This is a genomic window from Tersicoccus mangrovi, assembly GCF_036881825.1.
In the GTDB taxonomy this organism is placed as follows: Bacteria; Actinomycetota; Actinomycetes; order Actinomycetales; family Micrococcaceae; genus Tersicoccus; species Tersicoccus mangrovi.
Genome location: NZ_JBAJMW010000004.1, coordinates 225964 through 281671, shown reverse-complemented (window position 1 = coordinate 281671; position 55708 = coordinate 225964). Strand labels below are relative to the sequence as shown.

Genomic DNA, 55708 nt, shown 5'->3' with positions numbered 1-55708 from the left:
TGCCCGGGGTGGTGCCGGCTCCGCCGGTGTGGTCCTGTGAACCGAGACGGTTCACAGCCTCGCCAGCCTTCTGCTGCACGGAATCGATGCGGTCGGCGTACTTCCCGCCGGTCTTCTGGTCGATGAAATCGCCGGCCTTCTCGATGCCCTGCTTCACCTGATCCTCATGACCGCGGACGGCGTCAGCGGCCTTTCCCATCAGATCCGAGGCCTTGCCCTTCAGATTGTCGAAAGCAGACATGCCACCTCCTTTCTGCCGGGAGGCCCGTCGCCTCCGTGTGCCCACCATGCTAGAGCAGTGACCACGCGGGGAACCCGGTGACGGCGGCGAGTTCGCCGGTTTTCACGGCAAGCGGAATGGGGCCCGAACAACGGGAGAGGGCCCCGGATCGACTCCGGGACCCTCGATGCGGTGGGCGATACTGGGTTCGAACCAGTGACCTCTTCGGTGTGAACGAAGCGCGCTACCACTGCGCTAATCGCCCTCGCGTGCCGCCCGCAGGCCGGGCAGCGATTCACCATCGTAGCGGAGTCCGAACCGGGCGCGAAATCGACGAAAGGCATCATCGCCGCCCGCGGGGAGGGGCCGGTGACCGGGTGGGACAAGGTGGCGACGATGCGGTGAAATCCGCGCCAACACAGGGATCTTCGGCCGATTTGGAACTGCGCCGGGACGCCTGTAGAGTCATTTCTCGCAAGAACACGGCGGCACCGCCCCGAGTCGGGCCGGTTTCTTCATGCGGACGTAGCTCAGCTGGTAGAGCACCACCTTGCCAAGGTGGATGTCGCGGGTTCGAATCCCGTCGTCCGCTCGCATGTCACTGTTCAGTCAGTCGGTGGTCCGGACCTCCAGTTCGGCTTCCGGACGGCGGTCCGAGTGGACCAGCTGGTCACGGTGGGGTGGCCGAGAGGCGAGGCAGCGGCCTGCAAAGCCGTATACGCGGGTTCGAATCCCGTCCCCACCTCCAGCCCCGGAAGGTCTCGACCCTCCGACGGCGACATGGGCGCGATTGGCGCAGCGGTAGCGCGCTTCCCTGACACGGAAGAGGTCACTGGTTCGATCCCAGTATCGCGCACGACAGAAGGCCCCGGCGGGAGACCGCCGGGGCCTTCGTGCGTCCGGGGTCGGGGTCGGGCGCACGAACGCCCGATGGAACCATCCGAGCCGAGCCCGGCGCGGGCGTTGGAGAAACGTCGGTGGCCGGTGGGAGAGTGAAGGCATGACGCAACCGAGGCTGGCGCACCAGACCGAACACGGGCGGATGTACGCGCGATCCACGAGTGCCCCGCCCACGGTGCCGTCGATCACCACCGTCATCGGCCAGCAGGCCACGGACCTGACCGGCTGGTCCGGGTACATGGCCGCCAATCACCTGGCCTCCCACCCCGAACTGCGCGGTGCCGCAGCGGATCCGGGCCAGCTGCGTGCACTCGTGCGGGAGTCGGCCTCTGCCGCCGAGCGCTACCGCGACCAGGCTGCCGAGCGCGGCGACCGGGTGCACTACTACGCCGAGCAGATCGCCCTCCGGCACCTGGACCGCGACCACCGGGTGCGGGAGGCGCGCGAGGACCTCGCCCAGCACGGGGAGCACCAGTTCGCCGACCGTTTCGACGAGTGGTGGGACGCCTATGCCGTCGAGCCGCTCGCCGCGGAGGCGACGGTGTGGAACCAGGAGGTCGGCTACGCCGGCACGCTGGACCTGATCGCCCGCATCGGGGGCCGGGTCTGCCTCATCGACTTCAAGACCAAGGGCACGGACCGGGACGGCTTCGTCAAGGCGCTCGACGAGAAGGTCGTCATGCAGCTCGTCGCGGGGATGAAGGCCCAGGAGCTGCTCGTCGACCCCGAGGCCGGCACCTGGGAGCCCTTCCCGTACGGGGAGAACCCGCTGCTGCTTCCCGTCGCCATCGGGCAGACCGAGGTGCGGCCGATGCGCGCCCGCGACGACGTCCTCGCCCACCACTGGTACAAGTTCTGCTCGCTGCGCCGGGTGTGGGAGACCACCGCGGACGCGACCGCGGCCGGCCGTGCCCTGCTTCCCATCGCCCCGCCGCCGGCGCCGCGTACGGTCGGCTCCGCCGCCGTGGCCGACGTGACGGGCACCGACACCGCGGGAACGATGGACGCATCGGCGGCCGACGCCCCGGCAGGGACGTCGCACCGGGTGCCGTCGGGATCGACCGCGGTCTCCGCTCTCGCCGGCTCCGCCACCGGCTCCTGAGCCGGGACCGGGGTTCGCGTCCCGGCCACTAGACTGGAGCGCCGGACCGGGGCAGACGAACACCGGTCGACGACACGAGGAGCGCGACGACAGCCATGGCGATACTGCCCGTCCGGGTGCTGGGTGACCCGATCCTGCGGACCCGGGCCGAGGCCGTGACCCGGTTCGACGACGCCCTGGCCCGGCTGGTCGAGGACATGCACGAGACGATGATCGCCGTCGGCGGCGTCGGGCTCGCCGGCCCCCAGGTGGGAGTCGGGCTGCGCCTGTTCACGTGGGAGGTGGACGGCGCGTCCGGTCACGTGATCAATCCCGTCCTCACGGTCGAGGAGGAGACGCAGTCCGGGATGGAGGGCTGCCTCTCCGTGCCGGCCATCGGCGGTCACACGACCCGCGCGCAGCGCGCCACCGTCACCGGCGTCGACGTCACGGGCGTTCCCGTGACCGTCACCGGCGAGGGACTGCTCGCCCGCTGCCTCCAGCACGAGACCGACCACCTCGACGGGAAGCTGTACCTGGACCGGCTGACGGGCGAGGAGCGTCGCACCGTGATGGCGGCCCTGCGCACCGACGACTGGCGCATCGCGGTCGACCAGGTCCAGGCCGAGCGGCGGGACCTCGACCAGGCGGGCAGCGTGACCATCCCACACCGTGACGGCGCCCGCTCGACCGGCACCGCGGCGCGACAGACGGCCGGGTCCGGCAACGCTGCCCCCGGCGCGAGCTTCTTCGGCGGCGGCCGATGAGGATACTCTTCGCGGGCACCCCGGCGACGGCCGCCGACTCCCTGCGCGTCCTGCGCGACCGGCTCGCGGGCGGCGACCACGAGATCGTCGCCGTCCTGACCCGTCCGGACGCGCCGCTCGGCCGGAAGCGCGTCCTCACGCCGTCCCCGGTGGCCGCGGCCGCCGGGGAGGCGGGACTGCCGGTGATCAAGGCCGCCCGCGTCGACGACGACGTCCGGGCCCAGCTGGCCGACCTCGACCTCGACGTGGCCGTCGTCGTTGCCTACGGGGCCCTCGTCCCCGCCGCCGCACTGGACGTCCCGCGCCACGGCTGGCTCAACCTGCACTTCTCCCTGCTGCCCGCCTACCGCGGCGCCGCCCCCGCCCAGCGGGCGATCATCGACGGGCTCACCGGAACCGGCGCGAGCGTCTTCGCGCTCCGCACCGGGCTGGACACCGGCCCGGTGTACGGCACGGTCACCGCGCCCATCGGGCCCGACGACACCGCCGCGGACCTGCTGGCGGCCCTGACGGTCAGCGGCACGGGCCTGCTGGCCGACGTGCTCGGCGGCCTCGCCGACGGCACCGCCCGGGCCACCGAGCAGGACGGCGAGGTGACCCTCGCTCCGAAGCTGACCCTCGAGGACGGCCTGCTCGACTGGTCGCACCCGGCCGCGGCGCTGGACGCCCGCAGCCGCGGCGTCACGCCCGAGCCCGGCGCGTGGACCACCCTGGACGGCCAGCGCGTCAAGCTCGGACCCGTCCGCGACGCCGCGCGCCCGGACCTGTCCGGCGTCAAGGTGCCCCCGGCACCCGAGCCCGGGCTCGTGGCCGCACACGGCCGGTCCGTGCTGGTGGGGACCGGCGACGGCGCCGTCGTCCTGAGCACCGTGCAGCCGGCCGGCCGCACACCGATGCCCGCCGCCGACTGGTGGCGCGGCGCCCAGCACGGGCAGGAGGTCCGTCTTGGCCGACGCGAATGGTGACCGACCCGACGACGACCGGCGCCGCCGGAACAGTCGCGCCGACGCCGGTGGATCCGGTCGTCGTGACGACCGTGGCAGCGGGCAGCGGCGTGAGGGCCGCGCCTCCGGTGGCTCCGGCGCCCGGCGTGACGACCGCGGCGCTGATCGACACGGGGCCGGAAGCGCCCGGCGCGACGACCGCGGGTCTGCCCCGCGCGGTGAGGGCACGCCGGGACGTCGCGACGACCGCCGCGACGCTGATCGGCAGGGCCGCCGCGGCACCGGGGGAGAAGTGCGCCGGAACGCACAGGGGCGCGAGCGCAACCGGGGCGGCGAACGCCATTTCAGCTCGTCCGCTCCCGCACGGCGTGGACGCTCCTCCGACCCGGCCCGGCTCGCCGCGTTCGAGACGCTGCGCGCGGTCAGCGCCGACGATGCCTACGCCAATCTCGTCCTTCCCGCCCGGCTGCGTCGCCACGGCCTGACCGGGCGCGACGCCGGGTTCGCGACCGAGCTGGCCTACGGCTCGCTGCGGTCGATGGGGACGTGGGACGCCATCCTCGCCCGGTGCGTGGACCGTCCCCTGGACACGGTGGATCCGCCGGTGCGGGACGCCCTGCGCCTCGGGGTCCACCAGTTGCTCGCCATGCGCGTGCCGCCCCACGCCGCCCTCGACCAGACCGTCGCCCTGGCCCGGGAGGCCATCGGCGCGGGCCCGAGCGGCTTCATCAACGCCGTGCTGCGCCGGGTCTCCGAGCGGTCCCTCGACGACTGGCTGGACGAGCTGACCACCGGCGTCGACGACACCACGGCCGCGGGCCTGCGCTACAGCCACCCCACGTGGGTCGTGCGGGCGATGCGCCAGGCGCTCGTCGCCCACGGTCGCGACGCCGGGGAGCTGACCGACCTGCTCGCCGCCGACAACGCGGCCCCCGTCGTGAATCTCGTGGCCCTGCCCGGGCTCGGCGACCTCGCCGAGGAATTCGCCGCCGGCGCGGAGCCGGGCGAGCTCGCTGTCGGCTCCGCCACCATCGCGGCGGGTGACCTGAGCCGGTTCGCCGGGGTGCAGGACGGCACGGTCCGGATCCAGGACACCGGCTCGCAACTGGTCGCCCGGGCACTCGCGGCCGCGCCGGTCGACGGAGCGGACGCCGACCGAGCGAACCCCGACGGAGCCAGTACCGCCTCGTCAGGCACCGCCACCGCGGACGGGGAACGCTGGCTCGACGGGTGTGCCGGACCGGGCGGCAAGGCCGCGCTGCTGGCCGCCCTCGCGCTCCAGCAGGGTGCGACCGTGACCGCGAACGAGCCCGCCCCGCACCGCGCGGACCTGGTGCGCCGGGCGCTGGCCGCGGTACCGGAGACGGCGTGGCGGATCACGGAGCGGGACGGCCGGGCCATCGGCGGCGACGAGCCCGCCGGCTACGACCGGGTACTCGTCGACGTGCCGTGCTCCGGCCTCGGCGCCCTGCGCCGCCGGCCCGAGGCACGGTGGCGCCGCAGCCCCGCCGACGTCGCCCAGCTCGGAGCGCTGCAGCGTGACCTGCTGCGTTCAGCCATCGCCGCAACCCGGCCCGGCGGCGTCGTCGCCTACGCGACGTGCTCGCCCCACCCGGCGGAGACGGTCGCCGTCGTCGACGACGTCCTGCGGAGGACCCCGGGCGTCGAGCTGCTCGACACCCCGGCCGTGCTCGACGCCGCGGCCCTCACCCCGCTGCACGCGGGCGGCACCGCCGGTTCGGACCGGGACGCCCCCGGTCCCCGCACCGCCCAGCTCTGGCCCCACGTCCACGGCACCGACGCCATGTTCCTGGCCCTGCTGCGCGTGCCCGCGGCCGCCGACCAGACCCCTGCCACCCCCACCACGACGGAGGCCCCGTGACCGAGTCCGCACCCGCGCCATCGACCTCTCCCGCCACCCGGCACGCCCGGATCCACCCGAGCATCCTCTCGGCGGACTTCGTCAACCTCGAGGCCGAGCTCGGCCGGATCACCGAGGCGGACAGCGTGCACGTGGACATCATGGACAACCACTTCGTGCCCAACCTGACGCTCGGCCTTCCGGTCGTCCAACGCATCCAGCAGGTCAGCCCCATCCCGCTGGACGTGCACCTGATGATCGACGAACCGGACCGGTGGGCGCCGGGATACGCGGAGGCCGGTGCCGCGTCCGTGACGTTCCACGCCGAGGCCGCGGCGGCACCCGTCCGCCTCGCCCGGGAACTGCGCTCGCTCGGGTCACGCGCCGGGGTCGCCCTGCGCCCGGCCACCCCGGTGGAGCCGTGGCTGGACCTGCTCGCCGAGATCGACCTGCTGCTCGTGATGACCGTCGAGCCCGGTTTCGGCGGCCAGGCCTTCCTCGACGTCATGCTGCCCAAGTTGCGGCGGGCGCGGACCGCGATCGACGGCTCCGGCGCCGAGGTGGCGCTCCAGGTGGACGGCGGGGTGACGAAGGAGACGATCGTGGCCGCCGCCGAAGCGGGTGCCGACGTCTTCGTCGCCGGTTCCTCCGTGTACGGGGCCGACGACACCGCGGCCGCCATCACCGCTCTGCGCGAGGCCGCCCGCGGCCGCTGCGGCTGACATCCCGGCCTGCTCCGGCCTGCTCCGGGGCGATGACGTCACCGTGACGGACGGAACGGCGGTGCCCCGGCGCTGCGTGCCATAATGAACGGAAATACGTGCTCCGGGGTCGGTGAAAGTCCGAACCGGCGGTCAAAGTCCGCGACCCGGTGCGTCGGATCCGGTGACGATGACTCGTCACCGGGGAAGCGCACCGGTTGAGCCGGTGGAATTCCGGCACCGACAGTCACAGTCTGGATGGGAGAAGCACGTCGCGCGCGACGTCCGGCGACCGCCGGACCCGTCGTCGGGCTGCGGTCGTCCGCCGTCCCGGCTCTCGTGTGCACCCTCGCCCCGGAACCGTCGATGAACGGAACGGCGAGGAAGGGAACAGGCCCGTGGACGTGCTGCGATGGCTGTTCGAGGCGAAGCTGACCATCGGTGGCGGCTTCATCCTGTGGCGCGAGGTGCTCGGCAACGTCTTCGGCCTGGTCAGCGCCTTCGGCGGCATGCGCCGCCGGGTGTGGGCGTGGCCGGTGGGCATCGTCGGCAACGTGCTGCTCTTCACCGTCTTCCTCGGGGCGGTCTTCGGCTCCCCGAATCCCGTCAACCTGCTCGGCCAGGCCGGCCGCCAGGTCATGTTCGTCGTCGTCTCCGTGTACGGCTGGTACCGATGGCGGCAGGCCCGCGGCGACGCCGGCACCGCCGTCACCCCGCGGTGGGCCTCCAACCTCACCCGCGTGCGCCTCGTCCTGGCGCTGGTCGTCGGCACCGGCGTCCTGACCCCCGCGTTCCGCGCGCTCGGCAGCTACGAGCCGGTCTGGGCCGACGCCTGGATCTTCGTCGGCTCGCTGCTGGCCACCCTCGGCATGGCCCGCGGCTGGGTCGAGTTCTGGCTGATCTGGGTCGCCGTCGACATCGTGGGCGTGCCGCTGCTCATCTCCGCCGGCTACTGGGCCTCCGCGATCATGTACATCATCTACGGCGGCTTCACCCTCACCGGCTTCTTCGTCTGGTGGCGCTACCGCAACCAGGCCGTGGCGCCCCGCGTCGAGACCGTGTTCCCGGACCCGCGGGTGGAGTCATGACGACGGCCACCCACCACGCGACCGACGCCGGGTTCACCCTCGCCGAGGAACACGCCATGGCCACCGCGCTCGGGGCGGCTGCCACGGGTGTGCGTGGAGCGAACCCCCTCGTCGGGGCCGCCCTGCTCGACCCGGACGGCCGGCTGATCGCCGTGGGGCGCCACCACGGCGCCGGCACCGACCACGCCGAGGTCGACGTGCTGAACCGTGCCGCCGCCGCGGGCGCCTCCGCCGAGCAGATCGCCGCCGCGACCATGGTCGTGACGCTCGAACCGTGCAACCACACCGGTCGCACCCCCGCCTGCACCGAGGCGATCCTCGCCGCCGGCATCCGGTCGGTCGTCCACGCCATCGGCGATCCCCACCGGGCGGCCGCCGGCGGGGCGCACCGGTTGCGCACCGAGGGCGTCGAGGTGCGCGACGGCCTCCTCGCCGACCAGGCCCGCGACCTGAACCGCCGCTGGCTCGCCGCCGTCGGCACCCGCCCGTTCGTGACCGTCAAGATCGCCCAGAGCCTCGACGGTGCGGTGGCCGCGGCGGACGGCACGAGCCAGTGGATCACCGGTGCCGCCGCCCGCGAGGACGGTCACCGGATGCGGATGCTGGCCGACGCCGTCCTCGTCTCGACCGGCACCGTGCTGGCCGACGACCCGGCCCTGACCGCCCGCCACCCCGACGGATCGCTCGCCGCCCGGCAGCCCCGCCGCGCCGTCATGGGCCTGCGCCCCGTGCCGGCCGACGCGGCGATCCGCGGGGCCGACGGCCGGTTCCACGCGCTGACCACCCGCGACCCGGACGAAGCGCTGGCCGGGCTGTACGCCGTCGGCGCCCGCCACGTGCTGATCGACGGCAGTCCCCGGTTGAGCGTCGCCTTCGCCCGTGCCGGCCTGATCGACGAGCTCGTCGTCTACCAGGCCCCGCTGCTGCTCGGCGGCCGGCCGGCGTTCCCCGACCTGGGACTGAGCACCCTCGGCGAGGCGCTCCGCTTCGAACCCGACGAGGCCGGCGGGGGAGCGGCGACCCGCTTCGGCCCCGACACCCGGCTGCGGTTCCTGCCGGTGGACGGCGACGCCCCCGAGTCCGCCACCGATGCCGTCCACGCCGCCTCCGAGACCGCCGACACCTCCGCCACCAGGAAGAAGGGCTGACATGTTCACCGGCATCATCACCGACCAGGGCACCGTCCGGGAGATCGTGCTCGACCCGGCGCGCGACAGCGCCGTGCTGACGCTCTCCGCGCGCGACGCCGCGGCGGACCTGCCGTTCGGCGGCTCGCTCGCCGTCAACGGCGTCTGCCTGACCGCGACCATGAACCCCACCACCCCCGCCACGGCCGGCAACGACGTCGACGCCGTCGGGGAGGTGCCCGCGACCGATGCGAGCGGGGAACCGGGCGCAGGGGAGCAGGGCACGGTCCGCCTCGACGTCATGGGGGAGACCCTGCGGCGCACCACCATCGGCTCGCTGGCTCCGGGGGACACGGTCAACCTCGAGCGGTGCCTGCAGCCCACCGGCCGGTTCGACGGGCACATCGTGCAGGGCCACGTCGACGGCGTCGCGCACCTGGCCGAGCGCGAGGATCTCGGCGACTGGGAGCGGCTGCGGTTCGCGGTGCCCACCGGCCTCGCCCCGTACCTGGCGGAGAAGGGCTCCGTCGCCGTCGACGGTGTCTCCCTGACGGTCACGGCGGTGAGCGACGCCGATGCCGCGGAGCAGTGGTTCGAGGTCGGCCTGATCCCCACGACCCTCGCCGTGACGACCCTCGGGACCCTGACACCGGGCAGCACCGTCAACCTCGAGGTCGACGTGATGGCCAAGTACGCCGCCCGCCTGGCCTCCTTCGGCGCCCTCGCGACGCGCGAGCCGGCACAGGCCAGCACCGGAACGACCGGCACCGGAACGACCGGCGCGATGGCGAACACCACGACCGGTACGACGACGAACGCAGGAGTGCAGGCATGAACGGCGTGACCAGCCCCGTAGGCACCGGCGCCGCGGAGACGACGGCCACGGACACGGCCGGCACAGCGACGGCGGGAGCCGTCCGCCTCGACGCGATCGAGGACGCCTTCGCTGCCCTGCGCGCCGGACGGCCGGTCGTCGTCGTGGACGACGAGGACCGTGAGAACGAGGGCGACATCATCTTCCCGGCCGAGCGGGCCGACGCCGCCCTGATGGGCTTCACCGTCCGCTACACCTCGGGCGTGATCTGCGTGCCGCTCACCGCGAAGCGCGCCGCCCAGCTCGCCCTGCCGCCCATGCTCGTTGTCAACGAGGACCCCAAGGGCACCGCCTACACCGTCTCCACGGACGCGGCGACGGGCGTGAGCACCGGCATCAGCGCCGCCGACCGTGCCCGCACCGCGACCGTCCTCGCCGACCCCGCCGCGACCGCCACGGACCTCACCCGGCCCGGGCACGTGTTCCCGCTCGTCGCCGTCGACGGGCTGCTCGACGTGCGGGCCGGACACACCGAGGCCGCCGTCGCCCTGTGCCTGGCCACCGGGCACCGGCCCGTCGGCGTCATCGCCGAGGTCGTGCACGACGATGGATCGATGATGCGGCTGCCGGCCCTGCGCGCCTTCGCCGACGAGCACGGGCTGACGCTCATCAGCATCGCCGACCTGATCGTCCACCTCGCCGGGCACCCGCACGACGACGCGCACGACACCACGACGACCAGCACCACCACCACCGACACCACCAGCTCCCCCCGAGAGGATCCCCGATGAGCGGACACGGCGCCCCCCAGCCCACCCTCGAGCCCGGCACGAAGGACCTGCGGGTCGCCATCGTCGCCGCCTCGTGGCACGAGACCGTCATGGACGGCCTGCTCGACGGCGCCCGCCGCGCCGTCGAGGCCGCCGGGGCGACCGCCGTCGAGGTCCGCGTGCCTGGCTCCTTCGAGCTGCCCGTCGCCGCGGCGCGGATCGCCCCGACCGTCGACGCCGTCGTCGCGCTCGGCGTCGTCATCCGCGGCGGGACCCCGCACTTCGAGTACGTGTGCTCCGCGGCCACGACGGGGCTGACCGACGTATCGGTGACCACGGGCACGCCCGTCGGCTTCGGCGTCCTGACCTGCGACACCGAGCAGCAGGCGCTGGACCGGGCGGGCCTGAGGGGCTCGAGCGAGGACAAGGGCTTCGAGGCCGCGGCGGCGGCGATGAACACGGCCGCCGTGCTGGCCACCGTGCTCGCCGGTGTGACGGGTTCCGGCGTCCCCGATGCCGGAGCGGACGCGGGGCGACGGTAACGTGGGGGCCGTGAAATCCTTCGATTCCCTCTTCGCCGAGCTGCGCGCGAAAGCCGCTGAGCGCCCCGACGGGTCCCGCACCGTCGCGGAACTGGACGCCGGCGTGCACGGCATCGGCAAGAAGATCGTCGAGGAAGCCGCTGAGGTGTGGATGGCCGCCGAGTACGAGACCGACGAGGAGGCGGCCGAGGAGATCTCGCAGCTGCTCTACCACGTGCAGGTGATGATGATCGCGAAGGGCCTGACGCTCGAGGACGTCTACCGACATCTGTAGGCCGCCCGTCCGCCGTCAGACCTGACCAGGAAGAGACCACCATGCTCCGCGTCGCCGTGCCCAACAAGGGCTCCCTCTCCGAAGCCGCCACCACCATGCTCAGCGAGGCCGGCTACCGGCAGCGCCGCGACAGCCGCGAGCTGGTGCTGACCGACCAGGAGAACCACATCGAGTTCTTCTACCTGCGGCCCCGCGACATCGCCGTGTACGTCGGTTCCGGCACCCTCGACGTCGGCCTGACCGGCCGGGACCTCCTGCTGGACTCCGGTGCCGAGGCGGTGGAGCTGATGGAGCTCGGCTTCGCCGCGTCGACCTTCCGCTTCGCCGGCCCCGTCGGCCGGTTCACCGCGATCGACCAGCTCGCCGGCCGGCGCCTGGCCACCAGCTACGACGGGCTGCTGCGCAGCTACCTCGCCGAGCGCGGCATCGACGCGTCGGTCGTCCGGCTGGACGGCGCCGTCGAGTCCTCCGTGCGGCTCGGGGTCGCCGACGCGATCGCCGACGTCGTCGAGACGGGCACGACGCTGCGCGCGGCCGGCATGGAGACCTTCGGGGACCCGATCCTGCGCTCCGAGGCCGTGCTGATCGGCCGGGACGGGCACGAGCCCGAGGGCATGGACGTGCTGATCCGGCGCCTCCAGGGCGTCCTCGTGGCCCGCCGCTACGTGATGATGGACTACGACATCCGCGCCGACCTCGTCGACGCCGCCTCGGCCATCACGCCGGGCCTGGAGTCGCCGACCATCTCCCCGCTGCGCGACGGCGAGTGGGTCGCGGTGCGCGCCATGGTGCTGCGCAGCCAGACCAACCGCATGATGGACGAACTGTACGAACTCGGCGCCCGCGCCATCCTGACCAGCGCCATCCACGCCGCCCGGATCTGAGCCGCGCGCACTCGAAGGAGACCGACATGAGCGTGGCGATCCGCGTCATCCCGTGCCTGGACGTCGATGCCGGGCGGGTCGTCAAGGGCGTGAGGTTCGAGGGCCTGCGCGACGCCGGGGACCCCGTCGAGCTGGCCCACCGCTACGACCGGGCGGGCGCCGACGAGCTGACCTTCCTCGACGTCACCGCGTCCTCGGGCAACCGTGCCACGACCTACGACGTCGTGCGCCGGGCCGCCGAGGAGGTGTTCATCCCGCTGACCGTGGGCGGGGGCGTGCGCTCCGCGGCGGACGTGGACCGGCTGCTCCGCGAGGGCGCCGACAAGGCGTCGATCAACACCGCCGCAGTGGACCGGCCGGAGGTGATCGACGAGATCGTCACCCGGTTCGGCTCGCAGGTGCTCGTGCTCTCCCTCGACGCGCGCCGCGTCCGCGGGGACACCCGCACCGACTCGGGCTTCGAGGTCACCACCCACGGCGGCCGTCGCGGGACCGGCATCGACGCCTTCGCCTGGGCGCGGCAGGCCGCCGAACGCGGCGTGGGGGAGATCCTCCTGAACTCGATCGACGCCGACGGCACCAAGGACGGCTTCGACCTCGAGCTGATCGCCGCGGTCCGGGCCGAGGTCGGGGTCCCGCTGATCGCCTCGGGCGGCGCTGGCAAGCCGGAGCACTTCCCGCCGGCCGTCGACGCCGGCGCGGACGCGGTGTTGGCCGCCTCGGTGTTCCACTTCGGTCCCGACGACGCGATCGCCCAAGTCAAGGCCGCCATCCGCGCGGCGGGCCACCCGGTCCGCTGAGCGGTTCCTCCCGCGGCGCGCGGTCGCCACGGAAGCGTCGCTGAGCGCTGCGACGCGACGGATCCGTCGGAGCGTCAGCCGGCCAGGGCCGCGATCGCCTCGGCGGAACCCTCGACCGTCACGAGCGCCGCGGTCCGGCGGCCGGAGGCGTGCATGATCAGCTCACCCGGGGCGCCGACGATGGCGACGGCGTCGTCCGAGCGTTTCGCCACGTGCCGGTAGCCCTCCGGGTCGACCAGCACGACGCCGACGGGCGAGGACCGGTACGCCAGCGCGGACCAGGCGACGAGCCGCTCCCACAGGGCCGCCTCGTAGTCGGCGTCCAGCACGCGGGGCGCCCACTCGTCGACGGCGCGGCGCACGTCCTCGGTGTGGACGAAATACTCCAGCAGGTTCACGCGGGCGGCCAGACGCGGCAGCCGGCGGGGGCTGATGAGGCTGTGTTCGCGGCGGAAGCGGTCGACGAGGCCGGCGAAGTCGGTGCGGGTCGCCGCCGTGGCGGCCAGCTCGCGGGTGCGCCGCTCGGTCCGCTCGGCCAGGGGCGGCAGGGCGATGCCGGCGGCGGCGCCGGGCCGGTGCTCGCGCAGATACAGGTGGGCGGCCAGCTCCTGGGTGCGCCAGCCCTCGCAGAGGGTGTCGCGGCCCGGGCCGGCCGCGAGCAGCGTCTCGGCCAGCGCCTCCCGGGAGATCTGCACGTAGTCCATCACGGCGAACGTAGCACGGAGATCGAGAGAAGCTGAGGGCGGCGCGAACCGCGTCCGCCGCAGTCCGGCCCGTGATCGTCGACTCAGTCGACCCGCCGCATCTCCTCGGCCAGCGGCGCATTGTGCCGGGCGAGCTGGTCGGTGATGTGCTCGCGCACCTGACGGCTCTTGTTCTGGCTCAGCTTGGCGCGGGCGTCGAACCGGGTGACCCGCATCCGCAGCCCGACGGTGCCGCGGGCGATGCGGCGGGTCGCCGGCTCGTCCTGCCCGAGACTGCGCCCGTCCGGCCGGTGGTGCTCGAAGTGGTCGGTGAGCCGGTTGAGCATCGCCCAGTTCTCCTCCTCGGTGAGGATCTCCGGCGTGCCGTACAGGTGCGCCGTGACGTGGTTCCACGTCGGCACGAGGTCGCCGGGGGAGTACCAGCTCGGGGAGACGTAGTCGTGCGGGCCCTGGATGATCACGAGCATCTCGTGCCGGCCGAGCTCGTGCAGCTCGTCGTCCGGGCGGCCGACATGACTGGCGATGACGATGTCGTCGTCGTCGCCGTCCTCGACCAGCAGCACCGGGTAGTGCGAGGCGACGAGGCCCGCTCCGGTCGCGGAGACGAACGTCGCCCACGGGTGCGCGGCGATGAGGCGCTTGACCTCGGCGGGGTCGGTCATCAGGTAGCGGGGAGTGTGGCGCATCAGGAGGTTTCCTTCCGGGACAGGCGGGTGCGGACGGCGAGGGCGGCGCAGGCGATGACGGCGAGGCCGCCGACGACGGTGGGCCAGCCGATCTGCTCGTGCAGGAGCAGGGCGGCCCAGAGCAGGGTGAGCACGGGCTGGACGAGCTGCACCTGGCTGACCTGGGCCATCGGCCCGATGGCGAGCCCGCGGTACCAGGCGAAGAAGCCGAGGAACATGCTGACCACGCCGAGGTAGCCCAGGGCGAGCCACGCCGTCGGCGTGCCGGTCGGATCGCGACCGGCGATCGAGAGCACGCAGCACAGGGTCGTCAGCGGAGCCGCGACGACGAGCGCCCACGAGATGGTCTGCCAGGACCCGAGTTCCCGGGAGAGGAGGCCACCCTCGGCGTAGCCGACCGCCGCCGCGACGACCGCGCCGAGCAGCAGCAGGTCCGACCAGTGCAGCGACCCCAGGCCGCCGTTCTGGAGCGACGCGACGACCACGGTGACGACGGCGCCGAGCGCGGCGAGGACCCAGAACGAGCGGGTCGGCCGTTCGCGGCCGCGGATCACGGCCGCGACGGCGGTCGCGGCGGGCAGCAGGCCGATGACGACGGCGCTGTGACCGGCAGGCGCCGTCGTGAGGGCGAACGAGGTGAGCAGGGGGAAGCCGGCGACGACGCCGGCGGCCACGACCGCCAGGCGTACCCACTGGCGCGGCGTCGGGAACCGTTGCCGGGTCGCGGTGAGGACGATGCCGGCGAGCACGGCGGCGATGACGCCGCGGGCGGAGCCGATGAAGAGGGCGGGGAAGCTCGCGACCGCCACGCGGGTGAAAGGCACGGTGAAGGAGAAGGCCGTGGTGCCGAGCAGACCCCACCACCAGCCGGACCTGCCGACCGACGCGGCCGATAGCACTGGTCGCGTTCGATGAGTAGCGCTACTCTGTACAGTCATGAGTGACGATAGCACGGGCCGGATCGTCGCCGGACTGCGCGCGTGGATCGCGACGGCGCGTCCCGGCACCCGGCTGCCCTCCAACCGAGCGCTCGTCGCCGAGTACGGCGCGAGCCCGGTCACGGTGCAGAAGGCGATGCGGCAGCTGATCGGCTTCGGTCTGGCCGAGAGCCGCCCGGGGGTGGGCACCTTCGTGCGCGCCGCTCGCACGCCGTCGCCGGTCGACTACGGCTGGCAGACCACCGCCCTCGGCGCCCCGCCGTCGCTCGGGGCCACCCTCTCCTCGACGCAGCGGACCGCGGCACCGGACGCCATCGGGCTGCACATGGGCTACCCGTCCCGGGAGCTGCTGCCCGAGCGGCTCGTCCGGCAGGCGCTCGCCCGCGCCGCGCGCAGCGACGGAGCGCTGCGCCGTTCGCCGGCGGCCGGGCTGCCGGACCTGCGGGCCTGGTTCGCGGCCGAGCTCGCGTCCGGCGCCCCCGCCGGCGTCACCCCCGCCGGGCCGCGGGACACCCTCGTCCTCTCGGGGAGCCAGAGCGGACTGAGCTCGATCTTCCGGGCGCTGGTCGGCCCGGGCCAGCCGATGCTGATCGAGTCACCGAGCTACTGGGGCGCCATCCTCGCCGCTCACCAGGCCGGGGTGACGCTCGTCCCGCTGCCGTCCGGCGCGAACGGGCCCGACCCGCTCGACGTCGAGCGTGCCTTCGCCCGGACGGGCGCCCGTGCCTTCTACGCCCAACCGACCTTCGCCAACCCGACGGGGGGACAGTGGCCGGCGGAGACGGGACTCGCCGTGCTCGAGACGGTGCGGCGGCACGGGGCGTTCCTGATCGAGGACGACTGGGCCCACGATCTGGCCATCGACGCGGACCCGCGTCCGCTGGCCGCGCTCGACGACGACGGCCACGTCATCTACCTGCGCTCGCTGACCAAGAGCGTCTCCCCAGCACTGCGGGTGGCCGCCGTCGTCGCCCGCGGGCCAGCGCGTGACCGCATCCTCGCCGACCGGGCCGCCGAGTCGATGTACGTCAGCGCCGTTCTGCAGAGCGCCGCGCTCGACGTCGTTGCCCAGCCCGGCTGGCGCACGCACCTGCGCGGGCTGCGGGACCAGTTGCGTGGACGCCGGGACCTGCTGCTCGCGAGCCTGCGCGAGCACGCGCCGGCCGCGCACGTCGAGTCCGTCCCCTCCGGCGGCCTGAACCTGTGGCTGCGGCTGCCCGAGGGCACCGAGGTGGGCCAGGTCGTCCGGGACTGCGAGAGTCGCGGACTCATCATCGCCCCGGGCAGCGAATGGTTCCCGGCCGAGCCCTCGGGCCCGTACGTGCGCGTCAACTACGGCGGGGACGACCCCGACCGCTTCCCGGAGGCGGCCGCCATCCTCGGCGGCGTGCTCGCCGCGCGCTGACCCGGCGCTGACCCGGCGCTGACCGCTGGGTCGGCGTCGGCGCCCGCGTCGACCGCCGGCGGCCCGTGTCGGTCCCTGCCGTGTGCCCGTGCGGGGCGATCAACCCTCCAGGTCGGCCTTGAGTCGGGCGAGCGTGCGACGGATGTTGCCGGCCTGGAACTCGTGGAACAGGCGGCCCCCGGTGACCAAGCGGTCGAACCGCGCGGCCAGGGCGTCGGGCCACCTCGTGCGGTCGTCCTGCCAGGTCTCGGTGACCCGGGTTCCGCCGGCCGTGGGCTCGAAGGTGTACTCCCACGTGGCGATGGGTGCGCTGATCAGCGGGCGGACGGGTCCGATCCGCACGACGCGGAACGCGAAGCGCTGCCCGGGATCGGCCGCGGTGACCACGCAGGTCGTCGACCAGCGGGCGGCGCCGCGCTTGTTGCGGCCGACGAACCGGTCACCCACGGCCAGCGGGCCGCGGCTCGCGTCGCGGGTGCCCTGGTTCTCCGGGCTCCACCGGCCCATCTGTGCGGGGTCGGCCACCTCGCGGTAGATCGCCGCGGCGGGCGCGTCGATGTCGATGCTGTCGGAGACGCGCAGGGGCCGGGTCATGGTGCCCAGCCTGACACAGCCGCGGACGTCACCCGTGCGAGGCCGTCGACTCGTCCGCCTCCGCGTCCATCGCTGCGTCCCGCGCGGCCGCGCGCTGCGTCGCGACCCAGCTCGCGAGGACCTTGAGGCCGTCCTCGGCCGGAGTCCCGGGATCGGCGGTGTACACGTTGATGCGCAGACCGGGATCCGCGGCCAGTTCGAGGGCCTCGAAGCTGAGGTCGAGGTCGCCGACGACGGGGTGGTGGAGGCGTTTGCGCCCGGTGCGGTGGTACGTGACGTCGTGCCGCACCCAGCGCGTGCGGAACTCCTCGCTGCGGGTGGACAGTTCCCCGACGAGGTCGGTGAGGTCCTTGTCGTACGGATTCCTGCCGGCGTCCTCCGTGTGTGTCATGCCTCCACGCTACGGCGGCAGGCCGCCGCTGGGAGGCACGGGCGGTACGCGTGACCGCGGTGGCCGGTCCGGACGAGCGTTCCTGAGGGGTACTGACGTGCCCTCCCAGCCCGCGCCCCTCGTCCCTACCGTGGAAGGCATGACCATGGATCTCACCCTCAACAACGGCGTCACCATGCCGGCTCTCGGGCTCGGCGTCTTCCAGAGCCCGCCGGAGGAGACGACGGCGGCCGTCGAGGCCGCGCTCGCCACCGGCTACCGCCACATCGACACCGCCGCCATCTACGGCAACGAACGCGAGGTCGGGGAGGGCATCCGCCGCTCCGGCGTCGACCGGGACGACGTGTTCATCGAGACGAAGGTCTGGGTCAGCGACTTCGGTCACGACGAGACACTGCACGCCTGGGAGAAGGCCGTCGCCAAGCTCGGCGTCGACCACCTGGACCTGCTGATCCTCCACCAGCCGGCCCCTGACCGCTTCGAGAAGACCATCGCCGCCTACCGGGGCCTCGAGACCCTGCTGGCCGAGGGGAAGGTCCGGGCCATCGGCGTCAGCAACTTCACGCCGCGCCACCTCGACCGGCTGCTCGCCGAGACCGACGTCGTGCCCGCCGTCAACCAGATCGAGCTGCACCCCTACTTCGCGCAGCACGACGCGCAGGCCGCCGACGCCGAGCACGGCATCCTCACCCAGGCGTGGTCGCCCATCGGCGGCATCACCTTCTACCCGGGCTGGGGTGAGGACCGGAAGAACGTCATGGAGGACGCGACGATCGGGGAGATCGCCCGGGCGCACGAGAAGAGCCCGGCCCAGGTGATGCTGCGGTGGCACCTGCAGGAGGGCCGGTCGGCGATCCCCAAGTCGGTCGACCCGGGCCGCATCGCCGAGAACTTCGCCGTGTTCGACTTCGAACTGAGCGACGACGAGATCGCCGCCGTCGACGCCCTCGACACGGGTGTGCGCAGCGGCCCGGATCCCGACGTCGCCCGCGAGGAGCGATTCGCCGTCGCGATCCCGGAGGCCTGACCGGCGCTCGCAGCCCGGTGCGTCATATCTTGGCCGAATCTTGGTCGCGCCGGGCGAGAGTGGCATCGCCCACTCCGCCGGCTCCCAGGAGGATCTCCATGACGACGTCGACCCCGCAGTCCCCGCGCGCGGTCAAGGTCCCCGAGCCGACGACGTCGTTCTGGGTGATCAAGGTGCTCACCACCGGGATGGGTGAGGCGCTCTCCGACTTCCTCGTCACCCGATTCGATCCGGTACCGGTCGTGCTGACCACGGCGGTCCTGTTCGTCATCGTCCTCGCCGTGCAGTTCCGAGCCCGCCGGTACCGGCGCTGGCTGTACTGGGGCACCGTCGCGATGGTCGGCGTGTTCGGCACCATGGTCGCCGATGTCGTGCACGTCGCCTTCGGGATCCCGTACGCGGTCTCGACCCCGGTGTTCCTGGTGGCGCTGCTCGCCGTCTTCGCCGCCTGGCGTCGTGTCGAGGGGACCCTCGACGTGCACACCGTCGACCGCCCGCGTCGCGAGGCGTTCTACTGGGCCGCGGTCGTGGCCACCTTCGCCCTCGGCACCTCGGCCGGCGACCTCGCCGCCGCCACGCTGCACCTGGGCTACTTCACGGCGGCCCTCGTCTTCATCGCCGCGATGGCGGTGGTCATCGGGCTGCGACTCAGCCGGGTCCTCGGCGCGGTCGCCGCGTTCTGGACGGCCTACGTGCTCACCCGCCCCGTCGGTGCGTCGCTCGCCGACTGGCTCGCGCTCCCTCCGGCCCGGGGCGGCCTCGGGCTCGGCACCGACATGGTCAGCGGCGTCGCGATCGTGGCGATCGTCGTCGCGGTCGGGGTGACGGCGGTCTCCGCCCGGAGGGCGGGCGATCGGGTCGCGCTCCGGACGTCGTGACCACCGGCTGAGGGCACTCAGGCGGCCTCCGGCACGGTGACGACGACCTTCCCGGAGATCGGCGTGGTCGAGGCCTCCGCGTGCAGCGCCGGCAGCTCCTCGAGGCTGATCCGGCGGCTGACGTCGATGTGCAGCTCCCCGCGATCGACCGCGGTGACGAGCTCGGCCAGCTGAGTGGCGTCGCTGCGGACGAACACGTTCAGTCCGCGGACGCCCCGCGCCTGGTCGCTCGGCGCCTGCATCCACACGGTCGTGTTCACGACCGCGCCGCCGTCGCGCACGAGTCCTGCCTGGCGGGCCAGCTCGTCCGGGTCGATCGGCGCGAGGTTGAGCAGCAGGTCGACGGGCTCCGTCACGGCCGCGGCGACGTCGCCCGCGGTGTGGTCGACCACCTCGTCCGCCCCGGCCGCCCGGACGCGGTCGGCGCTGCGCGGACTCGCCGTGGCGATGACGTAGGCGCCGGCGCGGTGCGCCAGCTGCACGGCATACGCCCCGACGGCGCCCCCGGCCCCCGTGATGAGAACCCGCTGGCCCGCCGTCAGCTCGCCCAGCTCGAAGAGGGCCTGCCGGGCGGTGAGCCCCACGGAGGGCAGGGCTGCCGCGTCGGCGAGCTCCACGCCGGTCGGGGCGGCCGTCAGGACGTCCGCCGGGGCGAGGACGTACTCGGCGGAGGCGCCGGTGGCGGCCATCGGCAGGAAACCGATCACCCGGTCCCCGACGGCGACGGTGTCGACGCCGTCGCCCAGGGCGTCGACGGTGCCGGCGACGTCGATACCGGGCGTGTGGGGGAGCTGGACCGGGAAGGGCTCCTGCAGGCCGCCGGCGCGGATGCCGGCGTCGACCGGGTTGAACGTGGTGGCCGCGACGCGCAGGCGGACCTGGCCGGCGCCGGGTTCGGGGATCGACACGTCCTCGTAGCGCAGGACGTCGGCGTCGCCGTAGGTGTGGAATCGTACTGCCTTCATGATGTTTCGCCTTCTCGCGGTGGGACTGCCTCGCCGGCACGTCGCCGGCACCCACCCATAGCGGAGGTTTTCCTCCGTTTATTCCTCCGCCTCGTTCCACGCCCCGTGAGGGCTCGAACGTGGGTCGGCGCGGTCCGGGTCAGCCGCGATCGGCGGCGATGCCGCGCAGGAAGACGGCGCGCTGCTCGGCGGCGACGCGCTCCCAGCCGGGGACGTTGGACATCGGCTGGGCGAGCATCGCGCCGAAGCGGACGACGGTGCCGCCGTCGACGTCGGGCCGGACGGTGCCGTCGTCGTGCCCGCGCCGCAGGATCGCGCCCATGGTCCGCTGCATCCGCGCCCGCAGGTCGGCGGACTCCGTCCCCTCGGTCATCGGCGCGCCGTGCAGCGGCAGGACGAGGTCGTCGCGATGGGCGAAGGTCTGGATCAGGAAGCGGCTGACGGCGTCGAGCCCGGTCTCGCCCGACGTCAGGGCGTCCTCGGCCTCGGCCAGGATCAGCCGGTAGGCGCGCACGGCCAGCGCCTCGAGCAGGGCCTCCCGGTTCGGATAGCGGCGGTACAGGGTGCCGATCCCGACGCCGGCCTCGGCGGCGATCTGTTCCAGCGGGACGAACTCCCCGCGGGCCAGGCCTGCGCGGGCGGCCGCGGCGAGGAGGCGCTCGGCGTTCTCGGCGGCGTCCCTGCGGAGCCGGCGTGGAGGAGTCGGGGTCATGGCCCTGTCAGCGTACGCGCCGGCGCCGGCGTGCCGCGTTGCCCGCATGGGCCGGGCATGGGCCGGGCCGGGGCGCCGGTCGGCCCGCGGTACGGTGCACGCATGCGTGCTGTCCTCATCGATGCGGTCCGGTCCCAGCCCGAGGTACGGGAGGTGGAGCGCCCGTCCGCGCCCGACGGCGGCGTCGTCGTCCAGGTGCGGGCCACGGGGATGTGCCGCAGCGACTGGCACGCGTGGGCCGGGCACGACGACATCGCGTTCCCGCACGTTCCCGGGCACGAGCTGGCCGGCGTGGTGTCCGAGGTCGGGGCCGGGGTGACGCGCTGGGCCGTCGGGAACCGGGTCACGGTCCCGTTCGTGTGCGGCTGCGGGCGGTGCGCGTGGTGCCGCAGCGGCAACGCCCAGGTGTGCCCGGACCAGCAGCAGCCCGGCTTCACGCACTGGGGCTCGTTCGCGCAGTACGTCGCCCTGCATGCCGCCGACACCAACCTGGTCGCCGTCCCCGAGACCGTCGACTTCACGACCGCGGCGAGCCTCGGCTGCCGGTTCGCCACCGCGTACCGGGCCCTCGTCGGCCGCGTCGGGCTGGCCGCAGGGGAATGGGTCACCGTCGTCGGCGCCGGCGGCGTGGGGCTGAGCGCCGTGATGATTGCTCACGCCCTCGGCGCGAGGGTGATCGCGGTGGACCGGAACCCCGACGCGCTCGCCGTCGCCGCCGACCTGGGCGCGGACCACACCCTGCTCGCCGACGGGCACGTCCCCGCGGCCGTCGCAGAGCTGACCGACGGCGGCAGCGATGTGGCCGTCGACGCCGTCGGCAGCGAACAGACGTGCGCCGACGCGGTCCGCAGCCTGCGCCGCCGGGGCCGGCACGTGCAGATCGGCCTGCTGCCCCCGGTCGACGGGCTGCCGCGGGTGCCCATGGACCGGGTCATCGCCTGGGAACTGGACATCCTGGGCAGCCACGGGATGGCGGCGGCGGACTACCCGGGCATGATGGCGCTCATCCAGGACGGGTCCCTGGCTCCGCAGCGCCTGGTCGGCCGGACCATCGGCCTGGAGGAGGCGGCCGCTGCACTGCCCGGGTACGACCGGGCGACCGCGGCCGGGATGACGATCGTCGAACCGCAGCGCTAGGCGCCCTGCTGTTCTGGTGAGCCCGCCGATGCGGCATGATGGGCGCAGTGCCGGGCCCGGCCCACCCCGGACCGGCACCGACGTCAAGCAGCGGCGTCGGCTTCGGTGAGGGGATATCCGGAGAGCAACGAGCAGGACAGGCACCCGTCCGGGACGGACGCCGTCGGAGTGAGTTTCCAGACGCTGGCGCGGTTGATCGGCGCCTCGGGTCACGCTGACCCCGATCGGCTCGTGGCCGTGGCGGCGCGGCTGATGCCGCACGCGGACCAGGCCGGGGTGCCCCTGATCCGGGAGGGGCGGGCCGCCGTGACGGTCGCCTCCACCGGGATGTTGCCGCGGGCGGTGGACGCCCTCCAGTACGAGACCGGGGAAGGCCCGTGCCTCGAGGCCAGCACCGAGGACGGAGCCGTGGTCAGCGACGACCTGTCGTCCGAGGGCCGGTGGCCCACCTTCGCGGCCGCCTGCGTCGAGCAGATGGGCGTGTACAGCATGCTCAGCATCCGGCTGGCGCTCTCGCAGCAGGACCGCGCCGCGCTCAACTTCTACTCGCCGCACCGGCACGCGTTCAAGGACCAGGACGTGGCCGAGGCGGTGATCCTCGCCCCGTTCGCGGCGCTCGTCGTCCAGCAGCGCCTGCACGAGCTCGACGTCTCCCACTACCAGCAGGCCCTGACCAGCAGCCGGCAGATCGGCAGCGCGGTGGGCATCCTGATGGCGCAGCACCGGATCGACGCCGACGACGCCTTCGCCATGCTCCGCACCGCGAGCCAGCACCTGAACCGGAAGCTCAAGGACATTGCCGCGGACGTCAACTACACCGGCGGACTGCCCTGACCCGTCGGTGAGGGAGCCGGGCGAAGTCGTCCACCGTGATGCCTCACGGAGGCGCCCGAGCTGCCGATAGTGCAGTTCAGCCGTGTCCGCCGGTGTACGTCGCCGCCGGGCCGCACCACACCGTCATGCACTCAGGGGAACCATCATGGGGAACAGCTCCACCCTGCCCGCGCGCTCCGGCGTCGCATCGTCGTCGCGGTGCTGCGGGGCGGCCGTCCCGAGTCCGCCTGCTCCACACCGACCCGAAGGGGGCATGAGAACGGCATGACTGCGCCGGCCCAGACGCAGATCGAGATCCTGCAGCGGCTCCTCGACCAGGAGCGGCAGGCCCGGCTCGCCGCCGAGGCCGTCGTCGAGCAGGGCGTACGGGATCTGTACCACAAGCAGCAGCAACTACGCCTGCTCGAGGCGGTCGCCGACGCGGCCAACCAGTCGAGCAGCGTCGAGGAGGCTCTGCAGGTCGGGGTGCGCACGGTGTGCGAGTACACCGACTGGCAGATCGGTCACGCCTATCTGCCCGATCCCTCTCACCGCCGGCTGCGGTCCACCTCCATCTGGTACGGCGTGGACGAGGGCCGCTTCCGTGACTTCTACGACGCGACCGGCGACTTCGGCTTCGCCGTCGGGCACGGCCTGCCGGGCAGCGTCCTGGCCAGTGGGTCTCCCGCGTGGGTCAGCGACATCATGGTCGACGCCAGCTTCACGCGTGCCGAGGCAGCCGGCTTCGCCGGTCTGCGATCGGCGGTCGCGTTCCCGATCCTGCTGGGCTCCGAGGTGACGGCCGTCCTCGAGTTCTTCTCCGATCAGACGCTCGACCCGGACGAGACCCTCCTGCGCCTGCTCGCGAAGATCGGAGCCCAGCTGGGTCGGGTCGCCGAGCGCGAACGTGCCCGCGACCGGCTGTTGCACGACGCCCTCCACGACCCCCTCACCGGCCTGCCCAACCGCGCCCTGTTCTCCGACCGGCTCTCCCACGCCGTCAGTCGCACCGCCCGGGACCAGCACGCGGCGTTCGCCGTGCTCTTCCTCGACCTCGACCGGTTCAAGCTCTTCAACGACAGCCTCGGCCACCCGGTCGGCGACGCCGTCATCGTCGAGGTCGCGCGCCGGTGGGCCGCCTGTCTGCGGGCGGGGGACACGCTGGCCCGGCTCGGCGGTGACGAGTTCACGGTGCTGCTGGACGGGATCACGGGCGTCAACGACGCCGTGCGTGCCGCCGTGCGGATGATGGAGGCGCTCGAGCCCGCGATCGTGGTCGACGGGCAGGAGCTGTTCGCCAGTGCGAGCATCGGCATCGCCACGAGCAGCACCGGCGGCGAGTCGACGGACGACATCCTCCGTCAGGCCGACCTCGCGATGTACCGCGCGAAGGTGCTGGGCAAGGGGCGGTACGAGATCTACGATCCGGTGATGCACGAGCAGGCGGTGGGCCGCTTCTCGCTCGAGTCCCGGATGCGGCAGGCCCTGCAGGCCGAGGAGTTCGTGCTGCACTACCAGCCGATCGTCTCCCTGCACGACGGGGCAATCGTCGGCGTCGAGGCCCTGGTCCGGTGGCAGAAGTCGCCGACCGAGCTGGTGTACCCGGACGAGTTCATCCCGATCGCGGAGGACACCGGCCTGATCGTCTTCCTCGGCATGTGGGTGCTGCGGGAGGCCTGCCGGACCATGGTCCACTGGCACGAGCAGTTCCCCACCGAGCCGCCGCTGACCGTGGCCGTCAACGTCTCCGCCCGGCAGTTCGCGCAGTACGACTTCGCCGAGCAGGTGGGGCGCGTGCTGGCCGAGACCGGGATCCGGCCCGAGACCGTGAAGCTGGAGATCACCGAGAGCGTGTCCATGACGAACACGCAGCACACCCAGGAGGTGCTCGCCCAGCTCGAGGCGCTCGGCGTCTTCGTCAGCATCGACGACTTCGGGACGGGGTACTCCTCGCTCGCATACCTGCACAGCTTCCCCATGGACACCCTGAAGATCGACCGATCCTTCGTGGCGCAGCTGGACCGCGGGGACACCGGCCGGCAGATCATCGCGACGATCATGAACCTCGCCCGCGACCTCGGCATCCGGGTGATCGCCGAGGGCACCGAGACGTCCCAGCACGTCGAGGAACTCAAATCCCTGGGCTGCGACTTCGCGCAGGGCTACTTCTTCTCCCACCCCGTGGAGTCGGCCGCGGTCACGAGCCTGCTCGAGGCGCGGGGCAGCGGGCCCCAGGCCCTGGAGGCCTCCCCGGCGAAGGTCGAGGCGGTCACGACGGCCGTCGCCGCGGCCGCGGTCGTCGCCGTCGCCTCCGCCGTCGCCTCGGACAGCGACCCGGACGCCCTGCCCGCCTGAGAACCGGCCACGCCGGCCGGGCAGCATGAACGCCGGCCACCACGGCGCCCGACACGAGAACGGCGGCCCGGGGATGTCTCCCCGGGCCGCCGTCGTCGTGTCAGGACGGTGCCGTGATCAGCTGGCCCGGCCGTTCGTGTAGGTGGTCACGGTCTGCGGCTGGCCGTCGTTGACGCCGCCGATCGCCGCCGTGCCCTGCCCGTTGATGACGTGGTCGATCGTGCCCGCCTTGTTCAGCGAGACCGTGGTGAGGTCGTGCATCACCACGCCCGGGGTGTCCGGCACCTCGAACGACTGCGTCGCGTGCAGGGACGGGTTGACGTTGGTGTAGACGTAGCTGCCCAGCCCCCACGCCTCGTGGGTCTTCACGGTGTCCGCCACCTTGTACGCCGCCCAGCCGTTCAGGCCGTCGTGCTGCCAGGCCGCCTGGTCCGGCGCGTCGTACGGCAGCTCGTTCTGGAAGAACACCGTCCGCCCGCGCTCGCCGTTCCAGATCACGTTGTACTTCTGGTAGTGCTCGACGAACAGGCCGGTCGCGGTCACGTCGTCGCCGTTCACGACGACGCCGGTGTCCGCGGTGTTGACCGTCCAGCCCACCGAGCCGGCGACGCCGTGGTCGGCGCGCCAGGCCCACACGTCGTCGAGGACGGTGTGGTCGCTGTTGACCTCGAGGCTCGTCGTGGCCTTGCCGACGTGCGGTCCGCCGATCCGGAAGAACACGTCCTGCAGCGCGGTCGGGTCGGCGGCGGTGCCCTGGTGCTTGCCGCCCTCCTGCCGGCCGCTGCCGATGCGCAGCAGCGTCGGGGAGTTGACCGTCCCGGCGTCGAACGTCAGACCGGCGATGTCGACGCCCTGGACGTCGGCCACGGTCATCGGCACGGCGCCGTTCTGCGCCGTGAAGGTGGCCAGGCCGAGGCCGAGCACGACGGTGCCGGCCCGCTTGACGGCGATGCTCTGGGCGACGTCGTACACGCCGGGCGTGACGAGCAGGTTCTTGCCCTGGGCCAGCGCGGAGTTGATCTTCGCGAGCGGGTCGCCGGGGTGGGCGACGTAGAAGTCGCTCAGCGGCAGGGACCGGCCCGGGGTGTGGCCGTTCGCCCAGGTGGTGCCCGTGGAGTTCGTCTGCGCGCTGGGGACGAAGACCCGCCAGGCGCCGGCCTCGTCGACGTACAGGTAGGGCTTCTCGCGGGAGACCGGGGTGGCGGTCAGCGTCGTGTACGGCGGGTTCGGGAAGGACTGGGCCGGGGCGTTGACGTCCCCGGAGAACACCTGGTTCCACACCGCGTTGGACCAGCCGGCGCCGAGGTCGGTGTTGCGCACGTAGAACTGCTGCTGGGAGCCGTTCAGGGCACCGCCCTCGAGCTTCGAGTCGGCCACGAAACCGCCACTGGCGTAGTTCGGGTTCTCGCAGTACGGCATGAACGTCGTGTAGTCCTTCACGTCCACCCGCCGCATCGGCGCGGCCTGCGAGACGGCCCACATCTCGTTGCCGGTGTGGCAGCCGTCGGCCGTGGGCACGACGTGGATGGTCAGGTTGGACACGGACCGCCAGAAGGTGTCGAGGGCGCCGCTGCCGTTCCGGCCGGTCGCGGTGACGCCACCGTTGATGGTGACGGCGGACGGATCCTGACCGAGGCCGTCGACCTCGGTGTAGTAGCCGACCTTGATGTCGAGCGGGGCGGCGGCCGACCCGTAGGTGCCGGGCTTGAAGAGGAGCGCGTACCGCTGGGCGCCCATCTCGTTGTCGACCTGCTGGGCGTAGATCGCGTCGACGCGGGCCTGGATGTCGGCCTGCGGCATGTCGGGGGAGAAGACGACGACGTTGGGACCGAGCTCCGCGGTGGTCGCACTACCGGCCGACGCGTTGGCGCTCGGGGAGCTCGGGGCTGCGACGGCGGTGGTGGGGGCCAGGACGCCGAGCGTGACCGCGCACACGGCGGCGGCGACGCCGAGGCGGCGGCGCGGTGGCCGCGTGGCGGAACGGGGGGAGAGGAGGGACACGTGAACCTGCTTCCGAACGAAGCGGCGGCCCCGACGTCCCCGCGGATCAGGTGGTCCGTGCGGAGTCGGGGCCGCGCACCAATGTGATGTGCGTAACATAACACCCGGAATGAGATGCAGGTCACGAATCAGCGGCGCGAACCGTCAGCAGACTGACGAGTGTGTCCTTCCGTGACGACGTCGCTCGTCAGGCGGCGGTGAAGAACTCCGCGAGGGCGGCCGCCACCCGCGCAGGCGCGTTCTCCATCGGCAGGTGGCCGGCCTGCGGGATCCGGATCAGGTTCGTCCGGGGCATCTGGGCGGCGAAGCGCTCGGCGAACTCGACCTTCTGGAACCCGTCGTCCTCGCCCCACACCAGCAGTCTTGGCATCGGCGACTGCTCGAGAGCGGGGACGAGACCCGTGGTGTATCGGGCGTCGGCCGCGGCCGCCATGGCCATCCAGGACCGGCACACCCGCGGGTCGCTCCACGGCTCGAGGTAGTCGTCGATCAACTCGTCCGTCGCGGCGTCGCCGAGGGCGGTGGTCACGGCCTCGCGGCGCGACGCGAGGAGGTCTTCGGGCGTCGTCGCGGCCACGACGGCCGGGTCCCGGTAGCGAGCGACGCCGGGCACGGGCCACGAGTCGTACATGACGGCGTTGACCAGGGCGAGCCGGTCGACCTCGAGCGGACCGCGGACGGCCAGGTGCTGCGCGACGCCGCCGCCGATGTCGTGACCGGCGACGCCGACGGGCCCGGTGATCCCGAGCGCGTCGGCGAACTCGCCCACCCACCCGGAGAGCGCGGGCACTGCGGCGGACTGCGGGTCGAGTTCCCCGTCCGAGCGGCCCATTCCCGGGAAGTCGACCGCGACGGGCCGCAGGCCGGCGTCGGCGAGGCCGCCGAGCACCGGTTGCCAGACACGGCTCCACCAGGTGCCGTGCAGCAGGAGGACGAGAGGCCCGTCCTGCTCCACGGTCAGGTAGCTGATGCGGCGCCCGTCGACCTGGACGTCGGCTCTGACCACGTTCGCGTCACTCATCTTCCTCACTGTACGGGCGGCGGCTCCCCGGCTTCATCCGGTCCTGTCCCCTCGCCGAGCTCGGTGAGCCGTGCCTGCAGCCCCTCGATGCCGGCGCGGATCATGGCGCCGTAGCCCGCGTCGGACAGGAGGTCAGCGCTCTCCTGGGCCAGCGTCAGGTGGCGGGCCGCGTCGTCGCGCCGCCCGAGCCGCAGGTAGTCGTCCCCGAGGTTCAGGTGCAGGCTCGGGAGGAACGCGCTCGCGGAGGGGACGCCGATCGGGGCGAGGTCCTCGTCGCCGACGGACCCGTGCGCGGCGAGGGCACGCTCGTCCCAGGCGGCCTCCTCGGCGACGTCGTCCTGCTGGTCCGCGAGGTAGTGCGCGACGACGCACCGCTGCGCCGCCTGATCCGGTGTCGTCGCGTCCCAGCACGCCTCGAGGTGTCGCCGGGGCTCGTCGCCGCGACCGGCGAAGGAGGCGGTCACCGCGGCCAGGATGTCGTCCCACGTGGTCATGGTGAGAGCGTATTGCTCGCCACCGACGAGACCGGAACGGCGAGCGCGGTCGTCGAACGAACTGATGTGTACGATGTTCACATTATAGGCGGTTCCAGCATGCTCCAGGAGACCCGGATGTCCGACTCGACCACCACGTGCCACATGTCGATCTCACTCGACGGCTTCGTCGCCGGCCCGAACCAGAGCCTGGCGAACGGGCTGGGGGAGCGCGGGGCCGAACTGCACCGCTGGCACATGGGTGATCCGCGGGCGAACGACGCGGACCGGACCGCGACCGACTGGCTCATGCGCCCCCGCGGCGCCTACCTCATGGGCCGGAACATGTTCGGTCCGATCCGCGGACAGTGGAGCGGGGACTGGCAGGGCTGGTGGGGGCCGGAGCCGCCGTACCACGCTCCTGTCTTCGTCCTGACGAACTACCCGCACGAGCCCATCGCGATGGAGGGCGGCACGACGTTCTTCTTCATCACGGAGGGATTCGACGCCGCCTACGCGCGAGCTCGGGAAGCGGCCGACGGCAACGGAGTGGACATCGCCGGCGGTGCCTCGACGGTCCGGCAGGCGCTCGAGGCCGGCGTCATCGACGAGCTGACGCTCGACGTCGCTCCGGTCGTCCTCGGCAGCGGCGAAGGACTCTTCGACGGCATCACAGAGTTCGACTTCGAACCGGCCGAGGTGCTCCATTCCCCGCTCGCCACGCACATCCGCTACCGCCGGCGCGGCGCCGCCTGATCGAAGCGCACTCGCGCCGCCTACGTCGTGAGAAGCCCGTGAGCGCGCTCCAGGCGTGCCTCGCCCTGGGAGGGGCGTAGTCGTCCGCCGCGCTCGAGCGTCGCCAGGCCGTGCAGGGTCGCCCACGCGACCTCGGCCGTCGTCTCGTCCCGGCGCTCGACGACGTCCTGGATCGCCGCGAACGCGCGCCGCAGCGGCGGGGGAGTCTCCCCGTCGGCGAAGCGCAGCCCCGACGGCAGGGAGAACATGGCCTCGTAGACGCGCGGCCGGTGCATGGCGAAGTCCAGGTAGGCGCGCATCCGCGCCGGCAGGTCGCGATCGACCGCCTCGAGGGCGTCGGCGAGGGCGGTGAAACCGTCGACGGCGACCGCGTCCACGAGGGCCTGCCGGCCACCGGTGAACGCGGAGTACAGCACCGGTTGGGTCATGCCGAGCTCGGCGGCCAGACGGCGCATGGTCACGGTCTCCCACCCCTCGGACTCGGCGAGGTCTCGGGCTGTGCGGGTGATCTGCTCCCGCCGGAGGTCGAGATCGGGAGCGGGTCGCGGCGACATGCCATCGATCCTACTCCGTTGTCTAACGCTGATAGACAACGAGAGCGCGGTGGTCTAGCGTCGTTGAATAACGCTGCTAGACAACAAGGAGACGTCACCATGACCATCGCCGCACTCGTGGTCGCGGTCCTCGGCTGCATGTTCATCCTCGTCATCGGCACCCGATTCCTGCTGACGCCCGCTCCGGCGCTGGTGGGCTTCGGTGTGCCCGCGGACCGTCCCCGTGCCCTGACGAGCATCAAGGGCGTCCGGGACATCACGTCCGGCATCGTGCCGCTGGTCGTCCTCGCCGTCGCCGGTCCGCACGTCTTCGGCTGGGCGCTGCTGGCCGCCGCGATCACCCCGATCGGCGACGCCGTCATCGTCGTGACCAACGGGGGGACCGTGAGGACGGCACTGAGCGTCCACGCGGCGACGGCGGCGTTGCTCATCGTCGCCGGCGTCGTCCTCGTCGCCGGCTGACCCGGGTCGTCCTCACGCGAGCAGCTGCTCGCAGAGGTCCCACAGGCGACGCGCGTCAGCCGGATCGAGCATGGCCGAGTTCGCGTCGGCCGGGATGCTGTCCGCGGTCAGCGGGCGGTCCTCGTCGTCGAGGACGGCGACGTCGTTGTCCTTCAGATAGACGCCGCCGATGCCGTCGAGCAGGGGACTGGCCGCACCGAGGACGATCGTCGCCGCACCCTGCTCGACGGTCTTCTTGCCCGCGACCGGGTCGATGATCGTCGCTCCCTGCTCGTCGACGAGCCCCTGGGCCCGGTAGGACGCCACCCGGTCGGCGCGGTGCGGAGCCGGGCCGATGACGACGCCGGGGTGGGCGGCGAACGCCCGGATGCCCTCCGCGGCATACCTGCGGTCGAGCTCGACGGAGAAGAGGGTGTTCGCCCGCTTCGACTGCCCGTAGGCCGCCCCGGGGTCGTACTCGGTCGTGAAGTCGACGTCGTCCCAGCGGATCCGGCCGAATCTGGCGGCGCCCGAGGTCACCGTCAGCACCCGCGCGCCCCCGTCGGTCCCGGCGGCACGGAGGGCCGGCAGCAGCGCCCGGGTGAGCTGGAAGTGCCCCAGGTGCGACGTCGAAAACGCGAGTTCGTGGCCGCGGGCGTCGACCCGGCGTTCGCCCTGGAACAGCACCGCCGCGTTGTTCACCAGCATCGGGAGCGCGCGGCCGGAGGCGTTCCACCGGTCGGCGAAGTCGTCGATCGAGGCGGGGTCGGTGAGATCCAGCTGCTCGACGCTGACGCCGTCGATGCCGCCGACGACGGCGGCGGCGCGCTCGGTGTCGCGGGAGGCGACGGTCACGGTGGCGCCGGCGGCGGCGAGGGCGCGGGTGACCTCGCGGCCGAGCCGGCTGTGCCCGCCCGTCACGATGGCCGCCCGCCCGGTCAGGTCGACGCCGGCGAGGACGTCGTCGGCGGTGGCGGCAGCCGTGAACGGCGTGGGCAGGGGAGCCTGGGGTGAGGTCATGTCCTCAGTGTCGCCGTCCTTCGCCCGACGGGGAATCGTGACCGCCCACGAGGATCGTGGGGATCGCCGGCCCGACCGTCGCGACGAGGGTCTCGGTCCGGTGCCGGCCGCATACCGCCGCCACCCCGCGGTGAGGTGGCAGACTTGGAAGATGAAGGCGCTCGAAGCCATCACCAATCTGCATACCGACGACGTCGAACGTGCGCGGGAGTTCTTCGGGTTACTCGGGCTCCGCGAGGACGGAATGAACCAGGGATGGGTGGCCCGTTTCACCTCGGCGGACTCGGGAGCGTGCGTGCAGGTCGTGACGCGAGATGCGACGGCGCCGGAGGACTCCGTCATGACCATCAAGGTCGACGACGTCGACGGGGCCTACCAGGAAGCCCAGCAGCGCGGCTATGTGATCGTGCACCCGATCACCGACGAGCCGTGGGGCATCCGCCGATTCTTCGTCCGGAGCCCGGACGGCGATGTGATCAATGTTGCCCAGCACCGCTCCTGAGCGTCTCGGCGTGCCCCCTGCCCCCACGAGGCACCGTCCCGGAGCCCCGACACCCGCGCCGTAGACTGGGACGGCCATGGACTCCACCACTGCCGATTCCTCCCGCGCGCCCGAGAACGGCGCTGCCGACAACGGCTCCGGCCAGAACGCCGCCCTCGACCCCGCCGTCGCCGAGCGCCTCAAGCGCGACGCCGCCGGGCTGGTCGCCGCGGTGGTCCAGCAGCACGACACCCGTGAGGTGCTCATGGTGGGCTGGATGGACGACGAGGCACTGCGCCGCACCCTCACCACCGGTCGGGTGACCTACTGGTCCCGCTCGCGGCAGGAGTACTGGCGCAAGGGCGACACCTCCGGGCACGTCCAGTGGGTCAAGTCCGTGGCCCTGGACTGCGACGGCGATGCCCTGCTCGTGACCGTCGACCAGGTCGGCGCCGCCTGCCACACCGGCACGCACACGTGCTTCGACGGCCGCGACCTCGCCGCCGTCACCGGCCCCTGACGGGCGCTGGTCCGCACCTCCCCACGGCCCCATCCGGGCCCGAGAAAACCGCCTGAAGGAAGGACCCCGTCAGCCTCATGGCCGCGTTCGGCGTCGTCAGCCCCACCCTCGAGGAGTTCCGCGAGCTCGCCACCCACCGGCGGGTGATCCCCGTCCGCGTCCGCGTGATCGCCGACGGGGTGACGCCGGTGAGCCTCTACCAGCGGCTCGCGGGGGACCGGCCGGGCACCTTCCTGCTCGAGTCCGCCGCCGTCGGCGGCCTGTGGTCGCGGTACTCCTTCATCGGCGTCAACGCCCGCGCGACCCTGACGACGAAGGACGGGCAGGCCCACTGGCTCGGCACCCCGCCGCTGGGTGTACCGATCGACGGGGATCCCGTCGTCGCTCTCCGCAACACCGTGGGCGCCCTGCGCACCGACCGGTTCGACGGCCTGCCGCCGCTGACCAGCGGCATGGTCGGTTTCATCGGCTGGGAGTCGGTGCGGCACTGGGAGAAGCTGACCAGCCCGCCCGAGGACGACCTGCAGCTGCCCGAGCTCGCCATGAGCCTCGTCTCCGACGTCGCCGTGCACGACAACAAGGAGGGCACCGTCTGGCTGATCGCCAACGCGATCAACTACGACGGCACCGACGACCGGGTCGACGAGGCCTGGCACGACGCCGTCGACCGGGTCCACGCCATGCTGCGCACCCTCGCCGAACCCCACCCGGTGGACCCCGTGCGCGTCATGGAGCCCGGCCCGGACGGGACCGACGACGTCGACGTCAAGGCGCAGATCCGCGAGTCGTGGCCCGAGGAGCAGTACCTGGCCGCGATCGAGCACGGCAAGCGCGCCATCGTCGACGGCGAGGTGTTCCAGGTCGTCATCTCCCGCCGGTTCGAGGCGGACTGCTCGGCCTCGCCGCTGGACGTCTACCGCGTGCTGCGCCGCACCAACCCGAGCCCGTACATGTACCTGTTCCGGCTGCAGGACGCCGACGGCCGCGACTACTCGATCGTCGGCTCCTCCCCGGAGTCGCTCGTCAAGGTCGAGGGCGACACGGTGATCACCCACCCCATCGCCGGGTCCCGTCCCCGCGGCGCCACCGCCGAGGAGGACCACGCGCTCGCCGAGGAGCTGCTGGCCGACGAGAAGGAGCGCTCCGAGCACCTCATGCTCGTCGACCTCTCGCGCAACGACATCTCCAGGGTGTGCGTGCCCGGCACCGTGGACGTCACCCAGTTCATGCAGATCGAACGGTTCAGCCACATCATGCACCTCGTCTCGACGGTGATGGGCCGGCTGCGGCCGGGCGCCTCCGCGTACGACGTGCTGGCGGCGACGTTCCCCGCGGGGACCCTCTCCGGTGCCCCCAAGCCGCGGGCGATGCGCCTGCTGGACGAGCTCGAACCCCACCGCCGCGGCGCCTACGGCGGCGTGGCCGGCTACCTCGACTTCGCCGGCGACATGGACATGGCCATCACCATTCGCACCGCCCTCCTGCGCGACGGCAAGGCCTGGGTGCAGGCCGGCGGCGGCATCGTCGCCGACTCGGACCCCGCGACCGAGGCGGCCGAGTCCGTCAACAAGGCGGCCGCCCCCATGCGGGCCGTCCTGCTCGCCTCCCGGCTGCGCGACGTCGACCACGCCTGGCTGGACGCGCGGGAACGGCAGGACGACGGCCCCGCCGCGCAGCCCCACACCGACCACCGGATGGCCGCCCGCTTCGAGCAGCAGCAGGACACCGACCAGCAGGGCACCGCTGCCGCGACGGGAGCCCGCGCCGCGGAGGAGGGGACCGCCCGATGAGCTCCGTCGACGCCGCTGCCGCACGTCCGTCCCGTTCGCGCGCGCGCCTGACCCGGGCGCGCACCGTGCTGCTGACCGTGATCGTCGCCGGCGGCGTGTTCCTGACGACGACGCAGACCTGGGTCCACGCGACCCTGACGTCCGGCACCGTGCGCAGCATCGACGCGGCGGTCAACGGGTCCGACGCCGCCCGCTCGGTCACCGCGCTCGCCCTCGTGGCGCTGGCCGGCGCCCTCGCCCTGAGCATCGCCGGGCGGATCGCCCGGGTGATCATCGCCGTCGTCATCGTCCTGGCCGGCGTCGGCGGTGCCGTCGCGGCCTTCTCGGTGCTCGGCGACCCGGCCGCCGCCGCGGACGGCAAGATCGCCGCCCAGTCCGGTGTCACCGGCGGGGCCATCGACGCGAGCGTGACCGGCTGGGTGATCGCCGCCGCGGTGGTCGCGATCGTGCTCGCCGCGTGCGGGGTGCTCGTGCTCGTCGCCGGCCGCCGCTGGGACTCCGCCCGGCGCTTCGAGACGCCCGCGGCCACCGCGGCCGAGGCCGACGCCGCCACGGGCAGCCCGACCGGTACCGCGGCCGCGGGAGCGGCGGCGACCGACGCGCCCGGGCGGGACGGGACGGCAGCCGCGGCCCCCGAGGCGATCCCGGCCGACGCGACGGCCCCGACGGGAGCACCGACCGGGGCGCCCACCGCCGCCGCCCCGGTGGACGACATCGACAGCTGGGACCGGCTGACCCGCGGGCAGGATCCGACCGACTAGACCGTCGTCACGCGCTCGACCACCCGGCTGTGAGTCGGGTCACGGGAGGGCGGCGACACCGGGACGGCGGTGGTCCAGTGGCAGAATGGACCCGACGCACCGGACGCGACGAGATCGCACCGAGAAGCCAGACGAGAGGACACCGCCGATGAGCACCGGAACGCAGCAGGGTCAGCAGGAGCGCCCGGGCGGGGACCACACCAACGCGCCCGACCGGAAGGTCGACCTGCTCCCCGTCGGCCACGGCAACAGCCCCGCCGCCTGGACGTGCGTGGGCGTCATGGCCCTCGGTGTCGTCGTCGCCTGCCTGGCCTTCGTGTTCGCCAACGTCCCCTTCTTCGTCGTCGGCGTCGTGATCATCGTCGTCGGTCTCCTCGCGGGCTGGTTCCTCCGCCGCGCTGGCTACGGCGTGGGAGGCGACAAGATCAAGAGCCACCACGCGTGAGCGTCCTCGACGACATCATCGCGGGGGTCCGGGAGGACCTGGCGGACCGCCGCCGGCAGACCGGTGACGGCGAGATCGCCCGGGCCGCGGCTGCCGCACTGCCCGCCCGGGACGCGTTCGCCGCGCTCGGGGGTGGCGTCGTCGGCGCCGACCGGCGGCTGCGGCTGATCACCGAGGTCAAGCGCGCCAGCCCCTCCAAGGGGGACCTGGCGGCGATCGCCGATCCCGCCTCGTTGGCCGCCGCCTACGAGGCCGGGGGAGCGGCCGCCATCAGCGTGCTCACCGAGCAGCGCCGGTTCCGCGGCTCCCTGGCCGATCTCGACGCCGTCCGCGCCGCCGTGTCCATCCCGGTGCTGCGCAAGGACTTCACGGTCGAGGCGTACCAGATCCACGAGGCACGAGCCCACGGCGCCGACCTCGTGCTGCTCATCGTCGCCGCGCTGGACCAGCCGACCCTCGTCGACTTCCTCGCCCTCACGCACGAACTCGGCATGAACGCCCTCGTCGAGTCGCACACCGCGGACGAGCTCGAGCGCGCGCTCGATGCCGGTGCCCGCATCGTCGGGGTCAACACCCGCAACCTCAAGACCCTCGACGTCGACCCCGGCGTCTTCACCCCGCTGGCCGGGATGATCCCGGGCGACGTCGTCGCGGTCGCCGAGTCCGGCGTCGTGAACGCCGACGACGTCGCGGGCTACGCCGCGGCCGGGGCCGACGCCGTCCTCGTCGGCGAGGCGCTCGTGCGCAGCAGCCTCGGCGAGGGCGCCGACCCGGCCGAGACGGTCCGCCGCTTCGCCGCCGCCGGGACCGCCGCCCAGCGCGAGCGGGAGCAGCCGGTGGCCGCCCCCGCCGCCGGGCCGACCGACACCGACCACCACGCACCCGAGCCGAACGAGACCGAGCAGACACGATGAGCGAGCACTCCACGCAGACCCCCGCCTCCCCGTCCGGCGTCACCCGCGGCGGCGACGAGCCCGCGGAGCGGCCCGATCTGGCCGACAGCTTCCTCGCCGGCAGTCTGCGCCACGCCCCGGGCCCGTACTTCGGGGACTACGGCGGACGCTGGATGCCCGAGTCCCTGATCGCCGCGATGGACGAGCTGACGGACACGTTCGAGAAGGCGAAGGCGGACCCGGACTTCCTGGCCCGCATCAAGGACCTGAACCGGAACTACTCCGGCCGGCCGTCGCTGCTGACCGAGGCCAAGCGGTTCTCCGCCCACGTCGGCGCCCGGGTGTTCCTCAAGCGTGAGGACCTCAACCACACCGGCAGCCACAAGATCAACAACGTCCTCGGCCAGGCCCTGCTCGCCGCGAAGATGGGCAAGACCCGGCTGATCGCCGAGACCGGCGCCGGCCAGCACGGCGTGGCCAGCGCCACCGCCGCGGCCCTCATGGGCATGGAGTGCGTCGTCTACATGGGCGCCGAGGACACCCGCCGGCAGGCGCTCAACGTCGCCCGGATGCAGCTGCTCGGCGCCACCGTCGTGCCGGTGACCAACGGCTCGCAGACCCTCAAGGACGCCATCAACGAGGCGCTGCGGGACTGGGTCGCCAACGTCGACAACACCCACTACGTGCTCGGCACCGCCGCGGGCGGCCACCCGTTCCCCGCGATGGTCCGGTACTTCCACGAGGTGATCGGCGAGGAAGCCCGCGAGCAGATCCTCGAGCAGACCGGGCGGCTGCCCGACGCGGTGACCGCGTGCATCGGCGGCGGCTCGAACGCGATCGGCATCTTCCACGGCTTCCTCGACGACGCGTCGGTGGAGCTGTACGGCTTCGAGGCCGGCGGCGACGGCGTCGAGACCGGCCGCCACGCCGCGACCATCACCCTGGGCCGGCCCGGCGTGCTGCACGGTGCCAACACGTACCTGATGCAGGACGACGACGGCCAGACGGTCGAGTCCCACTCGATCTCCGCGGGGCTCGACTACCCCGGTGTCGGCCCCGAGCACTCGTACCTCAACGACATCGGTCGTGTCTCCTACGAGCCCATCACCGACGCGGAGGCGATGGACGCCTTCCGGCTGCTGTGCCGCACCGAGGGCATCATCCCGGCGATCGAGTCGGCGCACGCACTGGCCGGCACGCTGAAGGTCGGCCGGCGCTGGGCCGAGCAGGACGAGGCCGCCGCCCGCGAGAAGGTCATCGTCGTCTCGCTCTCGGGTCGCGGCGACAAGGACGTCGCGACCGCTGCCGAGTGGTTCGACCTGCTCGACGAGAACAGCGCGGAGCGCCGGATCGGCGAGGAAGGGGAGCAGCTGTGAGCATGCCCGAGACCACCACGAGCCCGACGACGGCCACCTCCGGTGCTGCCGCCGCGATCGACGCCGCCCGTGAGCAGGGCCGCACCGCCCTGATCGGCTACCTGCCCGCCGGCTACCCCGACCTGGCCACCAGCATCGAGGCCGCCGTCGCACTGGCCGAGAACGGCGCCGACATCATCGAGATCGGCGTCCCGTACTCGGACCCGGTGATGGACGGCCCCGTCATCCAGGCCGCCACGACCGAGGCGCTGGCCAACGGCTTGCGCGTCGCCAGCGTGTTCGACGTCGTCCGCGCCGTCACCGAACGCACCGGCGTCACCGTGCTCGTGATGACCTACTGGAACCTGGTCAAGCGGATGGGCGTCGACGAGTTCGCGCGCCGGCTCGCCGAGGCCGGCGGCGCCGGGCTCATCACGCCGGACCTGACCCCGGACGAGGCGGCCGAGTGGTTCACCGCGTCCGACCACTACGGCCTGGACCGCGTGTTCCTCGCCGCTCCCTCCTCCAGCCCCGAGCGGCTGGCGATGATCGCGCAGGCGAGCCGTGGGTTCGTCTACGGGGTCTCCATCATGGGCGTCACCGGTGCCCGCGCCGCGGTCAGCGACGCCGCGGAGGCGGTCGTCGCGGGATCCCGCGAGGCCGGCGCGGCGCGCGTGTGCGTCGGGCTCGGCGTGTCCACCCCCGAGCAGGTGCGCGAGATCGGCGCCTACGCCGACGGCGTCATCGTCGGCAGCGCCCTGGTCGCGGCCCTGCGTGACGGCGGGCCTACCGCGGTCGGCGAGCTCGCCGCAGCGCTGAACCAGGGCACGGGTCGCGGCACGGCAGAGTCCGCCGGCGCGACAGCGACCACCGGCACCAGCGGCGGGACCGGCGCGTGAATTTGCTGACCACCGTGGCCGGCCTGCCCGCGACCCTCACGGCGAGCATCCCGAGCCCCGGCTGGTCCGGGTTCACGATCGGCCCGTTCAGCGTCAAGGCCTACGCGCTGTGCATCCTGGCCGGCATCGTCGTCGCCCTCATCCTCACCCGGCGGCGCTGGGCCGCTCGCGGCGGGGACGACGACTCGCTGTGGTCGATCGCCGTGTGGGCGATCCCCGCCGGCATCATCGGCGGCCGGCTCTACCACGTGTTCTCCTCCCCGGATGCCTACTTCGGTCCCGGGTACAACGGCACCGGCGACCTGCTGCTGATCCCGCAGGTGTGGCGCGGCGGCCTCGGCATCTGGGGCGCGGTGCTGCTCGGCTTCATCGGCGCCTGGATCGGTGCCCGCCGTGCGGGGGCACGCATCCTCGTCTTCGCCGACGCCGCCGCCCCGGGCCTGCTGCTGGCCCAGGCCATCGGCCGTCTCGGCAACTGGTTCAACCAGGAGCTGTTCGGCGCCCCGACCACCCTGCCGTGGGGCCTGCAGATCGACCCGTCCAGCCCCACGTTCCCGGCGCAGTACCCACCGGGCACGCTGTTCCACCCGACGTTCCTCTACGAACTGCTGTGGAACCTCGCCGGGGTGGCCGTGCTGCTGTGGATCGACCGGCGGTTCCGCCTGCGCGGCGGCCGCGTGTTCTGGCTGTACGCGGCGATCTACACCCTCGGCCGCGTCTGGATCGAGGCGCTGCGCATCGACGACGCCGAGCACATCCTCGGGCTGCGCCTGAACGTGTGGACGTCCATCCTCGTCTTCGTTCTCGCCGTCGCGATGTTCGTCTACCTGGGCATCCGGCAGCGCCGCCACCCGGCGCCCGACCGCGCCCTGATCGGGCGCGCGGACGCTCCGGCCGACGGCGTTGTCGACGACGCTGCCGACGCTGCCGCCGGCACCGCGGGCGCGCGCGTCGTCGAGGGCTCCGACCATCACGAAACCGTCCACGATGTGGACAATGGCGACCGCAATTCGGACGTCGATGTGACTGGCCGCCGTCAGGATCCGCGGGATCACCGTGCTACGCTCGGTCCCACGGAAAGCGAGGAACCTGCGGCGCTCGACGAACGACGCCGTTCCTGAAGAGGCGCTGTTCCTCTCGAAGGCAGTTGCGCACCATCACACGTCCGCGGTCCCGGGCCACCCCCGGTCCCCGACGTCGGTGACGCCACGAGACCCGGAGGACACCGGGGAAGCCCGCGCCGTTCACCTCGCGCACTCGGTGCGCTCCGGGGCCAACGTCGTCCCCTCTCGCTCCATCTGGGAAGGACAGGCCATGACTGATCAGCATCCGTCACCGCTGCCCGAGAACGCCGCAGGCACCGACACCGCCGGCACCGGCACCGCCGGCGACGACGCCTCGCACGAGGGCATCGTCGAGGACGCCGCGATCGAGCGCGCCGGCATCCGGGACGCCGAGGATGCCGCGGAGCCCGCGGGCGACACCGCCGAAGCTGCCGACGCCGACGCGGCCGACGACACGACTGCCGACGCCGACGAGTCCGCCGGTGACACCGGCGTCGCGCGCCCGTTCCAGGAGTTCTCCGCCGCCCCCGGCGCGCAGGGTCTGTACGACCCGGAGAACGAGAAGGACGCCTGCGGCCTCGCCGTCATCGCCACGCTGCGCGGCGAGCCCGGCCACGACATCGTCGACGCCGCGCTGACCGCGCTGCGCAACCTCGAACACCGCGGCGCCGTGGGTGCCGACGAGGGCACGGGTGACGGCGCCGGCCTGCTCACCCAGGTGCCGGACGAGTTCCTGCGCGCCGTCGTCGACTTCGACCTGCCCGAGCGGAACCACTACGCGGTCGGCACCGCGTTCCTGCCCGCCGAGGAGGACGACCGGCAGACCGCCGTCGAAGGCGTCGAGGCCCTCGCCGAGGAGGAGCGGCTGACGATCCTCGGGTGGCGCGACGTGCCCGTCGTGGCCGACCTCGTCGGGTCGATGGCGCGGCAGACCATGCCGTTCTTCCGGCAGCTGTTCCTCGCCCCCGCGGAGTCCGCCGAGGGCACCGCGGAGGTCGACCAGATCACCCTGGAGTCGCGCGTCTTCCGGCTGCGCAAGCGGGCGCAGAACAAGTTCGGCGTGTACTTCCCGTCGCTGTCCTCGCGCACCCTCGTCTACAAGGGCATGCTGACCACCGCGCAGCTCGAGCCGTTCTACCCGGATCTGTCCGACCCCCGGTTCATGACCCGCCTGGGTATCGTGCACTCCCGGTTCTCCACCAACACGTTCCCGTCCTGGCCGCTGGCCCAGCCGTTCCGCACCATCGCGCACAACGGCGAGATCAACACGGTCAAGGGCAACCGGAACTGGATGCGGGCCCGGCAGTCGCAGCTGAGCAACCCGCTGCTCGGCGACAGCCCCGAGCGGCTGTTCCCGATCTGCACACCCGGCGCCTCGGACTCCGCGTCGTTCGACGAGGTCGCCGAGCTACTCATGCTCTCGGGCCGGCCCATCGAGCACGCGATCATGATGATGATCCCGGAGGCGTGGGAGAACCACACCGCGATGGAACCGGACCGGCGCGCGTTCTACGAGTACCACTCGATGCTCATGGAGCCGTGGGACGGGCCCGCGGCCGTGTCCTTCACTGACGGCGTCAAGGTCGGCGCCACCCTGGACCGCAACGGACTGCGCCCGGGCCGCTACTGGGTGACCGACGACGGCCTCGTCGTCTTCGCGTCCGAGGTGGGCGTGCTGAACATCGACCCGGCGAAGGTGGTCCGCAAGGGCCGCGTCGCCCCGGGCAGGATGTTCCTCGTCGACACCGAGGCCGGCCGCATGATCGAGGACGAGGAGGTCAAGGCCACCGTCGCCGCCTCGAACCCTTGGGGCGCCTGGGTCAAGGAGAACCTGCTCAGCCTCGAGGACCTGCCCGAGCGGGAGCACGTCACCCACACGCGGGCCTCCATCACCAAGCGGCAGCGCACCTTCGGCTACACCGAGGAGGAGCTGCGCATCCTGCTCGCACCGATGGCCCGCACCGGCGCCGAGCCGATCGGCGCCATGGGCACGGACACCCCCATCGCGGTGCTCTCCGAGCGCCCGCGGCTGCTGTTCGACTACTTCGTGCAGTCCTTCGCCCAGGTGACCAACCCGCCGCTGGACGCCATCCGCGAGGAGCTCGTCACCTCGATGCGGTGCTCGCTGGGCCCCAACGGCAACCTGCTCAACACCGGCCAGGTCCGGGCGAAGCAGATCCGCCTGCCGTTCCCCGTGATGAGCAACGACCAGCTCGCCAAGATCTCCGCCCTGCGCGGTGACGACGACGAGGCGCTGAGCATGCGCGTGCGCGGCCTGTACCGGCCGGACGGCAACGGCGAGGCCTCCCTGCGGGCGCGGCTCGCCGAGATCAACGAGAAGGTCTCCGGCGCCGTCAACCGCGGCGTGCAGTACGTGATCCTCTCCGACCGCGACTCGAACGCCCAGTGGGCGCCCATCCCGTCGCTGCTGCTGCTCTCCTCCGTGCACCACCACCTGCTGCGCAGTGCCAACCGCACCCGGGTGTCGCTGATCGTCGAGACCGGTGACGTGCGCGAGGTCCACCACGTCGCGCTGCTCGTCGGCTACGGCGCCTCCGGCGTCAACCCGTACCTGGCGATGGAGAGTGCCGAGGAGCTGGTGCGCAACGGCACCATCGAGGGCATCACGCCCGAGCAGGCCGTGAGCAACCTGATCAAGGGTCTCGGCAAGGGCATGCTCAAGATCATGTCCAAGATGGGCATCTCGACCGTCGCCTCCTACTGCGGTGCGCAGACGTTCGAGGCCCTCGGGCTGTCCCAGGCCCTCGTCGACCAGTACTTCACCGGTACGACGACGCAGCTGGGCGGTGTCGGCCTCGACGTCATCGCGGCCGAGACCACCGCGCGTCACCGGGGCGCCTACCCGCCGGACGGCGGGGACGAGGACCCGCACCGCGGTCTCGAGATCGGCGGGGAGTACCAGTGGCGCCGCGAGGGCCCGCCGCACCTGTTCAGCCCCGAGAACGTGTTCCGGCTGCAGCACGCCACCCGGTCCCGCCGGTACGACGTGTTCAAGGCGTACACCTCCAGCGTCGACGACCAGTCCAAGGCGCTGATGACGCTGCGCGGCCTCTTCGCGTTCCGGGACGGCGTCCGTGAGCCCATCCCGCTGGACGAGGTCGAGCCCGTCTCGTCCATCGTCAAGCGGTTCTCCACCGGCGCGATGAGCTACGGCTCCATCTCCCAGGAGGCGCACGAGACCCTCGCCATCGCGATGAACCGGTTGGGCGCGAAGTCCAACACCGGTGAGGGCGGTGAGGACGTCGAGCGGCTGCTCGACCCCGAGCGCCGGTCCGCGATCAAGCAGGTCGCCTCCGGGCGGTTCGGCGTCACGAGCCTGTACCTGACGAACGCGGACGACCTGCAGATCAAGATGGCGCAGGGTGCGAAGCCCGGCGAGGGCGGCCAGCTGATGGCCCGCAAGGTGTACCCGTGGGTGGCCAAGACCCGGCACTCGACCCCGGGTGTCTCCCTGATCTCTCCGCCGCCGCACCACGACATCTACTCGATCGAGGACCTGGCGCAGCTGATCTTCGACCTCAAGCGCTCCAACCCGTCCTCGCGGGTGCACGTCAAGCTCGTCTCCGAGGTCGGCATCGGCACCGTCGCGGCGGGCGTGACGAAGGCGAAGGCGGACGTCGTGCTGATATCCGGCCACGACGGCGGCACGGGCGCGTCCCCGCTGAACTCGCTCAAGCACGCCGGCGCCCCCTGGGAGCTGGGCCTGGCCGAGGCGCAGCAGACGCTGATCCTCAACGGGCTGCGCGACCGCGTCGTCGTGCAGGCCGACGGACAGCTCAAGACCGGGCGCGACGTCGTCATCGCGGCGCTGCTCGGGGCCGAGGAGTTCGGTTTCGCGACCGCGCCGCTCGTGGTCTCGGGCTGCATCATGATGCGCGTGTGCCACCTGGACACCTGCCCCGTGGGCGTGGCCACCCAGAACCCCGAGCTCCGGTCCCGCTTCAGCGGCAAGCCCGAGTTCGTCGTGAACTTCTTCGAGTTCATCGCCGAGGAGGTGCGGGAGATCCTCGCCTCGCTCGGCTTCCGCACCCTCGCGGAGGCCGTCGGGCAGACGGACGCGCTGGACACCCAGCCGGCCATCGACCACTGGAAGGCCGACGGGCTGAACCTGGACCCCATCCTGCACGGGCCGCGCTTCGGCGCCGACGTCCCGCGCCGGAACCGGGTGAGCCAGGACCACGGCCTGGACAAGCACTTCGACAACCACCTGATGGCGATGGGCGCCGAGGCGATCGAGCACGGCACGCCCGTGAAGATCTCCGCGGACATCGTCAACACGGACCGCTCCGTCGGCACCATGCTCGGCAACGCGGTGACCCGCAAGCACCAGCTGACCCCGCTGGCGGAGAACACGATCGACGTGACGCTGACCGGTCAGGCCGGGCAGTCCCTCGGCGCGTTCGTGCCGGCCGGGATCACCCTGCGCCTGTTCGGCGACGCCAACGACTACGTCGGCAAGGGCCTGTCGGGCGGCCGGATCGTCGTCCGGCCGGACCGCGGCAGCCAGTTCGCCGCCGAGCACGAGGTGATCGCCGGCAACGTCATCGGCTACGGCGCCACGAGCGGGCAGCTGTTCCTGCGCGGCCTCGTCGGCGAGCGGTTCCTGGTGCGCAACTCCGGGGCCACCGCCGTCGTCGAGGGCATCGGCGACCACGGCTGCGAGTACATGACCGGCGGTGTCGCGCTCGTGCTCGGCCCCACCGGCCGCAACCTCGGTGCCGGCATGTCCGGCGGCACCGCCTACGTGCTGGATCTCGATCCGGCCGTGATGAACACCGACAGCATCGCGTCGGGCGAACTGGAGCTGCTGCCCCTGGACGCCAACGACGTCGAGCTGGTCCGGTCCCTGATGATCACCCACCACGCCGAGACGGAGTCCGCCCTGGCCGAACGGCTGCTCGCCAACTTCGAGCAGACCGTCGGACGGTTCACCAAGATCCTCCCGCGCGACTACTCCGCGGTCCTGAGGACCCGGAACGAGGCGGAGCAGGAGGGGCTGGATCCCGACGGCGACGAGGTGTGGACCCGCATCCTGGAGGCGACGACCCATGGCTGACCCGCGCGGCTTCCTCAAGACCCGTGACCGCCAGACCCAGCCGCGCCGGCCCGTGCCGGTGCGCATCATGGACTGGAACGAGGTCTACGAGCGGCAGGAGAAGGGCGTCCTGCAGGCGCAGGCCGGCCGCTGCATGGACTGCGGCGTGCCGTTCTGCCACCAGGGCTGCCCGCTCGGCAACCTCATCCCCGAGTGGAACGACCTGACGTGGCGGGACCGGCCGCGTGAGGCCATCGAGCGCCTCCACGCGACCAACAACTTCCCGGAGTTCACCGGGCGGCTGTGCCCCGCACCGTGCGAGGCGTCCTGCGTGCTGGGCATCAACCAGCCCGCGGTGACGATCAAGCAGATCGAGGTCTCGATCATCGACGAGGCCTTCGACCAGGACTGGGTCGAGCCGGTGATCCCCACCCGCGTCACGCACCAGACGGTCGCGGTCGTCGGCTCCGGCCCCGCGGGCCTCGCCGTCGCCCAGCAGCTGACGCGCGCCGGCCACACGGTCGCCGTCTACGAGCGGGACGACGAGATCGGCGGCCTGCTGCGCTACGGCATCCCCGACTTCAAGATGGAGAAGGTGCACCTGCAGCGGCGGCTCGCCCAGATGGAGGCCGAGGGCACGCGCTTCCGGCCGGGCGTGACGATCGGCGAGGACATCTCCTTCGGTGCGCTGCGCCGCCGGTACGACGCCGTCGTGCTCGCGACCGGTGCGACCGTCCCGCGCGACCTGGACATCCCGGGGCGCGAGCTCGACGGCGTCCACTTCGCGATGGACTACCTGGTGCAGCAGAACCGGGCCGGCGCCGGCCAGCGGGTCGACGACCAGATCGACGCCGCGGGCAAGCACGTCATCGTGCTCGGCGGCGGCGACACCGGTGCGGACTGCATCGGCACCGCGCACCGGCAGCAGGCCGCCTCGGTGACGACGCTGGCGATCGGCAAGCGTCCCCCGGAGGAGCGCGGCGAGCACCAGCCGTGGCCGATGTTCCCCACTCTCTTCGAGGTCGCCTCGGCGCACGAGGAGGGCGGTGAGCGCAACTACCTCGCCTCGACCGTCGAGTTCGTCGGCGACGGCGAGGGCAAGGTCCGGGCGCTGCGCGTGGCCGAGACCGAGTACCGGGACGGGCGGCGCGTGCCGAAGCCGGGCACCGAGCGGGAGATCCCGGCGGACCTCGTGCTGTTGGCCCTGGGCTTCACGGGCCCCGAGACCCAGACGCTGACCGCGCAGCTGGAGACCGACCTGGACGAGCGGAACAACATCGCCCGGGACGGCTACTACATGACCAACGTCGACGGCGTGTTCGCCGCCGGGGACGCCGGCCGCGGCCAGTCCCTCATCGTGTGGGCGATCGCCGAGGGCCGGGCGTGCGCGGCCGCCGTCGACACCTACCTGCGCGGCAGCACGCGGCTGCCGGCGCCGGTCGCCCCGTCGGACCGGCCGATCGACCTGCTGCCGTTCTGACGCCCGCCGCGAGCACGGCCACCCCGGCGATCGCCGCGGGCGGCCGTGTTCGCCGCGCCGTCACCGGCCGGACAACCGTTCGACACGCACCACACCCCCGCGGACCCTCTTCTGCGGGGTCCGCATCACTAGGCTGGGAGACATGAGAAGAGCAAAGATCGTCGCGACATTCGGTCCGGCGCTGGAGGACTACGCCCAGGCGAAGGCGGCCCTCGAAGCAGGCATGAACGTCGCCCGCCTGAACATGAGCCACGGCGACCACGCCGTGCACGCGAGCAACTACGAGAACATCCGGCGCGCCGCCGAGGAACTCGGCACCCCGGTCGGCATCCTCGCCGACCTGCAGGGCCCGAAGATCCGGCTCGGTCGCTTCGAGAACGGGCCGTACCAGCTCGCCGTGGGGGACACCTTCACCATCACCACCGAGGACGTCGTCGGCACGAAGGACATCTGCTCGACGACGTTCAAGGGCCTGCCCCAGGACGTGCGCACGGGCGACACCCTGCTGATCGACGACGGCAAGGTCGTCCTGCAGGCCACCGCCGTCGGCGCCACCGAGGTTCAGACCGTCGTCGTCGTCCCCGGTGCCGTGTCCAACAACAAGGGCATCAACCTGCCCGGCGTCGCCGTCAACGTCCCCGCCCTGAGCGAGAAGGACGAGGACGACCTGCGGTGGGCCATCCGCCAGGGCGTCGACATCATCGCCCTGTCCTTCGTGCGCAATGCCGAGGACGTCCGCCGCGTGCACGAGATCATGGACGAGGAGGGCCGCCGCGCCCCTGTCGTCGCCAAGATCGAGAAGCCGCAGGCCGTCGAGAACCTGCACGCCATCGTCGACGCGTTCGACGCGATCATGGTCGCCCGTGGTGACCTCGGCGTCGAACTGCCGCTCGAGGAGGTGCCGCTCGTCCAGAAGAAGGCCGTCGAGCTGGCCCGCCGCTGGGCCAAGCCCGTCATCGTCGCCACCCAGGTCCTCGAGTCCATGATCGACAGTCCGCGCCCCACCCGCGCCGAGGCCTCCGACTGCGCGAACGCCGTCCTCGACGGCGCGGACGCGGTCATGCTCTCGGGCGAGACGAGTGTCGGCAAGTACCCGATCGAGACGATCCGCACCATGGCGCGGATCATCGAGACCACCGAGCAGGGCGGCCTGGACCGCGTCCCGCCGCTGGGCACCAAGCCGAAGACCCGTGGCGGCGCCATCACCCGTGCCGCCGTGGAGATCGGCGACATGCTCGACGCCAAGTACCTGTGCACGTTCACGCAGTCGGGTGACTCCGCCCGCCGGCTGTCCCGGCTGCGGCCCAGCAAGCTGGTGTTCGCGTTCACCCCGATCGAGCACGTCCGCAACCAGCTGTGCCTCGCCTGGGGCCTGCAGCCGGTCTACTCGAAGACCGTCGAGCACACGGACCAGATGACCGAGTTCGTGGACACGTTCCTGCAGGAGAACCGGCTCGTGGACATCGACGACCTCGTCGTCATCGCGGCCGGTTCCCCCCCCGGGCAGGTCGGCACGACCAACTCGCTGAAGGTCCACAAGGTCGGCGACCGCGGCGACTCCGGCACGGTGCTCGAGGGTACGCGCAAGAAGGAGCCGGTGGGCCCCTGGCCGACCACGTCCGACGCCGGGGACCATCAGCACAGCTGATTCCCCATTTCCGGACCGCGGACACACGAAGGGCCGCTTCCCCGTCGGGGGAGCGGCCCTTCGTCGTCGTGATCCGCCGTCGGGTGTCTCGGGTGTGGGGCTTTCCCGGTCGGCCCGGAGGTCAGGCCATCTGGCTGATGATGGTCTCGGCGACCTGGCGCATGCTCAGGCGGCGGTCCATCGACGTCTTCTGGATCCACCGGAACGCCTCCGGCTCCGTCAGGCCCATCTTCGTCATCAGCAGGCTCTTGGCGCGCTCGACCAGTTTGCGGGTGGCGAACTGCTCCTGCAGATCCGCGACCTCGGACTCCAGCGCGGTGATCTCCTCGTGGCGCGAGAACGCGATCTCGATCGCAGGGATCAGGTCCGCCGGGGTGAACGGCTTCACCACGTAGGCCATGGCGCCGGCACTGCGAGCCCGCTCGACGAGCTCCTTCTGGCTGAACGCGGTCAGCAGCACGACGGGGGCGATCCGCTCGGCGACGATCTGCTCGGCGGCGGTGATGCCGTCCATGACCGGCATCTTCACGTCCATGAGCACGAGGTCCGGGTCGAGCTCCTTGGCCAGGTCGACGGCCTTCTGCCCGTTGTCGGCCTCGCCGACGACGTCGTAGCCCTCGCCCCGCAGGATCTCGATGATGTCCAGCCGGATCAGGGTCTCGTCCTCGGCCACCAGGACCCGCCGGGCGGGATGGCCGGCGCCCGCGTCGTTCGGGGCGGTGGCCGTGGTCGCTGCCGGCGACGGGTTCGGTTCTGACACTTCGGTTGCTCCTCGCTGCGTGAGCACGCGGATCGGGCTGACGGGGTGCGCCGCTCCAGCCTATCGGCAGGTAGAGTGGATTCCCGCACGAGCCGGGGCTTCCCACTCGTTCGCACGCCCGAATGGCGGAATCGGCAGACGCGCCGCACTCAAAATGCGGTACCGAGAGGTGTGTGGGTTCGAGTCCCACTTCGGGCACCGACGTCTTTCCTGTCCCTGTCCTCGGTGGGTTCTCTCTCGTCGGCTCCGGTCTTGTTGCGTCCGGCCGGCACGGCACCGGGCCGGGGTTGCGTCTGGCCGGGGTCGGTCTCGTTGCGTCCGGCCGGCACGGCACCGGGCACGGGGACTGGATCTCCCTGCGCTCGCAGAGTTCGCTCCGGTCGACACGTCCCCTTTCGCCCGGCACCGCGCCGACCTCGTGCCTGGTTGCGTCGAGTCCTGTTCGGGTCCGGTCTGCATCGGGAGTTCGGTCTCGTCGGCTCCGGCCGGCACGGCACCGGGCATTTGAGTGCGTCCCGGGACACGCCGGGGTGGCCAGGGACATGGCGTCATTTCCCGCATCACGGCGGCGTGTCGGGGGACAGGGTTCGGGGCCCGGGCGCTCCCGGTGCTGGCAGGGGGCGTCAGCCGGCTCGGTCGCCCTTGCGCTTGGTGCTCCAGGCCAGGAGGTCCTCGACCGGCCAGGTCGTGACGATGCGCTCGGCGGGTACCCCGAGGCGTTCGGCTCGTTCGGCTCCGTACTGGAGGAAGTCCAGCTGGCCCGGGGCGTGGGCGTCGGTGTCGATGCTGAACAGGCAGCCGGCCTCCAGCGCCAGGTCGATCAGGTCGTCCGGCGGGTCCACCCGCTCGGGCCGGGAGTTGATCTCGACCGCGACGTCGTGCTCGGCGCAGGCCGCGAACACGGCCTCGGCGTCGAACTCCGACGGCGGGCGGGTACCCCGGCCGCCCGTCACCAGCCGGCCCGTGCAGTGGCCGAGCACGTCGGTGTTCGGGTCCGCGATCGCGGTGAGCATCCGCCGCGTCATCGTCCGGCGGTCCGAGCGCAGCTTCGAGTGGACGCTCGCGACGACGACGTCGAGCCGTTCCAGTACGTCCGGAGTCTGGTCGAGGCTGCCGTCCTCGAGGATGTCGACCTCGATGCCCGTGAGCACGCGGACCCCGGGCCCGGACGCGTTCAGGCCCGCGACGATGTCCAGCTCCCGCTCCAGCCGCTCGGTGCTCAGCCCGTTCGCGATGGTCAGGCTGGGGGAGTGGTCGGTCAAGGCGAGGTACTCGCGACCGAGCAGGGCCGCCGCGGCCACCATCTGACCGATCGGGGAGCCCCCGTCGGAGAACTCGCTGTGACTGTGCAGGTCACCGCGCAGCCGGGCCCGCAGTGTCTCGCCACCCTCGGCCAGGGGCTGGGCGCCACGCTCCCGTGCCGCCGCCAGGTACTCCGGCACCTCACCGGCCAGGGCCTGACCGATCACCTCGCCCGTGCGCCCGCCGATGCCCTTCATCCGCGCCAGCCGCCCGTCCGCATTCCGGGCACGCAGCTCCTGCGGGTCGAGGCCGCGGATGGTGTCCGCGGCCGTGCGGAAGGCCTTGACCTTGAACGTGGGGGCGAGCTCGCGCTCGAGCCAGAAGGCGATCTCGGACAGCGCGTCGACGGGCTCCATGGAACCATCGTCGCACCGTCCGGACCGGACGGGACGAACGGCTCCGATCACCTGCTACGGTGGCTGTCGGCCGCCGTCGCGGTCATTCGCCGTTCACGCGGCATTCTCCCGCCGTTCATGCGGCGCACGATCCGTATCCCGTACCCGCGCAGAGGGGAATCACCGTGGACCTCACCGTCGTCGTGGTCCTCGTCGTGGTGATCGCGTTGTTCTTCGATTTCACCAACGGCTTCCACGACACGGCCAACGCGATGGCCACGCCCATCGCGACCGGCGCCATCACCCCTCGCGTGGCCGTGGCCACGGCTGCCGTGCTCAACCTCGTCGGCGCGTTCCTGTCGACCGAGGTGGCCAAGACCGTCTCCGGCGGCATCCTGCGCGAGGGCGACGGCGGCGCGGCCGTGCATCCTGAACTCATCTTCGCCGGCCTGCTCGGGGCCATCGTGTGGAACATGCTGACCTGGCTGCTCGGCCTGCCGTCCAGTTCCTCCCATGCCCTGTTCGGCGGCCTCATCGGGGCGGCGATCGTCGGCAGCGGGTTCGGCGCGGTCAACTTCCCGGTCGTCGTTTCGAAGGTCATCCTGCCGGCGCTGCTCGCCCCGGCGGTCGCGGGCCTGTCCGCCTTCCTGTGCACCCGGCTCGCCTACGCGCTGACCCGCCGGTACGACGCGGAGTCGGGGGAGAAGCTCACCCAGCGTCGCCGCGGTTTCAAGTACGGGCAGATCTTCTCCTCATCCCTCGTGGCCCTCTCGCACGGCACCAACGACGCGCAGAAGACGATGGGCGTCATCACGCTCGTGCTGATCGCGGCCGGACTGCAGCCCACCGGCACCGGCCCCGAACTGTGGGTCATCGCCGCCTGCGCGCTGGCCATCGCCCTGGGCACCTACGCCGGCGGCTGGCGGATCATCCGCACGCTCGGTGCGGGCCTGACCGACGTCAAACCCGCGCAGGGTTTCAGCGCCGAGACCAGCACGGCGGCCGCGATCCTCGCCTCCTCGCACCTCGGCTTCGCGCTCTCGACGACGCAGGTCGCCTCCGGGTCCGTGATCGGCTCCGGGCTCGGCCGCCGTGGCGCCGGGGTGCGCTGGGGCACCGCCGGGCGCATCGTCGTCGGCTGGGTCCTCACCCTGCCCGCCGCCGGCATCGTCGGTGCGATCGCCGCGTGGGGCGCGGACCTCGGCACGGCCGGATTCATCATCGTCACCGTTCTCGCCGTCGGCTTCATCGCGGTCATGTTCGTGCGGGCCAGCCGGCAGCGGGTCAGCCACGAGAACGCGCTCGAGGTGCACGCCGCGGGTACCGCCGTGGACATCCCGCCCAAGAGTCGCCGCCGCGAGCTGGCCCGTGCATCCCGGGAGCGCCGGTCATGATCAACTGGGGTTCTTTCCTCGTCGTCACCGTCGCCACACTCATCGCGGCGCTGACGGTCGTCTTCCTGTTCTCCCTCGGCGTGCGGCTCGGCGCCATCGCCAACGACCGCACCGGCGGCCAGGCCCAGACGCTCACCTGGGTGTCCCGGCTCTGCTTCGTCGGGTGCGCGGTCGCCGTCCTGTACGGCGTGTACCTGATCATCCCGGCCTTCCACTGACGGTCGGGTCGCGTGCCCACCGGCGTCCGTGGGTCAGCGACGCCGGATCAGATTGGTGATCCGGGCGGTCGAGAGCCGACGGCCCTGCTCGTCGGTCATCACGATCTCGTAGGTGGCAAGCGTCCGCCCCCGGTGCAGCGGCGTCGCGGTGCCGGTGACGACGCCCTCGCGGATGCCGCGGTGGTGGGTCGCGTTGACGTCGGTGCCGACGACGATCGCGTCCGGCCCGGCCCACAGCGACGCGGCCGTCGAGCCCAGCGTCTCGGCGAGCACGACGTGCGCGCCCCCGTGCAGCAGCCCGGCCGGCTGGGTGTTCCCCTCGACCGGCATGGTCGCGACGCACCGGTCGGCCGTCAGCTCGGTGAAGACGATGCCCATCCGGTCCGCCAGCCCGGTGCCGGCGAACGGGAACCGGTCGTGCAGCTCGTCGGGGATGCCGCGCGCCCGCAGCTGCTCGCGGGCGGTCTCGGTCGAGGTCGGGACGGCGGTGCGCCCATCGGTGTCGGTCACGGCGCTCATTCTCGCAGGATCGACCGGCGGCGACGGCGCACTCTCCGGCGGCCGGGAGAGCGTTCCTCCGGTCCGGCATCGGCAGGCCAGCAACTAGGGTGGACGGGTGACTGAGACGACGAGCCCGGACAAGCCCACCCTGCTGCTCATCGACGGCCATTCGATGGCCTTCCGGGCCTTCTTCGCCCTCCCGGTCGAGAAGTTCAGCACCACCACCGGCCAGCACACGAACGCCGTCTACGGCTTCACCTCGATGCTGATCAACCTGATCAAGCAGGAGCGGCCCACCCACATCGCCGTCGCCTTCGACCTGTCGACGCCGACGTTCCGCGACGCGCAGTACGACGCCTACAAGGCCGGCCGCAGCGCCACCCCCAACGAGTTCAAGGGCCAGATCGACCTGATCGGCCGCGTCCTGACGGCGATGAACATCCGCACCGTCACCGCCGAGGGCTTCGAGGCCGACGACGTGATCGCCACCCTCGCGACCCAGGGCGAGGACGCCGACTTCGACGTCCTCGTCGTGACCGGCGACCGGGACGCCTTCCAGCTGGTCGACGACGCCGTCACCGTGCTCTACCCGCGCAAGGGCGTCACCGACCTGCCCCGGATGGACGCGGCCGCCGTCGAGGAGAAGTACTTCGTCCCGCCGAACCGGTATCCGGACCTCGCCGCGCTGGTCGGGGAGACCGCGGACAACCTGCCGGGTGTGCCCGGCGTCGGGCCCAAGACCGCCGCCAAGTGGATCACCCAGTACGACGGGCTCGAGGGCGTGCTCGCCCACGCGGACGAGATCAAGGGCAAGGCCGGCGAGTCCCTGCGCGAGCGGATCGAGGACGTGCGCCGCAATCGGCAGCTCAACCGGCTCATCACGGACGTCGACCTGCCGGTTGGCCTCGACCACCTCGGCATGAGCGCCCCGGACCGGGAAGCCATCGACGAGCTGTTCGACGCCCTCGAGATCCGCACCCTCCAGCCCCGCCTGTTCGAGCTGTTCGGCGAGCAGGAGGAACCGCCCGGGGCCGACGACGTCGTCGGGCCGGAGCTGACGACGCCGTCCACCGCGGCCGAACTGACCGCCTGGTTCGCCGCGGCGCCCGGCCCGGTCGCGCTCCTCCCGCTCGTCGAGGGCACCGACTGCGCGGCGCTCGTGCTCGTCGCCGAGGACGCGCCCGGCGACGAGGACGGCGCCCCGCGGGACGCCGTCGGCGCCCGGATCGACCTGACCGCGCTCGACGCCGACGCCGAGGCGGCCCTGGCCGGCTGGCTCGGCGACCGCGCGGCCGGCAAGGTCGTGCACGATCTCAAGACCGTCTACAAGCTGCTGCGCGGCGGCCGCGGGCTCGTGCTCGACGGCGTCGTCGACGACCCGTCCCTGTCCGGCTACCTGCTGCAGCCGGACCGGCGCAGCTACGAGCTGGCCGACCTCGCCCAGCACCACCTGCGGATCAGCATCGCCGCCAACGACGCCGCGGGCAGCCAGACCGAACTGGACCTGACCGGCGACGAGGAGCAGACCCGGCTGGCGACGGCCACCCGCAACGGCATCGTGCTGCTGCGGCTCAGCCGGTACCTGACCGACGAGCTCGTCGCCCGCGGCTCGGCGGACCTGATGACGCGCCTCGAGCTCCCGCTCGCCAAGGTGCTCGGGGACATGGAACTCGCCGGCATCGCCGCCGACTCGGCCCACCTCACCGCGCTCACGGACGACTTCAGCACGTCGATCGACGCCGCCCAGAAGGAGGCGTTCGCCGTCATCGGCAAGGAGATCAACCTCGGCTCGCCCAAGCAGCTGCAGGCCGTGATCTTCGACGACCTCGGGCTGCCGAAGACGAAGAAGATCAAGACCGGGTACACGACCGACGCCGACGCCATCACGGACCTGATCGCCCGCACCGACGGCCACCCCTTCCTCGTCGCGCTGCTCGCCTACCGCGACGCGAGCAAGCTGCGCCAGACCGTCGAGGGCCTGGTCAAGTCCGTGGCCGACGACGGCCGGATCCACACCACGTACGTGCAGAACATCGCCGCCACGGGCCGGCTCTCCTCGATGAACCCGAACCTGCAGAACATCCCGATCCGCACGGACGAGGGGCGCCGCATCCGCGAGGTGTTCGTGGTCGGCGGCGGGTACAGGACGCTGCTGACCGCGGACTACTCGCAGATCGAGATGCGGATCATGGCGCACCTGTCCGGTGACGAGGCGTTGATCCAGGCGTTCCGCGACGGCGAGGACCTGCACCGCTTCGTCGGCTCCCACGTGTTCGACGTCGCCCCCGAGGACGTCTCGCCGGCCATGCGGTCCAAGGTCAAGGCCATGTCCTACGGCCTGGCGTACGGGCTGAGCTCGTTCGGCCTGTCCAAGCAGCTGGCCATCGGCGTCGACGAGGCCCGCAACCTGATGGGGGACTACTTCTCCCGGTTCGGGGCCGTGCGGGACTACCTGCGCGGCATCGTCGAGACCGCCCGCAAGGACGGCTACACCTCGACCATCGAGGGCCGCCGCCGCTACCTGCCGGACCTCTCCAGCGACAACCGGCAGCTGCGGGAGATGGCGGAGCGGGCCGCGTTGAACGCCCCCATCCAGGGCTCGGCCGCGGACATCATCAAGAAGGCGATGCTCGGGGTGGACCGGGCCATCGAGGCGCAGGGCCTCTCCTCCCGGATGCTGCTGCAGGTGCACGACGAACTCGTGCTCGAGGTGGCCGACGGCGAGGAGGAGCAGCTCACCGCGCTGGTACGGGAGCAGATGGCCGGCGCCGCGGACCTGTCCGTGCCGCTGGACGTCTCCGTGGGCCTCGGGCGCAGCTGGCACGAGGCCGCGCACTGAGGCGGTGACCTACGCTGGTCGGGTGACCAGCAGCGACGAGTACGAGATCCGCCGATTCCGGGCCGGGCTGAACGACGACGGCACCGTCTCCCCGGAGACGGAGGCCTGGCTGCAGGCCGTCAACCGGGGCTTCCACCAGCAGGCCTTCACCCCGAAGACCCTGCGCCGGGAGGCCGAGTTCATCGCCGCCGACGACCGGCTCATGACCGGCGTCTACGTCGACCGGAAGCTGCCGCACTCCGTCGGCGCCGAGGTGCCCGTCGCCACGTTCACCACCTACATGAGCACGCTGAGCACGGGGGAGACCCTCCTGCCCGCCCACC

Annotated in this window: 51 protein-coding genes, 5 tRNA genes, 2 pseudogenes and 1 riboswitch (2 of these 59 running past the window's edge); of the genes and pseudogenes, 41 read left to right on the top strand and 17 right to left on the bottom strand. The window is 72.4% G+C overall.

Annotated features, from left to right (window positions below):
* Both V6N00_RS09785 and V6N00_RS09780 read right to left on the bottom strand, forming a co-directional pair.
* Positions 1–241 carry the 5' portion of an antitoxin gene (locus tag V6N00_RS09785; protein WP_334231946.1) on the bottom strand. It extends 122 nt beyond the left edge of the window, so the window shows 241 of its 363 coding nt (coding positions 1–241); it begins with the start codon at positions 239–241; its stop codon lies beyond the left edge, outside the window.
* 172 nt (positions 242–413) lie between these two features.
* Positions 414–485: transfer RNA gene (locus V6N00_RS09780), tRNA-Val, on the bottom strand.
* 254 nt (positions 486–739) lie between these two features.
* On the opposite strand from V6N00_RS09780, the gene V6N00_RS09775 reads away from it, so the two are divergent.
* The 16 genes from V6N00_RS09775 to hisF all read left to right on the top strand — a co-directional run bounded on the left by V6N00_RS09775 (position 740) and on the right by hisF (position 12773).
* Positions 740–812: transfer RNA gene (locus V6N00_RS09775), tRNA-Gly, on the top strand.
* An 82-nt stretch (positions 813–894) separates the two neighbouring features.
* Positions 895–968 (top strand) — tRNA-Cys (locus V6N00_RS09770).
* A 36-nt stretch (positions 969–1004) separates the two neighbouring features.
* A tRNA-Val gene (locus V6N00_RS09765) sits at positions 1005–1076 on the top strand.
* 144 nt (positions 1077–1220) lie between these two features.
* Positions 1221–2222, top strand: a complete 1002-nt coding sequence (locus tag V6N00_RS09760) for a cytochrome (protein WP_334231945.1) — start codon at positions 1221–1223, stop codon at positions 2220–2222.
* 95 nt (positions 2223–2317) lie between these two features.
* Positions 2318–2968, top strand: coding sequence for a peptide deformylase (gene def, locus V6N00_RS09755; protein ID WP_334231944.1), 651 nt, complete (start codon positions 2318–2320; stop codon positions 2966–2968).
* Positions 2965–3933, top strand: coding sequence for a methionyl-tRNA formyltransferase (gene fmt / locus V6N00_RS09750; RefSeq protein WP_334231943.1), 969 nt, complete (start codon positions 2965–2967; stop codon positions 3931–3933). Before def ends, fmt begins: the two co-directional genes overlap by 4 nt.
* Positions 3934–4204: 271 nt before the next feature.
* Positions 4205–5794, top strand: coding sequence for an RsmB/NOP family class I SAM-dependent RNA methyltransferase (locus V6N00_RS09745; RefSeq protein ID WP_334231942.1), 1590 nt, complete (start codon positions 4205–4207; stop codon positions 5792–5794).
* Complete coding sequence (gene rpe / locus V6N00_RS09740; protein WP_334231941.1) at positions 5791–6495, top strand: ribulose-phosphate 3-epimerase; 705 nt, start codon at positions 5791–5793, stop codon at positions 6493–6495. Before V6N00_RS09745 ends, rpe begins: the two co-directional genes overlap by 4 nt.
* Before the next feature lie 94 nt (positions 6496–6589).
* A riboswitch (FMN riboswitch) is annotated at positions 6590–6749 on the top strand.
* Between the two features lie 123 nt (positions 6750–6872).
* Positions 6873–7562 (top strand): nicotinamide riboside transporter PnuC, encoded by a 690-nt coding sequence (gene pnuC / locus V6N00_RS09735; RefSeq protein ID WP_334231940.1) that lies wholly within the window; start codon positions 6873–6875, stop codon positions 7560–7562.
* On the top strand, positions 7559–8710 hold the full coding sequence (ribD, locus tag V6N00_RS09730) for a bifunctional diaminohydroxyphosphoribosylaminopyrimidine deaminase/5-amino-6-(5-phosphoribosylamino)uracil reductase RibD (protein WP_334231939.1): 1152 nt from the start codon (positions 7559–7561) through the stop codon (positions 8708–8710). Before pnuC ends, ribD begins: the two co-directional genes overlap by 4 nt.
* A gap of 1 nt (position 8711) precedes the next feature.
* Positions 8712–9524, top strand: a complete 813-nt coding sequence (locus V6N00_RS09725; protein WP_334231938.1) for a riboflavin synthase — start codon at positions 8712–8714, stop codon at positions 9522–9524.
* On the top strand, positions 9521–10294 hold the full coding sequence (gene ribB, locus V6N00_RS09720; RefSeq protein WP_334231937.1) for a 3,4-dihydroxy-2-butanone-4-phosphate synthase: 774 nt from the start codon (positions 9521–9523) through the stop codon (positions 10292–10294). Before V6N00_RS09725 ends, ribB begins: the two co-directional genes overlap by 4 nt.
* A complete protein-coding gene (gene ribH / locus V6N00_RS09715) occupies positions 10291–10815 on the top strand; it encodes a 6,7-dimethyl-8-ribityllumazine synthase (protein ID WP_334231936.1) in 525 nt (174 codons plus the stop codon). The genes ribB and ribH overlap by 4 nt, the downstream gene beginning before the upstream one ends.
* Positions 10816–10825: 10 nt before the next feature.
* Positions 10826–11089, top strand: a complete 264-nt coding sequence (locus V6N00_RS09710; protein WP_334231934.1) for a phosphoribosyl-ATP diphosphatase — start codon at positions 10826–10828, stop codon at positions 11087–11089.
* A 41-nt stretch (positions 11090–11130) separates the two neighbouring features.
* Positions 11131–11973, top strand: coding sequence for an ATP phosphoribosyltransferase (gene hisG / locus V6N00_RS09705; RefSeq protein WP_334231932.1), 843 nt, complete (start codon positions 11131–11133; stop codon positions 11971–11973).
* Between the two features lie 26 nt (positions 11974–11999).
* Positions 12000–12773 carry an imidazole glycerol phosphate synthase subunit HisF gene (hisF, locus tag V6N00_RS09700; protein ID WP_334231930.1) on the top strand — a complete coding sequence of 258 codons (774 nt, stop codon included), beginning with the start codon at positions 12000–12002 and terminating at the stop codon, positions 12771–12773.
* 74 nt (positions 12774–12847) lie between these two features.
* On the opposite strand, the gene V6N00_RS09695 is transcribed toward hisF, so the two are convergent.
* From V6N00_RS09695 to V6N00_RS09685, 3 genes are all read right to left on the bottom strand, one after another.
* Positions 12848–13477, bottom strand: a complete 630-nt coding sequence (locus tag V6N00_RS09695; RefSeq protein WP_334231928.1) for a TIGR03085 family metal-binding protein — start codon at positions 13475–13477, stop codon at positions 12848–12850.
* Between the two features lie 83 nt (positions 13478–13560).
* Complete coding sequence (locus V6N00_RS09690) at positions 13561–14163, bottom strand: FMN-binding negative transcriptional regulator (protein ID WP_334231926.1); 603 nt, start codon at positions 14161–14163, stop codon at positions 13561–13563.
* Positions 14163–15101, bottom strand: a complete 939-nt coding sequence (locus V6N00_RS09685; RefSeq protein ID WP_334231924.1) for a DMT family transporter — start codon at positions 15099–15101, stop codon at positions 14163–14165. Before V6N00_RS09685 ends, V6N00_RS09690 begins: the two co-directional genes overlap by 1 nt.
* Here V6N00_RS09685 and V6N00_RS09680 point away from each other — a divergent pair.
* Positions 15100–16506 (top strand): aminotransferase-like domain-containing protein, encoded by a 1407-nt coding sequence (locus V6N00_RS09680; protein ID WP_334231922.1) that lies wholly within the window; start codon positions 15100–15102, stop codon positions 16504–16506. The two genes, V6N00_RS09685 and V6N00_RS09680, sit on opposite strands and share 2 nt — an antisense overlap.
* A 99-nt stretch (positions 16507–16605) precedes the next feature.
* Here V6N00_RS09680 and V6N00_RS09675 read toward each other — a convergent pair whose 3' ends face one another.
* Both V6N00_RS09675 and V6N00_RS09670 read right to left on the bottom strand, forming a co-directional pair.
* Positions 16606–17100, bottom strand: a complete 495-nt coding sequence (locus tag V6N00_RS09675) for an SRPBCC family protein (RefSeq protein ID WP_334231920.1) — start codon at positions 17098–17100, stop codon at positions 16606–16608.
* A 28-nt stretch (positions 17101–17128) separates the two neighbouring features.
* Positions 17129–17473 (bottom strand): annotated as a pseudogene (locus V6N00_RS09670) (MmyB family transcriptional regulator); the annotation flags it as partial.
* Between the two features lie 163 nt (positions 17474–17636).
* Here V6N00_RS09670 and V6N00_RS09665 point away from each other — a divergent pair.
* Both V6N00_RS09665 and V6N00_RS09660 read left to right on the top strand, forming a co-directional pair.
* Complete coding sequence (locus V6N00_RS09665) at positions 17637–18518, top strand: aldo/keto reductase (protein ID WP_334232240.1); 882 nt, start codon at positions 17637–17639, stop codon at positions 18516–18518.
* A 98-nt stretch (positions 18519–18616) separates the two neighbouring features.
* Entirely contained in the window at positions 18617–19396 is a 780-nt protein-coding gene (locus V6N00_RS09660; protein WP_334231919.1) for a COG4705 family protein, read from the top strand.
* A 17-nt stretch (positions 19397–19413) separates the two neighbouring features.
* Here V6N00_RS09660 and V6N00_RS09655 read toward each other — a convergent pair whose 3' ends face one another.
* On the bottom strand, positions 19414–20361 hold the full coding sequence (locus V6N00_RS09655; RefSeq protein WP_334231917.1) for an NADP-dependent oxidoreductase: 948 nt from the start codon (positions 20359–20361) through the stop codon (positions 19414–19416).
* Between the two features lie 139 nt (positions 20362–20500).
* Positions 20501–21073 carry a TetR/AcrR family transcriptional regulator gene (locus V6N00_RS09650; protein WP_334231915.1) on the bottom strand — a complete coding sequence of 191 codons (573 nt, stop codon included), beginning with the start codon at positions 21071–21073 and terminating at the stop codon, positions 20501–20503.
* A 102-nt stretch (positions 21074–21175) separates the two neighbouring features.
* On the opposite strand from V6N00_RS09650, the gene V6N00_RS09645 reads away from it, so the two are divergent.
* From V6N00_RS09645 to V6N00_RS09635, 3 genes are all read left to right on the top strand, one after another.
* Positions 21176–22210 carry a zinc-dependent alcohol dehydrogenase family protein gene (locus V6N00_RS09645; protein WP_334231913.1) on the top strand — a complete coding sequence of 345 codons (1035 nt, stop codon included), beginning with the start codon at positions 21176–21178 and terminating at the stop codon, positions 22208–22210.
* 168 nt (positions 22211–22378) lie between these two features.
* Complete coding sequence (locus tag V6N00_RS09640) at positions 22379–23044, top strand: GAF and ANTAR domain-containing protein (protein WP_334231912.1); 666 nt, start codon at positions 22379–22381, stop codon at positions 23042–23044.
* A 264-nt stretch (positions 23045–23308) separates the two neighbouring features.
* Entirely contained in the window at positions 23309–25378 is a 2070-nt protein-coding gene (locus V6N00_RS09635) for a putative bifunctional diguanylate cyclase/phosphodiesterase (RefSeq protein WP_334231909.1), read from the top strand.
* Positions 25379–25495: 117 nt separating this feature from the next.
* Here V6N00_RS09635 and V6N00_RS09630 read toward each other — a convergent pair whose 3' ends face one another.
* The 3 genes from V6N00_RS09630 to V6N00_RS09620 all read right to left on the bottom strand — a co-directional run bounded on the left by V6N00_RS09630 (position 25496) and on the right by V6N00_RS09620 (position 28894).
* The gene (locus tag V6N00_RS09630) at positions 25496–27379 is read right to left on the bottom strand and encodes an adenylyl cyclase (RefSeq protein ID WP_334231907.1); all 1884 of its coding nucleotides are present in this window, start codon (positions 27377–27379) and stop codon (positions 25496–25498) included.
* Positions 27380–27566: 187 nt separating this feature from the next.
* Positions 27567–28400 (bottom strand): alpha/beta fold hydrolase, encoded by an 834-nt coding sequence (locus V6N00_RS09625; RefSeq protein ID WP_334231905.1) that lies wholly within the window; start codon positions 28398–28400, stop codon positions 27567–27569.
* 5 nt (positions 28401–28405) lie between these two features.
* Positions 28406–28894: a hypothetical protein gene (locus V6N00_RS09620; RefSeq protein ID WP_334231903.1), complete on the bottom strand. Its 489-nt coding sequence runs from the start codon at positions 28892–28894 to the stop codon at positions 28406–28408.
* 144 nt (positions 28895–29038) lie between these two features.
* Between V6N00_RS09620 and V6N00_RS09615 the strand changes: the two genes are divergently transcribed.
* The gene (locus V6N00_RS09615) at positions 29039–29629 is read left to right on the top strand and encodes a dihydrofolate reductase family protein (RefSeq protein ID WP_416385072.1); all 591 of its coding nucleotides are present in this window, start codon (positions 29039–29041) and stop codon (positions 29627–29629) included.
* Positions 29630–29649: 20 nt separating this feature from the next.
* Here V6N00_RS09615 and V6N00_RS09610 read toward each other — a convergent pair whose 3' ends face one another.
* Positions 29650–30183: a TetR/AcrR family transcriptional regulator gene (locus tag V6N00_RS09610; RefSeq protein ID WP_334231899.1), complete on the bottom strand. Its 534-nt coding sequence runs from the start codon at positions 30181–30183 to the stop codon at positions 29650–29652.
* Between the two features lie 99 nt (positions 30184–30282).
* Here V6N00_RS09610 and V6N00_RS09605 point away from each other — a divergent pair, with 99 nt between their 5' ends.
* Complete coding sequence (locus V6N00_RS09605) at positions 30283–30645, top strand: DUF4267 domain-containing protein (RefSeq protein ID WP_334231896.1); 363 nt, start codon at positions 30283–30285, stop codon at positions 30643–30645.
* Positions 30646–30657: 12 nt separating this feature from the next.
* Here V6N00_RS09605 and V6N00_RS09600 read toward each other — a convergent pair whose 3' ends face one another.
* Complete coding sequence (locus V6N00_RS09600; protein WP_334231895.1) at positions 30658–31644, bottom strand: SDR family NAD(P)-dependent oxidoreductase; 987 nt, start codon at positions 31642–31644, stop codon at positions 30658–30660.
* A 37-nt stretch (positions 31645–31681) separates the two neighbouring features.
* Between V6N00_RS09600 and V6N00_RS09595 the strand changes: the two genes are divergently transcribed.
* The 12 genes and pseudogenes from V6N00_RS09595 (at position 31682) to pyk (ending at position 48036) form a co-directional block, all read left to right on the top strand.
* Positions 31682–32146 carry a VOC family protein gene (locus V6N00_RS09595; RefSeq protein WP_334231894.1) on the top strand — a complete coding sequence of 155 codons (465 nt, stop codon included), beginning with the start codon at positions 31682–31684 and terminating at the stop codon, positions 32144–32146.
* A 76-nt stretch (positions 32147–32222) separates the two neighbouring features.
* A complete protein-coding gene (hisI, locus tag V6N00_RS09590) occupies positions 32223–32645 on the top strand; it encodes a phosphoribosyl-AMP cyclohydrolase (RefSeq protein WP_334231891.1) in 423 nt (140 codons plus the stop codon).
* Positions 32646–32722: 77 nt separating this feature from the next.
* Positions 32723–34435 carry an anthranilate synthase component I gene (locus tag V6N00_RS09585; protein WP_334231890.1) on the top strand — a complete coding sequence of 571 codons (1713 nt, stop codon included), beginning with the start codon at positions 32723–32725 and terminating at the stop codon, positions 34433–34435.
* A complete protein-coding gene (locus V6N00_RS09580; RefSeq protein ID WP_334231888.1) occupies positions 34432–35196 on the top strand; it encodes a Trp biosynthesis-associated membrane protein in 765 nt (254 codons plus the stop codon). The genes V6N00_RS09585 and V6N00_RS09580 overlap by 4 nt, the downstream gene beginning before the upstream one ends.
* A gap of 148 nt (positions 35197–35344) precedes the next feature.
* Entirely contained in the window at positions 35345–35641 is a 297-nt protein-coding gene (locus V6N00_RS09575; RefSeq protein ID WP_334231886.1) for an HGxxPAAW family protein, read from the top strand.
* A pseudogene (trpC, locus tag V6N00_RS09570) lies at positions 35638–36456 on the top strand (indole-3-glycerol phosphate synthase TrpC); the annotation flags it as partial. The gene V6N00_RS09575 and the pseudogene trpC, both read left to right, overlap by 4 nt.
* A 95-nt stretch (positions 36457–36551) precedes the next feature.
* The gene (trpB, locus tag V6N00_RS09565) at positions 36552–37910 is read left to right on the top strand and encodes a tryptophan synthase subunit beta (RefSeq protein ID WP_334231884.1); all 1359 of its coding nucleotides are present in this window, start codon (positions 36552–36554) and stop codon (positions 37908–37910) included.
* 2 nt (positions 37911–37912) lie between these two features.
* Positions 37913–38788 (top strand): tryptophan synthase subunit alpha, encoded by an 876-nt coding sequence (gene trpA, locus V6N00_RS09560; protein WP_334231882.1) that lies wholly within the window; start codon positions 37913–37915, stop codon positions 38786–38788.
* Between the two features lie 5 nt (positions 38789–38793).
* Positions 38794–39909, top strand: a complete 1116-nt coding sequence (gene lgt, locus V6N00_RS09555) for a prolipoprotein diacylglyceryl transferase (RefSeq protein ID WP_416385071.1) — start codon at positions 38794–38796, stop codon at positions 39907–39909.
* A 193-nt stretch (positions 39910–40102) separates the two neighbouring features.
* Positions 40103–44929 carry a glutamate synthase large subunit gene (gene gltB, locus V6N00_RS09550; RefSeq protein WP_334231879.1) on the top strand — a complete coding sequence of 1609 codons (4827 nt, stop codon included), beginning with the start codon at positions 40103–40105 and terminating at the stop codon, positions 44927–44929.
* Positions 44922–46388 carry a glutamate synthase subunit beta gene (locus tag V6N00_RS09545; RefSeq protein WP_334231877.1) on the top strand — a complete coding sequence of 489 codons (1467 nt, stop codon included), beginning with the start codon at positions 44922–44924 and terminating at the stop codon, positions 46386–46388. The genes gltB and V6N00_RS09545 overlap by 8 nt, the downstream gene beginning before the upstream one ends.
* 142 nt (positions 46389–46530) lie before the next feature.
* A complete protein-coding gene (gene pyk, locus V6N00_RS09540) occupies positions 46531–48036 on the top strand; it encodes a pyruvate kinase (RefSeq protein WP_334231876.1) in 1506 nt (501 codons plus the stop codon).
* A 121-nt stretch (positions 48037–48157) separates the two neighbouring features.
* On the opposite strand, the gene V6N00_RS09535 is transcribed toward pyk, so the two are convergent.
* A complete protein-coding gene (locus tag V6N00_RS09535) occupies positions 48158–48712 on the bottom strand; it encodes an ANTAR domain-containing response regulator (RefSeq protein ID WP_334232238.1) in 555 nt (184 codons plus the stop codon).
* Positions 48713–48912: 200 nt separating this feature from the next.
* On the opposite strand from V6N00_RS09535, the gene V6N00_RS09530 reads away from it, so the two are divergent.
* A tRNA-Leu gene (locus tag V6N00_RS09530) sits at positions 48913–48994 on the top strand.
* Positions 48995–49419: 425 nt separating this feature from the next.
* Here the strand turns inward: V6N00_RS09530 and V6N00_RS09525 are convergent.
* On the bottom strand, positions 49420–50454 hold the full coding sequence (locus V6N00_RS09525; RefSeq protein ID WP_334231875.1) for a PHP domain-containing protein: 1035 nt from the start codon (positions 50452–50454) through the stop codon (positions 49420–49422).
* A 164-nt stretch (positions 50455–50618) separates the two neighbouring features.
* Between V6N00_RS09525 and V6N00_RS09520 the strand changes: the two genes are divergently transcribed.
* Entirely contained in the window at positions 50619–51827 is a 1209-nt protein-coding gene (locus V6N00_RS09520) for an inorganic phosphate transporter (protein ID WP_334231874.1), read from the top strand.
* Positions 51824–52045, top strand: coding sequence for a hypothetical protein (locus V6N00_RS09515; RefSeq protein ID WP_334231872.1), 222 nt, complete (start codon positions 51824–51826; stop codon positions 52043–52045). Before V6N00_RS09520 ends, V6N00_RS09515 begins: the two co-directional genes overlap by 4 nt.
* Before the next feature lie 33 nt (positions 52046–52078).
* On the opposite strand, the gene V6N00_RS09510 is transcribed toward V6N00_RS09515, so the two are convergent.
* Positions 52079–52564, bottom strand: coding sequence for a hotdog fold thioesterase (locus V6N00_RS09510; protein ID WP_416385063.1), 486 nt, complete (start codon positions 52562–52564; stop codon positions 52079–52081).
* A 154-nt stretch (positions 52565–52718) separates the two neighbouring features.
* Here V6N00_RS09510 and polA point away from each other — a divergent pair, with 154 nt between their 5' ends.
* Positions 52719–55385, top strand: a complete 2667-nt coding sequence (gene polA / locus V6N00_RS09505; RefSeq protein ID WP_416385070.1) for a DNA polymerase I — start codon at positions 52719–52721, stop codon at positions 55383–55385.
* A gap of 22 nt (positions 55386–55407) precedes the next feature.
* On the top strand, positions 55408–55708 hold the beginning of the coding sequence (locus tag V6N00_RS09500) for a GNAT family N-acetyltransferase (RefSeq protein WP_334231866.1). The gene runs 1007 nt beyond the window's last position; only the first 301 of its 1308 coding nucleotides appear in the window; the start codon lies at positions 55408–55410; its stop codon lies off the right edge, out of view.

Excerpts from the sequence above, each read along its gene's own strand:
- V6N00_RS09760 (WP_334231945.1), top strand. The coding sequence starts at position 1,221 with ATGACGCAACCGAGGCTGGCGCACCAGACCGAACACGGGCGGATGTAC.
- def (WP_334231944.1), top strand. The coding sequence starts at position 2,318 with ATGGCGATACTGCCCGTCCGGGTGCTGGGTGACCCGATCCTGCGGACC.
- fmt (WP_334231943.1), top strand. The coding sequence starts at position 2,965 with ATGAGGATACTCTTCGCGGGCACCCCGGCGACGGCCGCCGACTCCCTG.
- ribD (WP_334231939.1), top strand. The coding sequence starts at position 7,559 with ATGACGACGGCCACCCACCACGCGACCGACGCCGGGTTCACCCTCGCC.
- V6N00_RS09725 (WP_334231938.1), top strand. The coding sequence starts at position 8,712 with ATGTTCACCGGCATCATCACCGACCAGGGCACCGTCCGGGAGATCGTG.
- ribB (WP_334231937.1), top strand. The coding sequence starts at position 9,521 with ATGAACGGCGTGACCAGCCCCGTAGGCACCGGCGCCGCGGAGACGACG.
- ribH (WP_334231936.1), top strand. The coding sequence starts at position 10,291 with ATGAGCGGACACGGCGCCCCCCAGCCCACCCTCGAGCCCGGCACGAAG.
- hisG (WP_334231932.1), top strand. The coding sequence starts at position 11,131 with ATGCTCCGCGTCGCCGTGCCCAACAAGGGCTCCCTCTCCGAAGCCGCC.
- hisF (WP_334231930.1), top strand. The coding sequence starts at position 12,000 with ATGAGCGTGGCGATCCGCGTCATCCCGTGCCTGGACGTCGATGCCGGG.
- V6N00_RS09695 (WP_334231928.1), bottom strand. The coding sequence starts at position 13,477 with ATGGACTACGTGCAGATCTCCCGGGAGGCGCTGGCCGAGACGCTGCTC.
- V6N00_RS09690 (WP_334231926.1), bottom strand. The coding sequence starts at position 14,163 with ATGCGCCACACTCCCCGCTACCTGATGACCGACCCCGCCGAGGTCAAG.
- V6N00_RS09680 (WP_334231922.1), top strand. The coding sequence starts at position 15,100 with ATGAGTGACGATAGCACGGGCCGGATCGTCGCCGGACTGCGCGCGTGG.
- V6N00_RS09685 (WP_334231924.1), bottom strand. The coding sequence starts at position 15,101 with ATGACTGTACAGAGTAGCGCTACTCATCGAACGCGACCAGTGCTATCG.
- V6N00_RS09675 (WP_334231920.1), bottom strand. The coding sequence starts at position 17,100 with ATGACCCGGCCCCTGCGCGTCTCCGACAGCATCGACATCGACGCGCCC.
- V6N00_RS09665 (WP_334232240.1), top strand. The coding sequence starts at position 17,637 with ATGGATCTCACCCTCAACAACGGCGTCACCATGCCGGCTCTCGGGCTC.
- V6N00_RS09660 (WP_334231919.1), top strand. The coding sequence starts at position 18,617 with ATGACGACGTCGACCCCGCAGTCCCCGCGCGCGGTCAAGGTCCCCGAG.
- V6N00_RS09655 (WP_334231917.1), bottom strand. The coding sequence starts at position 20,361 with ATGAAGGCAGTACGATTCCACACCTACGGCGACGCCGACGTCCTGCGC.
- V6N00_RS09650 (WP_334231915.1), bottom strand. The coding sequence starts at position 21,073 with ATGACCCCGACTCCTCCACGCCGGCTCCGCAGGGACGCCGCCGAGAAC.
- V6N00_RS09645 (WP_334231913.1), top strand. The coding sequence starts at position 21,176 with ATGCGTGCTGTCCTCATCGATGCGGTCCGGTCCCAGCCCGAGGTACGG.
- V6N00_RS09635 (WP_334231909.1), top strand. The coding sequence starts at position 23,309 with ATGACTGCGCCGGCCCAGACGCAGATCGAGATCCTGCAGCGGCTCCTC.
- V6N00_RS09625 (WP_334231905.1), bottom strand. The coding sequence starts at position 28,400 with ATGAGTGACGCGAACGTGGTCAGAGCCGACGTCCAGGTCGACGGGCGC.
- V6N00_RS09620 (WP_334231903.1), bottom strand. The coding sequence starts at position 28,894 with ATGACCACGTGGGACGACATCCTGGCCGCGGTGACCGCCTCCTTCGCC.
- V6N00_RS09615 (WP_416385072.1), top strand. The coding sequence starts at position 29,039 with ATGTCGATCTCACTCGACGGCTTCGTCGCCGGCCCGAACCAGAGCCTG.
- V6N00_RS09610 (WP_334231899.1), bottom strand. The coding sequence starts at position 30,183 with ATGTCGCCGCGACCCGCTCCCGATCTCGACCTCCGGCGGGAGCAGATC.
- V6N00_RS09605 (WP_334231896.1), top strand. The coding sequence starts at position 30,283 with ATGACCATCGCCGCACTCGTGGTCGCGGTCCTCGGCTGCATGTTCATC.
- V6N00_RS09600 (WP_334231895.1), bottom strand. The coding sequence starts at position 31,644 with ATGACCTCACCCCAGGCTCCCCTGCCCACGCCGTTCACGGCTGCCGCC.
- hisI (WP_334231891.1), top strand. The coding sequence starts at position 32,223 with ATGGACTCCACCACTGCCGATTCCTCCCGCGCGCCCGAGAACGGCGCT.
- V6N00_RS09585 (WP_334231890.1), top strand. The coding sequence starts at position 32,723 with ATGGCCGCGTTCGGCGTCGTCAGCCCCACCCTCGAGGAGTTCCGCGAG.
- V6N00_RS09580 (WP_334231888.1), top strand. The coding sequence starts at position 34,432 with ATGAGCTCCGTCGACGCCGCTGCCGCACGTCCGTCCCGTTCGCGCGCG.
- V6N00_RS09575 (WP_334231886.1), top strand. The coding sequence starts at position 35,345 with ATGAGCACCGGAACGCAGCAGGGTCAGCAGGAGCGCCCGGGCGGGGAC.
- trpB (WP_334231884.1), top strand. The coding sequence starts at position 36,552 with ATGAGCGAGCACTCCACGCAGACCCCCGCCTCCCCGTCCGGCGTCACC.
- trpA (WP_334231882.1), top strand. The coding sequence starts at position 37,913 with ATGCCCGAGACCACCACGAGCCCGACGACGGCCACCTCCGGTGCTGCC.
- gltB (WP_334231879.1), top strand. The coding sequence starts at position 40,103 with ATGACTGATCAGCATCCGTCACCGCTGCCCGAGAACGCCGCAGGCACC.
- V6N00_RS09545 (WP_334231877.1), top strand. The coding sequence starts at position 44,922 with ATGGCTGACCCGCGCGGCTTCCTCAAGACCCGTGACCGCCAGACCCAG.
- pyk (WP_334231876.1), top strand. The coding sequence starts at position 46,531 with ATGAGAAGAGCAAAGATCGTCGCGACATTCGGTCCGGCGCTGGAGGAC.
- V6N00_RS09525 (WP_334231875.1), bottom strand. The coding sequence starts at position 50,454 with ATGGAGCCCGTCGACGCGCTGTCCGAGATCGCCTTCTGGCTCGAGCGC.
- V6N00_RS09515 (WP_334231872.1), top strand. The coding sequence starts at position 51,824 with ATGATCAACTGGGGTTCTTTCCTCGTCGTCACCGTCGCCACACTCATC.
- V6N00_RS09510 (WP_416385063.1), bottom strand. The coding sequence starts at position 52,564 with ATGAGCGCCGTGACCGACACCGATGGGCGCACCGCCGTCCCGACCTCG.
- polA (WP_416385070.1), top strand. The coding sequence starts at position 52,719 with ATGGCCTTCCGGGCCTTCTTCGCCCTCCCGGTCGAGAAGTTCAGCACC.